This is a genomic window from Candidatus Wallbacteria bacterium (assembly GCA_028687545.1).
GTDB lineage: Bacteria > Muiribacteriota > JAQTZZ01 > JAQTZZ01 > JAQTZZ01 > JAQTZZ01.
In genome coordinates, this window is the sequence record JAQTZZ010000030.1 from 1 (window position 1) to 50,862 (window position 50,862).

Annotated in this window: 40 protein-coding genes; 32 read left to right on the plus strand and 8 right to left on the minus strand. The window is 47.8% G+C overall.

Annotated elements, in window-relative coordinates:
• The 5 genes from PHW04_12290 to PHW04_12310 all read left to right on the plus strand — a co-directional run.
• The coding region (locus PHW04_12290; GenBank protein MDD2716662.1) for an aspartate kinase at positions 1–1,101 on the plus strand (1,101 nt) is incomplete at its 5' end.
• Positions 1,092–2,108, plus strand: coding sequence for an aspartate-semialdehyde dehydrogenase (locus PHW04_12295; protein ID MDD2716663.1), 1,017 nt, complete (start codon positions 1,092–1,094; stop codon positions 2,106–2,108). The genes PHW04_12290 and PHW04_12295, both read left to right, overlap by 10 nt.
• Positions 2,109–2,139: 31 nt before the next feature.
• On the plus strand, positions 2,140–3,381 hold the full coding sequence (gene lysA, locus PHW04_12300; GenBank protein MDD2716664.1) for a diaminopimelate decarboxylase: 1,242 nt from the start codon (positions 2,140–2,142) through the stop codon (positions 3,379–3,381).
• 25 nt (positions 3,382–3,406) lie between these two features.
• Positions 3,407–4,636: a thioredoxin family protein gene (locus PHW04_12305; protein MDD2716665.1), complete on the plus strand. Its 1,230-nt coding sequence runs from the start codon at positions 3,407–3,409 to the stop codon at positions 4,634–4,636.
• Between the two features lie 133 nt (positions 4,637–4,769).
• On the plus strand, positions 4,770–6,077 hold the full coding sequence (locus PHW04_12310; protein ID MDD2716666.1) for a hypothetical protein: 1,308 nt from the start codon (positions 4,770–4,772) through the stop codon (positions 6,075–6,077).
• 39 nt (positions 6,078–6,116) lie between these two features.
• Here the strand turns inward: PHW04_12310 and PHW04_12315 are convergent, their stop codons facing one another.
• Positions 6,117–7,292: an ATP-grasp domain-containing protein gene (locus PHW04_12315; GenBank protein ID MDD2716667.1), complete on the minus strand. Its 1,176-nt coding sequence runs from the start codon at positions 7,290–7,292 to the stop codon at positions 6,117–6,119.
• Between the two features lie 91 nt (positions 7,293–7,383).
• On the opposite strand from PHW04_12315, the gene PHW04_12320 reads away from it, so the two are divergent.
• The 4 genes from PHW04_12320 to PHW04_12335 are packed head-to-tail and all read left to right on the plus strand — an operon-like array spanning position 7,384 to position 13,110.
• Positions 7,384–9,105, plus strand: a complete 1,722-nt coding sequence (locus tag PHW04_12320; GenBank protein ID MDD2716668.1) for a M48 family metallopeptidase — start codon at positions 7,384–7,386, stop codon at positions 9,103–9,105.
• Positions 9,098–10,012, plus strand: a complete 915-nt coding sequence (locus tag PHW04_12325) for a hypothetical protein (protein ID MDD2716669.1) — start codon at positions 9,098–9,100, stop codon at positions 10,010–10,012. Before PHW04_12320 ends, PHW04_12325 begins: the two co-directional genes overlap by 8 nt.
• A gap of 56 nt (positions 10,013–10,068) precedes the next feature.
• Positions 10,069–12,219: a Tex family protein gene (locus PHW04_12330; protein MDD2716670.1), complete on the plus strand. Its 2,151-nt coding sequence runs from the start codon at positions 10,069–10,071 to the stop codon at positions 12,217–12,219.
• Between the two features lie 54 nt (positions 12,220–12,273).
• Positions 12,274–13,110 carry a M55 family metallopeptidase gene (locus PHW04_12335; protein MDD2716671.1) on the plus strand — a complete coding sequence of 279 codons (837 nt, stop codon included), beginning with the start codon at positions 12,274–12,276 and terminating at the stop codon, positions 13,108–13,110.
• Between the two features lie 49 nt (positions 13,111–13,159).
• On the opposite strand, the gene PHW04_12340 is transcribed toward PHW04_12335, so the two are convergent.
• Together PHW04_12340 and PHW04_12345 are read right to left on the minus strand one after the other, a co-directional pair.
• The gene (locus tag PHW04_12340) at positions 13,160–14,608 is read right to left on the minus strand and encodes a hypothetical protein (protein ID MDD2716672.1); all 1,449 of its coding nucleotides are present in this window, start codon (positions 14,606–14,608) and stop codon (positions 13,160–13,162) included.
• Between the two features lie 97 nt (positions 14,609–14,705).
• Positions 14,706–16,373, minus strand: coding sequence for a peptide-binding protein (locus tag PHW04_12345; protein ID MDD2716673.1), 1,668 nt, complete (start codon positions 16,371–16,373; stop codon positions 14,706–14,708).
• A 116-nt stretch (positions 16,374–16,489) separates the two neighbouring features.
• Here PHW04_12345 and PHW04_12350 point away from each other — a divergent pair, with 116 nt between their 5' ends.
• Positions 16,490–16,852 (plus strand): response regulator, encoded by a 363-nt coding sequence (locus PHW04_12350; GenBank protein MDD2716674.1) that lies wholly within the window; start codon positions 16,490–16,492, stop codon positions 16,850–16,852.
• Between the two features lie 28 nt (positions 16,853–16,880).
• Here the strand turns inward: PHW04_12350 and PHW04_12355 are convergent, their stop codons facing one another.
• Complete coding sequence (locus PHW04_12355) at positions 16,881–18,644, minus strand: hypothetical protein (GenBank protein ID MDD2716675.1); 1,764 nt, start codon at positions 18,642–18,644, stop codon at positions 16,881–16,883.
• 202 nt (positions 18,645–18,846) lie between these two features.
• Here PHW04_12355 and PHW04_12360 point away from each other — a divergent pair, with 202 nt between their 5' ends.
• The 11 genes from PHW04_12360 (at position 18,847) to PHW04_12410 (ending at position 35,914) form a co-directional block, all read left to right on the plus strand.
• Positions 18,847–20,577, plus strand: coding sequence for an SH3 domain-containing protein (locus PHW04_12360; GenBank protein MDD2716676.1), 1,731 nt, complete (start codon positions 18,847–18,849; stop codon positions 20,575–20,577).
• Between the two features lie 109 nt (positions 20,578–20,686).
• Positions 20,687–21,298, plus strand: a complete 612-nt coding sequence (locus PHW04_12365) for a class I SAM-dependent methyltransferase (GenBank protein ID MDD2716677.1) — start codon at positions 20,687–20,689, stop codon at positions 21,296–21,298.
• A gap of 131 nt (positions 21,299–21,429) precedes the next feature.
• Positions 21,430–21,999: a DsrE family protein gene (locus PHW04_12370; protein ID MDD2716678.1), complete on the plus strand. Its 570-nt coding sequence runs from the start codon at positions 21,430–21,432 to the stop codon at positions 21,997–21,999.
• Positions 21,996–27,482, plus strand: coding sequence for a tetratricopeptide repeat protein (locus PHW04_12375; protein ID MDD2716679.1), 5,487 nt, complete (start codon positions 21,996–21,998; stop codon positions 27,480–27,482). Before PHW04_12370 ends, PHW04_12375 begins: the two co-directional genes overlap by 4 nt.
• Positions 27,475–28,986 carry an ATP-binding protein gene (locus tag PHW04_12380; GenBank protein ID MDD2716680.1) on the plus strand — a complete coding sequence of 504 codons (1,512 nt, stop codon included), beginning with the start codon at positions 27,475–27,477 and terminating at the stop codon, positions 28,984–28,986. Before PHW04_12375 ends, PHW04_12380 begins: the two co-directional genes overlap by 8 nt.
• Positions 28,973–29,362 (plus strand): response regulator transcription factor, encoded by a 390-nt coding sequence (locus PHW04_12385; GenBank protein ID MDD2716681.1) that lies wholly within the window; start codon positions 28,973–28,975, stop codon positions 29,360–29,362. Before PHW04_12380 ends, PHW04_12385 begins: the two co-directional genes overlap by 14 nt.
• 136 nt (positions 29,363–29,498) lie before the next feature.
• Complete coding sequence (locus tag PHW04_12390; GenBank protein ID MDD2716682.1) at positions 29,499–30,302, plus strand: purine-nucleoside phosphorylase; 804 nt, start codon at positions 29,499–29,501, stop codon at positions 30,300–30,302.
• Positions 30,303–30,339: 37 nt separating this feature from the next.
• Positions 30,340–31,428, plus strand: a complete 1,089-nt coding sequence (prfA, locus tag PHW04_12395; protein MDD2716683.1) for a peptide chain release factor 1 — start codon at positions 30,340–30,342, stop codon at positions 31,426–31,428.
• Positions 31,425–33,818, plus strand: a complete 2,394-nt coding sequence (locus PHW04_12400) for a tetratricopeptide repeat protein (protein ID MDD2716684.1) — start codon at positions 31,425–31,427, stop codon at positions 33,816–33,818. Before prfA ends, PHW04_12400 begins: the two co-directional genes overlap by 4 nt.
• On the plus strand, positions 33,815–34,579 hold the full coding sequence (locus PHW04_12405) for an RNA methyltransferase (GenBank protein ID MDD2716685.1): 765 nt from the start codon (positions 33,815–33,817) through the stop codon (positions 34,577–34,579). The genes PHW04_12400 and PHW04_12405 overlap by 4 nt, the downstream gene beginning before the upstream one ends.
• Positions 34,580–34,594: 15 nt before the next feature.
• Positions 34,595–35,914, plus strand: coding sequence for a type II secretion system protein (locus tag PHW04_12410; protein ID MDD2716686.1), 1,320 nt, complete (start codon positions 34,595–34,597; stop codon positions 35,912–35,914).
• Positions 35,915–36,034: 120 nt separating this feature from the next.
• On the opposite strand, the gene PHW04_12415 is transcribed toward PHW04_12410, so the two are convergent.
• Both PHW04_12415 and PHW04_12420 read right to left on the minus strand, forming a co-directional pair.
• Positions 36,035–38,044, minus strand: a complete 2,010-nt coding sequence (locus PHW04_12415; protein ID MDD2716687.1) for a hypothetical protein — start codon at positions 38,042–38,044, stop codon at positions 36,035–36,037.
• Position 38,045: 1 nt separating this feature from the next.
• Positions 38,046–39,551 carry a HEAT repeat domain-containing protein gene (locus tag PHW04_12420; GenBank protein ID MDD2716688.1) on the minus strand — a complete coding sequence of 502 codons (1,506 nt, stop codon included), beginning with the start codon at positions 39,549–39,551 and terminating at the stop codon, positions 38,046–38,048.
• 93 nt (positions 39,552–39,644) lie between these two features.
• Here PHW04_12420 and PHW04_12425 point away from each other — a divergent pair, with 93 nt between their 5' ends.
• The 7 genes from PHW04_12425 to PHW04_12455 all read left to right on the plus strand — a co-directional run bounded on the left by PHW04_12425 (position 39,645) and on the right by PHW04_12455 (position 45,956).
• A complete protein-coding gene (locus tag PHW04_12425) occupies positions 39,645–40,616 on the plus strand; it encodes a hypothetical protein (GenBank protein MDD2716689.1) in 972 nt (323 codons plus the stop codon).
• Positions 40,613–41,629, plus strand: a complete 1,017-nt coding sequence (locus PHW04_12430; GenBank protein MDD2716690.1) for a hypothetical protein — start codon at positions 40,613–40,615, stop codon at positions 41,627–41,629. Before PHW04_12425 ends, PHW04_12430 begins: the two co-directional genes overlap by 4 nt.
• A 126-nt stretch (positions 41,630–41,755) precedes the next feature.
• On the plus strand, positions 41,756–41,887 hold the full coding sequence (locus PHW04_12435) for a hypothetical protein (GenBank protein MDD2716691.1): 132 nt from the start codon (positions 41,756–41,758) through the stop codon (positions 41,885–41,887).
• A gap of 16 nt (positions 41,888–41,903) precedes the next feature.
• A complete protein-coding gene (locus tag PHW04_12440) occupies positions 41,904–42,593 on the plus strand; it encodes an ABC transporter ATP-binding protein (GenBank protein MDD2716692.1) in 690 nt (229 codons plus the stop codon).
• Positions 42,594–43,826 (plus strand): FtsX-like permease family protein, encoded by a 1,233-nt coding sequence (locus PHW04_12445; protein ID MDD2716693.1) that lies wholly within the window; start codon positions 42,594–42,596, stop codon positions 43,824–43,826.
• The gene (locus PHW04_12450) at positions 43,823–45,028 is read left to right on the plus strand and encodes an ABC transporter permease (protein MDD2716694.1); all 1,206 of its coding nucleotides are present in this window, start codon (positions 43,823–43,825) and stop codon (positions 45,026–45,028) included. The genes PHW04_12445 and PHW04_12450 overlap by 4 nt, the downstream gene beginning before the upstream one ends.
• A gap of 187 nt (positions 45,029–45,215) precedes the next feature.
• Positions 45,216–45,956, plus strand: a complete 741-nt coding sequence (locus PHW04_12455) for an outer membrane lipoprotein-sorting protein (GenBank protein ID MDD2716695.1) — start codon at positions 45,216–45,218, stop codon at positions 45,954–45,956.
• Here PHW04_12455 and PHW04_12460 read toward each other — a convergent pair whose 3' ends face one another.
• Positions 45,957–46,535, minus strand: a complete 579-nt coding sequence (locus tag PHW04_12460) for a YdeI/OmpD-associated family protein (GenBank protein ID MDD2716696.1) — start codon at positions 46,533–46,535, stop codon at positions 45,957–45,959.
• 142 nt (positions 46,536–46,677) lie between these two features.
• Here PHW04_12460 and PHW04_12465 point away from each other — a divergent pair, with 142 nt between their 5' ends.
• The 4 genes from PHW04_12465 to PHW04_12480 all read left to right on the plus strand — a co-directional run bounded on the left by PHW04_12465 (position 46,678) and on the right by PHW04_12480 (position 49,520).
• On the plus strand, positions 46,678–47,199 hold the full coding sequence (locus PHW04_12465; GenBank protein ID MDD2716697.1) for an RNA polymerase sigma factor: 522 nt from the start codon (positions 46,678–46,680) through the stop codon (positions 47,197–47,199).
• The gene (locus tag PHW04_12470; GenBank protein MDD2716698.1) at positions 47,186–47,560 is read left to right on the plus strand and encodes a hypothetical protein; all 375 of its coding nucleotides are present in this window, start codon (positions 47,186–47,188) and stop codon (positions 47,558–47,560) included. Before PHW04_12465 ends, PHW04_12470 begins: the two co-directional genes overlap by 14 nt.
• Positions 47,557–48,795: a hypothetical protein gene (locus tag PHW04_12475; GenBank protein MDD2716699.1), complete on the plus strand. Its 1,239-nt coding sequence runs from the start codon at positions 47,557–47,559 to the stop codon at positions 48,793–48,795. Before PHW04_12470 ends, PHW04_12475 begins: the two co-directional genes overlap by 4 nt.
• Positions 48,796–48,914: 119 nt before the next feature.
• Positions 48,915–49,520, plus strand: a complete 606-nt coding sequence (locus PHW04_12480; protein MDD2716700.1) for a hypothetical protein — start codon at positions 48,915–48,917, stop codon at positions 49,518–49,520.
• A gap of 149 nt (positions 49,521–49,669) precedes the next feature.
• Here the strand turns inward: PHW04_12480 and PHW04_12485 are convergent.
• Positions 49,670–50,862, minus strand: a 1,193-nt coding sequence (locus tag PHW04_12485; GenBank protein ID MDD2716701.1) for a DUF4105 domain-containing protein, incomplete at its 5' end; no start/stop codon positions are given.

Sequence of the window (50,862 nt, forward strand, 5' to 3'; positions counted from 1 at the left end):
CTGGCCAGGTCCCTGTTTTACATCACTGAGTCGCTGCGGCTTTCGAAACGCATGCAGGATAATATCGCCTCATTCGGCGAACGTTTTTCCGCCCGCATCGTGGCTGCGAATCTTAACCGGCTGGGAGTGAACGCCAAGCCTTATGACTCATATGATATCGGATTCGTGACTGACGACAATTTCACTGAAGCTGAAATTCTTCCAGAGACCTACCTCAATCTCCGCAAAGGCTTCATTTTTCATGACCATATCCCTGTAGTCACAGGTTTCATAGCCAAGAATCTTTCGGGCAATCTCACCACTCTCGGCCGCGGAGGATCTGATTACTCAGCTTCCATTCTCGGCGCAGCGCTAGATGCGGTGGAGATCCAGATCTGGACTGATGTGACAGGCGTCAAGACCGCTGATCCCAGGATAGTACCTGAAGCACGCACAATCGAGATGATGTCTTTTTCTGAGGCATCGGAACTTGCTTATTTCGGTGCCAAAGTGCTGCACCCGAAAACCATTCTTCCGGCAGTGGCCAAAAATATACCGGTACGTGTGCTCAATACATACGAACCTGAAAACCCAGGCACTCTGATCGTGCGTGAATGGAAGAACATCACACCTGGTAAAGTCAGGGCCATTTCCTGTAAAAAGAACATCAAGACCATTTCCATGACTTCTTCCAGGATGCTGAATGCTTTCGGTTTTCTGGAGAGGCTGTTTTCTGTTTTTGCCAGGAACAACGTTGTAGTAGACGTGATCTCCACTTCAGAAGTCAGCGTATCCGCAACAGTCGAACGAAACACCGACACAGACATCCTGCGCTTTGAGCTGGAAAAATACGCTGATGTCACGGTCGAAGACGAAAAAGCAATCATCTGCGTGATCGGTGATGGTTTGAAAAGCAGATCCACAGAGGTGGCGTCCGGAATTTTCCATTGCCTGGCAGAGTCAGGCATTTACAGGGTGGAGATGATCTCGCAGGGTGCTTCTGAAATTAACATCACCTTTGTGGTTGACCTCAAAGTTGCCGATAATATTGTGAAAAAACTGCACGAACAATTTTTCGGGGATGTCAGCACACTGAAGATGGAGGAATGTGCATGTCATTGACAATCGGGATTTTCGGAGTAACAGGAGCTGTCGGCCAGGAATTGCTCTCAGTGATTGAGAGGAAGAGTTTTCCTGTCCGGAATCTGCGGGTCTTCGCATCCACCCGTTCAGCAGGCAAAAAAATCGATACATATCTTGGTAAAGTTATTGTAGAGGACGCAGGCACTGCCGATTTCACCGGACTGGATCTGGCGTTTTTTGCCATCGGAGGCGGCTGGCCAAGGGAAAACGCCCCTAAAGCGACAGCTGCAGGATGCTATGTGATCGACAATTCATCGACCTTCAGGTATGACAAGAATGTTCCCCTGATCATCCCTCAGGTCAATCCGGAGGCAATCGGGAAATCGAAGCTGATCGCCAATCCCAACTGCACTACAGCCATTGCCATCATCCCCATCTACCACGTCTATAAAAAATTCGGCATCAGGAAAGCCATATTTTCCACCTACCAGGCCGCATCAGGCGCCGGGACAGAAGGCATCACCGAACTTCTTTCAACTACCCGGGAATACCTTGACGGGAATCCCGGCAGGCATGAAGTTTTTCCGCATCCCCTGGCCTTCAATCTGATTCCCCAGATCGATGTCTTTCAGAAAAATGGCTACACTAAAGAGGAAATGAAAGTAGTCTGGGAAACACGAAAAATACTCGGCAACGAAAACCTGGCCATCTCCTGTACCGCAGTGCGTATCCCGACAGTCAGGGCTCACTCTGAAGCAATCACTTTAGAAACTGATAAAAAGATCACTCCAACAGCTGTGAAAAAGCTCTTCTCAGATGTGGACGGCCTGGATCTGGTAGATGATCCGGCTTCCCAGCGCTACCCGATGCCGATTCAGTCCGCAGGGAAATACAATGTGGAAGTGGGACGCATCCGTCAGAGTCTGGTCTTCGGTATGCATGGCATTGATTTCTTCGTATCAGGAGATCAGCTGTTGAGGGGTGCAGCGCTGAACGCGGTAGAAATCGGCGAAATTCTAATCCGGAAAGGTGTATTCAAAAAATGATGAGCCTGATGAAAATGGAGTTTTATCGAAGATGACTCTGATGTATCCTCTTCAAACCAAGCGCGGTTCCATCACTCTGGGCAATCTGGAGCTGCTTACCCTGGCCTCAAAATTTGAAACCCCGCTTTTTGTTTATGACCTCTCAACAGTCGAAGCTAATTATGATTCGCTGATCAAGAATATCACATGGCCTCACTTGAGAATCCTCTTTGCCATGAAAGCCAACTGGAATCTGGATATCCTGAATTGCCTCAAGCAGAAGGGCGCAGGCATTGACGCGGTTAGCCTGGGCGACATTCTGCAGGCCAGAAAAGCCGGATTTTCATCCGAACAGATCCTGTTCACAGTCAACAACATTGCTGACCAGGAAATGGAAGCAGCGCTTTCCCAAGACGTCAGATTCAACGTAGGCTCTATCTCCAGGCTGCAAAAATTCGCAGAACGATATCCAGGCAGGCAGATCTGCGTTCGATTCAATCCCAATGTAGAAGCAGGCGAGCATGAGTATCTGAAGACTGCGGGAAATCTCTCCAAATTCGGGATACTGCTTGAGGACGCACCACAGGTTCTTAAGATCGCTCGACGCTACAAGTTGAAAATCATCGGATTGCACGAACATACAGGATCCGGAATCGCTGACACAGGATCAGTGCTGAAAAGCATGAAGAACCTGCTGTCTGTGGCAGGTGACTTTCCAGACCTGGAATTCATCGATTTCGGGGGTGGATTCAAGGTCCCGTATATTCCTGACGAAAAAAAAATTGATTACACTTCATTTGGCCGGAAAATAACCGGAATATTTTCTGGATTCTGTGAAAAATACGGCAGAAAACTGGACCTGTATTTTGAACCAGGCAAATTTCTTACAGCCAACTGCGCTGTATTCCTGGTGGAAGTGAACACGATCAGGTGCAACCGGGGCCGGATCATTGCAGGCGTCAATTCAGGCCTTCCTCATCTGATCAGGCCTTCGTTTTATGGAGCTTACCATCACATCGTCAACCTCAGCAACCCCTCCGGCCGTCTGATCGCTGCAGATATTGCAGGCAACATCTGCGAGAGCGGAGATTTCTTCGCCAAGCAGCGGGAAATCGCTGAAATCCGGGAAGGTGATATCCTGGCGATCCAGAATGCAGGAGCTTATTGCTATTCAATGTCCTCTCTTTATAATCTCCGCCCCCTGCCGGCCGAGGTAGTGATTGAAAAAGGGATGGCAAGGCTTTCCACCCGCAGATTGTCATATCAGGAACTTATCAAACGCCTGACACCCTGACACTAATTCAATGTTTGGAGAAAACATGAAATTTATTTTTTTCTTGCTGTTTGCATCACTCCTCACAGCCGCAGAACAACCTCTGCCCAACCTGACAGAGATCTCCTTCGGGCAGACTGTAGAACTTTCCGTCCATCTCAAAAAAGGTAAATTGAACATAGTCGATTTTTACAGCCATTACTGCGGTCCCTGCATGAGGCTTCTGCCCAGACTTCATTCCCTGGCTTCCGCGAGTCCTGAGGTCAACATTATTGAAGTCAACATCAACCGGCCTGCTGAAACCTCAGGCATCGACTGGAAATCACCTGTAGCGAGGCAGTTCAACCTGTCAGGCATACCCTGCTTCAGGATCTACCTTCCAGAAGGCAAAATGCTGGAAGGCGATCAGGCCGACAATTTTACGCGTGATCTACTGGATAATTATCCGCCATTTCTTGATGATCAGCCTGCCTGTATTCAAAACATGAAAATTCTGGGTGAAGCCATCAGATTGTTCCACACTCAGTTCCCAACCAGGGAAATTACGCTGGAGAGCTTGAAGCCGCTGCTCCCCGGACAAATCATTCCGGTCTGCCCTTCCATGGGAACCAATGAATGCTATCGTGTCAATGCTGTCTGGGCGCAATGCCAAAACCATGGGACTCTCTATCAAATATTCCAGAAATCCTGCGGCGACAACAGACGTTTGCTGGAATCAGCTCTTTCCAAACGTAAGTCTGAAAATGCAACCGGCGAAATTACGCTGTCCGACTTGAAGCAGTCTTTGCCAGGCCAAGCTCTCCCGGTCTGCGAAGCACTCTCAAGCTCAGAAACCTATCTGTTCTCGACCGTGGAAATCCGCTGCCCCATTCACGGGACAATCCGCTATGAACATTATTGCGGACTTTTTAAAATCATTAAAGATGCCTTTGCTGACTGCCGCACAGAGGAAGTCAAAGCTTTCTGCAGCGAATACCTAGGACTGGCAGAATCATTCGGAAAAAATGACTGGAATTATGGAAACGCAGTCTATGAGGCAAACCTTTACTTAGGGCTGACGGCACTTGCTGAAGGAGATGCAAACTCAGCCTGCGAATATCTCCTGAAAGCCGGCACCACTCCCGGTTCACCTCAACTGGAATCTTATGGTCCTGACCTGTCTTTAGCCAAGAAGCTGATTAAACTGGGAAAGACGGCTGAAGTAAAACAATTTCTGGATCAGATCAGACAATTCTGGAAGTCATGTCCGACTCTTGAGGAACTCTCGAAAGAATAAGCCCGCCTCTTTGTAACATTTTTGTTGCGCAAGTTTTCCTTGTTGAACCCCATTTTCGACCGTAAGATTATGATTGGAGCATAAAGGCTCCGTGATATCCGTAATAAGTATTTTCCACAAGGAGGACTAAGGGATGAAAGTAAGTGTCAAGGTGTTTCTCGCTCTCATGCTGCTCGTGTTCATCTTCAATCAGTCACCCGTATCTGCAGGCGAAACTCCGAGTCTGGAAGGGGATACGCTGAAAGCCCTGGATCTGCTCGGGGTCGACAAGAATGAACCGCGCGCCAAGGGAGAAAAACTGCAGATCATCCTGAATGAAGGGGATTTCAAAATCATTCAGATGGCTGCCCAGATCTATCAGTCGCTCCCGGCTGACATCAAGGAAAAGATCAAGCCAGTAGTAGAGCAGATCAAGAGAGTGCTCAGAGATGCAGCAAAAGCAGGCATTCTGAAGCAGGAAGATGTTGATAAGATCATCAACTTGTTCGAAGGCGGAACTCCGACTCCTGCACCAAATCCTGAGCCGAATCCCGCGCCAAATCCTGAGCCGAATCCCGCGCCAAGCCCGGAGCCTGCTCCTGCTCCCGCACCGGCTCCCAATCCGAATCCAGCTCCAGCCCCGTCTCCTTCGATAGACCCGCAAGTGCTGGCAGCATACAAGGAAGAAGTTTTCCAGGGAATCCAGAAAGCCGCTGATCTTTATAAATCTTTGCCCGGCTTTGTCCGTGATATGATCAAGCCGTATCTGGAGCAGGGCAAGGACGCGCTCAATCAGGCTGTTGCAGCCGGATTCATCGCCACAGCCGATGCCAACCGCATCCTTTCAATGTTCGGCCTGAAATCGTTCATCGGGATGGCCAAGGCAGCCACTGACTTTCTCCCCCAGGCCATCAAAGACCAGATCATGAAGGCCCTCAAGCAGGTAGCTGACATGTACAATTCGATTCCTGACATGTTCAAGAATATGGTCAAACCGCTGCTGGAAGAAGCCAAAAAGCTGCTTCTGAAGGGCGTGCAGATCGGATTGCTGCCCCAGGCCGAAATCAATCAGATTCTCAGCATGTTCGGAATGAAGGATGGCATAGCCGATCCTGGAAAATTCAGCTCCCTGCTGGACGATCTGACAAACTCCATGCTCAACCTCGAACTCACTCTCGGCGAACGGGACGGTGACCTTACTACTGTTCAGGCAGCCTTTGACAGGCAGGACAGAGCCAAATCAAGCCTGCTCGGCCGTTTCCAGATCATGCTGAACGAAGGTGACTTCGAAGCCCTGAAACTGGTCGCCGGCGTGATCAAGTCCATACCTGAAGATATCAGATCCATGCTGAAACCGCTGTTCATGGAAATGAAACAGCTGATCATCAAAGCCGGTCAGGACGGAATACTGACCCAGGCAGATTCACAGAAAATCATCGAACTGTTCACAGGGATTTTCTGATCTGCTTTCTGACCTTACATTAACCATCTGCAGGGGAGACTACAAATCTCCCCTGCTTTTTTGATAGAATTCATTGAAATCCAGCTCCAGATACTTCAACATTTCTTCCCTTTTTTCCGATCTGGCAAGAGCCAGGCAGAAAAAATGAGTTTTCAGCGGATTGAATTCTTCGAAGAACAGTAAGTCCTTAAATGTTTTTATAAAGCCTTTGAGATTCGGCTTTGCCGCCTCCAGACCTGGCGGAGTGACTCCCAGCACTGAATAGTAAAACCGCTCGTCTTTCCCGGCAAGTATTTTTTCCCAGTCAGGGGCAATCGAGTCAAAATACAGCTCGAATGAATTGAAACCATAGGCGTAATGTGGCAGGTCGGACAATCCTATGGCCGCAAAACGCAGAGGATTGAATTCGATGGGAAAAAGTTCCCCGTCACAGACTCGAAACTCGAAATGCACTGGGAAATTTCTGATTCCCATCAGCCGGGAAATTTTCAGCATCAGATCAGCCACTTTTGGGAGCATTTCCCGCATGATCTCCCGGCTTGTGCAATAGATCACGTCCCTGAAATCATCAGGACTGGAAAATGGATGCTGCATGATGGAATAAATTACAGGTTTTCCATCAGGATCGAATGCAGCATCACAGGCATATTCCATTCCAGAAACGCATTCTTCAAGTATCAGCTTTTTTGTATCAAGCACTGTTTCTGCGATATCTTTGTATCTGGCGAGTTCTACTTTCATTTCAGACACTGCTTTTTCCAGCTCCTGCCCTGTTCTTGCTTTGCGGATGCCGATGCTGAACAGCCCCCGATTAGGTTTTAATATGTATTCCTTTCCCATTTTCAGCTTCACCTGAACCGGATTTTCCGGGTCAATCTGAAAATACTGGAAATCATCAAACAACGGCTTCAGAAGCTCTCTGAAGCGGAATTTATCCTTAAAAACATTGATGTTATCGATTAAAACCTGATCAGTTGTATCCGCAACAATCTTTGAAAGTACATCTTCAGTATTTGTATAATATTTCGCACCAGAACGGATGATTTCAGCAGCTGTCTGCTCTGAAATCAGTTTCAAGCCCGTGAATCTCCTGCTGAGTTCCGTTCCAAGCTCTTCTTTCAAAGGAAAAACAGGAATTCCGCGCCTGACTGCGCAATCCATCAGCACAGGTGAGATGTAACGGTCTGAAAGCAGGATCAATCTGTGATTCATCATCTGACAAAATTCCTACCCAAAATACAGTGTAAATAAGAATTTTACAAGTGCCACAATTGCAGGATTTAGCAATTTGGGATAACATTTTCAGGTGAAATCTATACTCAAAGATCTCGATCCAGTCGAATTCGAACATCCAGTTGATCGGATGCTTTTGGTATCGCTCAGGAAGACGGGTCTCGACTTTATCACCAGAAAAGTGACTGAACTTGGTGCATTCAAGCTGATCTGCTCAAAATACAGGGGCAGCAATTTCAGGATCAGCCCGGGGCATGGTCTTTACAAACACCTGGAAGCAGCCTGCGGAATTCTTGGAATCGAGAAGATCCCTGAATTGTACCTGAAACAAGGTGGAGAAATCAGCCATCTCTCTGCTGGCACAATGGATGATTCCATCATTGTGCTGAATTCAGGCTGCCTGGAAAACTTGGCCGAAGACGAGCTTCTCTTCTCACTCGGCCATGAACTGGGTCATATCGTCAGCAGACATATTCTTCTGCAGCAAATCTACAATGAACTGATCAAAAACCTCAGACTGCTCGACCTTCCCACTCTGGGGCTGGCGTCCCTGACATCTGATACGGTAAAACTCCTACTCCGGAAATGGATCGCAGTCGCAGAATACACTGCAGACAGGGCCGGGTTGCTTGTCTGTCAGAACGAGGAATCGGCTGTCAGCTATCTGATGAAATTATCGGGAACTCCTCTCCATCTCTCTGAAGGTGATGATCCACAGAATTTCAGAAACCAGGCCAGTGAATTCAAAAAACAGTCCGGCGGAATGATCAGCATGTCCCTGCGGTTCATGGGCGACGATGCTTCAGGAAACAACTGGGCAGTGCTAAGATGTGGCGAATTATTGAACTGGATCAATACCGGTCAGTACAGCCTGGTATTGGAGCGGAAATCCAGCAGGGACAGAAATGAATATTTAAAGAAGAGAGAGGATCTGAAAAGCGACCTGAATGCTTTCCCAGTACAGATTACGGATTGTCTGATCTCCATGCCGTTATTGGAACTGCCTCAGACAATAGCCGGCCTTGTACAGGAACATCGCAACCTGACAGTCAGGAAAGAAGAAAATCTGAAATCCAACACCAGGATCATTGAAGAAATGAACGCAATTCTCTCCATCAGGAACAGGAACAGTCAGGAAGAGAAAAAGCTTGAAAAATCGAGAGCTGAAATTTCGAAAAATGCCGCCGGGCTTGGCGCTGCGGTAATCGAAGCGGTGAAAGCAGGAAAGATCTCGGATTCTGAAGAGTTCAGCGACTTGCTGAGCGCTGACGAAAGATTCAGTAAAGCAAAACAATCGGAACTTGCCCATGATCCAAAGGCAAGCGGTTTTCTTGAAAAGACTAAAGTCCTGGCTCAGGGGACTTTTCTCAAGGGCAATCTGAAACTTGCCGAAAGTCAGAAAGAGTCTGCCTGCAGAAAATTCGAAAACATGATTGCTGACATGGGCCTGATCAAAAAAATTGCCGAAGTGGTGGATTTCCAGGATCTGGAGAATATCGCAGGTATGATTGATATTTATCAAGCAGATCAGCGGAATCTGGCTGCCTCAAAAAAGGAAGCTGATGACAGAAACTCCGCAATTTCCTGCGGGATAATCAAGACCATCCACAGCGCAAAGGATGTTGAGAAGTATGAAAAGCTCCTGCATGGCGAAATCATCGCCGTCGAAGAACATCAGGAAAAGATCCGCAAGCGCATGGTCAAGGAAGTTGCCGTAATCATTGATTCTTACAGCGACGAACTGTTCGCAGACTGGCTGAGGGAAAAAATCGAGGGTTACAGAATTCATGCGTGAAAAATACAGTCTGATCCGCTCTGACATCTCCCAGCCACCGCGAAAAGTTCCGTTTAGTGTAGCCATCACACTGCTGCTCGACAGAGGAGACTGCCTGCTGGGCTCAGTCATCTTTTTCCTTGGACTTTGCTTGTTCTGGATTTTTGCACGTGCCGATGATTTCACTTTCTTCAAGTTCCACAAGGAAAAGATTAGAACTGCCGTTGGGTTTCTCGATTCCTGCAGAAAATCAGATACTTCTGAGATTGGAATCAACGGCGAACCAGACGACCCGAAATTCACTGTACGCTATACATTTAAAGATGAAAACGGTGTTCTGCATAAAGAAGTGCCGTATCGGACAAATCGCGAGCGGATGATTGGCGAAACAGTGGAAGTCAGCTGGTTCGAAGAGCATCCAGAAGCTTCGACCCTTTACAATCTGCAGCGCGCGAATTCTCTGCCTGCTTCCTGCCTGATTCTGATTTTTCCATTTTTCGGACTTTCCATCATGTTCAGCGCTCTGAGATGCGGCAACAGGGAATGGTATCTCCTGAAAAACGGCTGCCAGGCAGAAGGAACAGTCGTTTCCTCCAAACCCACTCCATACTGCTTTAATATCCTGGATCCAGTCTGCAGATTCGTTTTCGAATTCAAGACACCTGACGAACATACTTACCAAAGCTGTTTCAACACTCATCTTTCGCGCAGGCTGACCGACAGCACAACAGTACTTCTGCTGTACGATCCAGCTGATCCTGAAAACGCGCTGCCCTATGATGTGAATTTTTCCTATCTGCATTTTGATAAAACCGGCAAAATCAGACCGTTAAAATATTTTTCTGGAGTTGTCATCACGCAATTCCTTCTGTATTCAATAGCGTTTCTGACAGCAGCGGTATGCCTCTGGCGTCTGCGCGGAAAATAATTCAACTATTCCATCCGTAATTTGTGCTTTCACCATAGTTCCAGTAAATTGTAAGCATGGACAGAACAGATTTCATTATCAGAAACATCAGCCAGGATTTGTCTCTCGGCAGTCAGCCGGTTTCCGCGGTAGTAGGACTGCTGGATGAAAAGGCCACCATCCCCTTCATCGCCCGCTATAGAAAAGAGCGTACCTGCGGGCTGGATGAGATCGCCATCCGCTCCATCTCTGAGAGGCTTGCCCATTACCACGAGCTGGAAAAACGCAAGGAAACCATACTCAAAACCATCCAGGAACAGGGGAAACTGACAGATGAGCTGTCTGCTAAAATCCTTCTCTGCACTGACAAGAATCTGCTGGAAGATATTTACCTTCCTTTTAAGCCGAAAAAACGTACCAGAGCAGCCATTGCCAGGGAAAAAGGCTTGGAAGGGCTGGCTGAGATCATCTTTCTGCAGCTGAATCTGAACGGCAGCAAGACTGAGATCGTGGCAAAATTCATCAAGCCCGAACTGGGCGTGAATTCATACGAGGAAGCCATTGCCGGAGCCTTGGACATTATTGCCGAGAGAATCTCTGAGACAGGCAGTATCAGGCAATCGATCCGCGACCTGACACTCAATACAGGCCGGATCTGCTCAAACGTGAAAAAAGACTGGAAAGAAAAACCTTCCAAATTCCAGGATTATTACGATTTCAGCGAGCCTGTCCAGAAATCCCCGTCACACAGGCTGCTCGCCATCAGGCGCGGCGAAGCAGAGGAAGTGCTTTCCTGGAAAATCACTGTGGATGAGGTACAAGCCGTCGCGATTCTGGAAAAAAGTCTGGTCAGAAATCATTCTTTCCTGTTTTATCCTGAACTTAAATCCGCGATCGAAGACTGTCTCAAGCGCTTGCTCTTCCCTGCCGTGGAATCAGAAGTATTCAACCTGAAACTTGATCAGGCAGAGCAGGAAGCCATCCAGGTATTTTCTTCCAACCTGAGGAATCTTCTGCTTTCCGCTCCTGCAGGCCAGAAAGTAATCCTGGGAGTAGACCCGGGATTCAGGACAGGCTGCAAACTCGCTGTGATCGATGCTCAAGGAAATTTCCAGTTTCAGCAGGCCATTTTCCCGCTTGAGCCTCACAACAGGAAAGTTGAAGCAGAAAAATCTCTTTCAGACATCATTCAAAAGTATGGAGTACAGCTGATCGCTATCGGCAATGGCACAGCCTCCAGGGAAACCGACCAGTTTGTTCGGGAATTGATCAAGCGGACTGGCCTGACTGTGAAGTCAGTGGTAGTGAGCGAAGCCGGGGCTTCGGTCTATTCTGCCTCTCTACTCGCCATCCAGGAATTCCCTGATCTGGATGTCACAGTCAGAGGCGCGATCAGCATCGCGAGAAGGCTGCAGGATCCTCTCTCAGAACTCGTGAAGATCGATCCCAAAGCGATCGGTGTCGGGCAATATCAGCACGATGTCAATCAGAAAGAGCTGAAGAGTTCCCTGGAAACAACGGTTGAGTCGTGTGTGAATCATGTGGGAGTGCAGCTGAATACTGCATCAATGGAACTTTTAAAATTCGTGTCAGGGATCGGGCCGGCCCTGGCCGGAAACATCGTTAAATTCAGATCAGAAAATGGACCGTTTTTATCACGCAAGTCTTTGTTGAAAGTTCCCAAGCTCGGCCCGAAAGCCTTTGAACAGTGTGCAGGATTTTTACGGATTCACTCATCCGAAAATCCGCTCGACAATTCAGCGATTCACCCTGAAACCTATCATCTGGTGAAGACTATGGCGGCAGACCTTGGTTTTTCCGAAACCGACCTGATCGGGCGGGATATTTCCGGTAAAATCGATCTGAACCGGTACATCTCAGCTGAATTCGGCCTGCTGACGCTTACGGACATTTTGAGAGAACTGAAAAAGCCCGGTCTCGACCCGCGGGCTGAATTCAAGAGCATGGATTTTTCCGCAGACCTCAACTCCATCTCAGATTTGAAAGATGGCATGATCCTGGATGGAGTTGTGACAAATGTGACTAATTTTGGAGCTTTTGTGGACATAGGTGTCCATCAGGACGGCCTTGTGCACATTTCCAAGCTCGCCAGAAAATTCGTCAAAAACCCTTCAGAAATCGTTTCTGTCGGCGACAGAGTCAGAGTGAAAATACTGAGCGTAAACCGGGACTTGAAGCGCATCTCACTGGAGCGGCTTGAAAACTGAATTGAATTCCGGAATCCGGACTGATAAAATTGATGAAAAGTATCTGGAGGATTGATGAAGATCTATATATCCATTGATATGGAAGGCATACCAGGAACTTTCAACTGGGTCCAGGAAAAGGATTTCAGGAGCGAAGTGCGGAAATGCATGTCAATGCATCTGGAATCAGTGATCAGGGGTATCCATGAAAGCTTTGCCAACCCGTCAATCGATGAGATTGTAGTGGCTGATTCACATTCCGCAGGTGACAGCATTTCCTATGAATTTTCTGCCATTGACGACAGGCTGCATCTGATTTCAGGAGGCCCCAGGCCTCAGTATATGATGCCGGCATTTTCCAGTGAATTTTCCATGGTATTCCTGATCGGATACCACGGTGGAAAAGGGCTGATCAACTCCAACATGGATCATACATATTCTTCTTCCTGCATACACCGTTTTGAAATCAACGGCATGGAAGTCAACGAAGCTCTGATCAACGCCGCCTATGCCGGTTGCTACGGTGTTCCTGTCACCCTGATCACAGGCGACTCCTCGCTGAAGCGTCAGCTCACAGACTCCGGACTCGGCAAAGCGGATTTCATCGTCACCAAGAGCGCAGTTTCGCGTTTTGCAGCCAAAAACCGACCTATAAATGTCGTACGCAGGGAAACTCAGGCCGCTGTAATTAATGTTTTAAAACATGGATCTTCTGCATATCCTGTTTTCAAATTCCATCCACCTGTGCGTATGAAGATCACTTTCATCAATACCGCGATGGCTGATGTTGCAGCTTTGATGCCGGGCGTCAGGCGTCTTGACGGCTCTACAGTCGAATTCATTCATGACGATTTCAAAATCGGATTTGACGCGATCATGGCAATTATTTACATCGCTTATCACGGGAAATAAAAAGATACATGGGAATGGACCAATTCGCGATTCTGATGCAGATCCGCTCTTAATACCCGTTAGGATGAGTAGGAGACGAAGGATTCACCACCTGGTTGTTCGGGATCACAACTTCGTGGGTCGGTAATGGAGCCGGTCCGTATGCGATGGTCACGCTGATAAACTGGGCATTATTTCCGCTCATCGTAATCATGAGTTTGTTGGTGGTGCGGTTTATGTTACTCCAGGTATCTGTATCATTTTGATCACCAACATCCTTGGACCCATAATTATTCCCCGCAGCATCGGTCATTGTGCCTGTGGCACCGCCGCCATAGTCTGCCCAGTTCACAGTGACGTAGGAAATGTAACGGCTGCTGTCTGTATTGAGTGTAACAACTTCACCGGTATTGAACACAGAAGTATTGTTGGCAGGATTGAGCGGATGAACGACCACAGTAGTAATTACACCCGGATGGGGATAGGAATCTGGAAACGGGATATCGGATGGATATGGATTCCAATAATCCGAGTAGGTGACGCGCACCTGAAAGATCTGGGCGCTGTTGTTAAACACCTGGATCGCGAACCAGGATGTGGAGCGGTTGACTGTCCAGGAGTCCCAGCTGCCGGCGCCGTTATCAGGTACCCACAGGTCGGGATAGTAAATATTTCCTGCTGCGTCGGACAGTCTTCCCCAGGTATTTCCGCCATAATCGCTCCAGCGGATGGAGACATACTGGACAACGCGGTTTGCGGAGACATTGATATAGGCAACATCGTTTACCAGGAACCAGTTGGAGTTATTGTTGTTGGGGTCTGTGGGGTAATAATCCACTGTATTGTTATAATAGTACATATTATAGGTGACCTCATAATTCACGATCTGGATCGTAGTATCAGAGAGCTGCAGATACATGTTGTAGGCAAATGCGTAAACTTCGAACACTGCGGTCTGGACGCCGTTGTTGGTCAGAGTGTGAGTATCCTTGGCAACGTTGTCAACATAGAGCGTGCCTGAATGACTGCCTGTTGCCGCAGTGCGCCAGCGGACTACCACAGTATTGACATAACGGGAAGTATTGAAATTGATATACAGGACTGTCCCGCCTGTGCTGACATAGTTGATCGTATAAGACAGAAGCTGGGCTGAATCGCGGGCAAAGAGAATGTAAATGTTGGTCGGCTGCTGATTGGTTCCCAGATCGAAATTGACATTTTCCACATTTCCCACTTCATGGGAAGCGATCAGAACATCGGTGGTCCCGCCATTGTTGATATAGAGAGATCCTAGCGCAGTGCCGTTGGAATCATTCCAGAGCACGTCCACTGAACTGATTTTCTTGGAATGGTCGTAATTCAGATTGATCGGAACATTGGGGTTGTACCAGGTCTGATTGGGCATGTTCGGCTGGACCGGGGAAATGGGGTGAACAGGGTTGTCGTTGGGGTGAGCAGCAAATAGTGGAATCGGCTGAATCAGAAATATGAGCAGAACCAAAATTGAAATACCCTTCATACTTTCCCCCTCAATCTGGACTTCCCCTCTATATAATGATAGCTCAGATCAGGGGGAAATTCAAGGAGATCAGGTTCTCATCTCTGGAATCCGGGGATCAGTGGGTTATCTCTCCGTATTTCTGGAGTTTCTTCGGCACATACCAGCTTTCAAGGTCATGGAAAATCCAGTCAGGTGCGGATTTGATCCCGCGGATCCGTTTGCTGACAGCCAGGATTGTCATATCTGAGTAAAGAAATGTCCCGGGCTGGTCTTCCTGGATGATTTCATGGAAGCGCTGCAGAAGGTTCATCCTTGCTGCAGGGTCGAGTTCAGTGCGGATCCTGTCTAGGAGTTCGTCAACTTCCGGGTTGTGATAAGCGATCAGATTCAGCCCGGTGTTTCCTGTTTTGAGATCAAAAATCTGGGAGGAATGGAAATACTGGTAAGGGTCATCAGACAGCATCAGGCCTACCAGCAATCCGGAAAACTGCCCAATGTAGAGTGATCTCATAAACTCACCCAGTTCTATAAAATGGATATGAGCAAGCACACCGTTATCCTTGAGGCTTTTTTCAATGATCTGGGATGCCAGTTCCCGATTCTTGTTGCCGTGTACAGCGATCATGTCAAACTCGAATTTCTGCCCGTTTTTATCCAGGATTCCGTCCCCGTCAGTATCGCGCCATCCCTCGGATTCAAAAAGAATCTTTGCTGTAGAAGGAGAATAGGGCCATGAATCAAGCTTTTTCTCGAATTTCAGATATGGTGGAACAAAAGGTCTGGCCGGAACATATGCGTAGCCCTTGAAGACTTCATCCACGATTGACTGGCGGTCCATTGCCATGGTCAGAGCCTTGCGAACTTTTGAACTCTGAAAAAGAGGATTGCGCAGATTGTAGCTGACGATGGTGTAATAGGAGTTATACAGATAGATGGTGAACCTGTTCATGAATTCGCGGTCTGAAGCCTGCTTCAGGTATTGATCGGCTGTCAGGAACATCAGGTCCAGCTCACCCCTCTTCAGCATCTGGAAAGCCTGGGTGAAATCAGCCATGTATTTGAACATGTAATGGTCCACGAACGGACGTCCCCGGAAATAATCTTTGTTGGCTTCAAGCAGGAGATGATCATGGGGAAGCCATTCCACAAATCGGTAGGGTCCTGTCCCGACCGGCTGGAGGTTCGGGTCCAAGCCCTTGTTTTCAAAGGCATGTCTCGACACAATACAGTTCGCCCAGATGTTCAAAGCGTCAGCATATGGTTTGGAATATTTCACTGTCAGCGTATATTTGTCTGCAGTTTCTATCGTGTCGATCATGGAAAAATCGAAGCGCAGCCTGGATCTGGTGCCTGGATCGATGATAGTCTGATAGGTGAAAACAACATCTTCAGCTGTGAATTCCTCGCCGTCATGCCATTTCACCCCTTTTCTCAGATGGAAGGTCGCAGATTTCCCGTCTGCTGCTACTTCAAAAGTTTCAGCAAGATCCGGCTTAAGTTTCAAATGCTCATCCGGTGTGACAAGACCGTTGAAAATCCAGCGCACAATCTCTCTGGAATAGATATCGTCGCAGAGCAGCGGATTCAGGCTCAAGGCGTCAGAATCAAGGTGATAGACGATCGTATCGCCGTAATCAACTGATTCCACGTCTTCCACGATTGTTTCCGGAGTGCCTGATGGAACAGGCAGTTTAAAGGTTTTTGTGACACCGGATCCGTTTTCGCCACAACCGATTAGGAAAAAAACAAACAATGGCAACAGAAACAAAAGTTTACCGCGCATGCCGGAATTATAAACCCCTTTGATTTTGGATTCAATCCGAAGGAATTATATGGTTGACACAAGCCTCAATGTTCAATAGGATGATTTTCAGGATATCCAAATCAGGGGGATCTTTAATGCCAAAAAAAATATTGGTCTGCGACGATGACCTGGATTTTGCGAGACTGATCATGGCCAAACTGAAATCCGAAGGGTATGAAGTTGTGATAGCAGCAGACAGCATCCAAAGTGTTGCCTTGGCACACAAAGAAAAACCGGATCTGATCCTCCTTGACATTAAAATGCCGGCAGGAGGCGTTTATACGGTTCATGAAAAATTGAGACTGTCGTCTGCCACCATGTCGATCCCTGTAATATTAGTCTCTGCCCTGCCATTTGAAACTGTTAGGGAACACGCAGCTCAACTGGGGGTCTCAGATTTCCAGATTAAACCTTGTCAGCCTGAAGAAATAATAAAAAAGATTGAAAAACTTATCTGACCAAGCTTTTCAATCTTTTTCTCAACTTCTATAAATTGCTGAGTTCCTGCAGAGTTTGCGATAAAATCTGTTGAATTTCCGGTGGAGCATCATTTAGAGAATTCCGGATTTTATCTACTGCCAGATCCATGCAATGCATTACCTGACCGGGATTGTTTTTTAACATTTCCTGATCGCAGGCTGCCTTCAGATAGTTATACCCGATCATGGCGTCCTGTGGAACAGTTACTCTCGCGGCTTCAGCAATTTCCAGTGCCTGTGCCATCATGCTGCCGGCCTTGAGAAGCTTCTGAAATTTCCCGCTGAGTTCGGGGCTGATGGATTCTTCATCTGAAGCCCCCTTGGGTTGTAGAGATATGCTGAAGCTCTTGGAGACGATACCTTTTCCATTATGAATGAAGGTCAGTTCGAATTCCCCTAAATTATCGTTTTCAAAAGTGATGTCAACATCGCCGATTGCACTGCTGACGCTCCCGTATTTCCTGGCTTTGACAGGGCTCATGCTGACTGAATCAACCATGTCCAGCTCCATTTCAGTGCAGAATATCTCAACTTTTATGGCCTTTGAATCCTGAAATCCGAAATTGGCGATCTTTGCCTTAAGGGTTATTTTTTCCCCGTTACCGAATACTCCGTCATTGTTGCTGTCGCGGACAGTGGCACTTAAAAGCTCCAGCACTGCGTTTTCATCATAGAATTTCTGAACTTTTTCAATGCCTTCGAGTCTGCCCTGCGCAAAAGCCTTGTCATAGCAGGCCTGGGCTATTTCCTGATAACCCTTGTCGTAGCCTTCATGATAGAGCTTGTCATAGGCAGCTTTGTACCCTTTTTCATGTCCGGTTTTCAGTCCGTCTTTTTTTCCCTGCTCCCTTTTTTCAGGGTAATCCTTCTTGGCCTCTATGTTGTAATATTTTTCGTATTCCTCATCAAAGGCCACATGATATCCTGACGTGTATCCATCACTCTCACCATGCTTGTATCCTTCCCTGTAGCCTGTATCGTATCCGTTGTTGTATCCGATGTCATAGGCTCGTCTGTAGGCTGAATTGTAGGTATCCTGGAAAGAGCTGTCATATGCGGGCTTGTAACCTGCGCTGTAACCTGCGCTGTAGCCGTTTGCATAATCGTCCCGCTCAGCCTGGGTGCGGGTATTTCTAAGCATTTTCAGTTCAAGGTTTTCGCTCCTCCCATCAGTTGCGGCAGAGGATGTTTCCAGTTTGGTGCCGTTTTCTTCAAAAAACTTGTCCCTGATCTCTTTTTCCCGTTCGGCAAAACCGGCCTTGTAGCCGGCCTTGAGCCCTTTTTCTGTTTCTATTTTCTGGGCGTCTTCCAGGCCTTTTTTATAACCCAGGTCAAAAGCATTGGAATGGCTGCCTTCCTCGTAACCTTCCGCATATCCTGTCTTATAACCTTCAGCATAGCCTTCCTTGTAACATCGATTTTTGGCTGCTTCGATCCCGTCTTTAATGCCTTCCTTCCTGCCTTCCTCTGCACCCACCTGAATGCCCTGGGCATAACCCGCGCTTGTGCCCTGGGTATTTCCCTTGTTGTAACCGGCATTGTAACCTGCATTGCAGCCGTCCGTGTTCCCCTGCCTGTCGCCTGCAGCCTGCCCTGCAGTGTATCCGGCATCGCGTCCTTCGGCCTGGCCTTTATACAATCCTTCCTGATAGCCTTTCTGATATTCAGCCGACTCCCTGGAAATTGCCTGACCAATGCCTCCTGAAACAGCGCATTGAACAAGGCCTGCACCTGTAAGTAAAAAGAAAAGTAACGCCGCTAAGTTCTTCAAAGAAATCCTCCTCAATCAACTGAATTTCATAAAAATTACTTTTTCGAATTATATTCAGATCCCGCTGTTTTTCGGAAAATATTCCGCAAAACTATTGTTACAGGATAAAAGAAGACAGAGACATTTCCATCTCTTCATTGAATTTTCATTGAAAATATCGGATTTTTAAATATAATTAACGTATCAAGGGTTTGGGGGGAGTATGCAAAAGATTCTGATTCTTGCCTTAATCTGCGTTTTATTCCAGCCGGTTCAGGCGAGAGGCGTTCTGGACGCACTCAACCAGTATGCCGACGCTGTCGAGAACAGAACCGTATACCAGCGCTTCCTCACCACCCAGCCTGACCAGGATGCAGGGCTCAGCGAACTGCTCGCAAAGGAAGATGCAGCCAGAAGAGAGATCGAGAATCTGCTCAGCGATGATGACGATATCCGCTCAATCGCCTTAGGCTATATCTGCGATTCCATGGAAGTTTCCAGAGCGGTTTATTTCAAGGATATTTTCCGCGACAAGGCGTTCAGCAGACTCAATTCCCGGCTTGACAAGCGGATTGCCAGAGGAACTGAAAAGGCCGCGGATTGCAATCTGAGCAACGCTAAGATTTCAGCCTGGATTGTTTCAGATGTGGCGCTGCTTGATCAGCCGGATCTGACCGGCACAGCAGCTGCTGTGATCGGAAAAGATACTGCGGTCAGCATCATCTCGTCTTCAAACAACTGGTTTCTCGTTCAGGACCAGGACGGCCTGCAGGGCTATGTCCATTCCATGTTTCTGAGATTCGAACCTGTGGCATTGACAGCCAAATCTTTCCTGGAACCGAAAAGCCTTGATCTGAGCTCTCCTGTCCAGGGAAGGGTGATCACGCATGGCGCCAATTTCCGCCTGGGACCTGGAATGAATTTTGAGATAATCTGCACTTTGGATTATTTTACAGGAATCACTATCATCTCAGGCCAGGGCGACTGGCTGCAGGCAAAGATCGCAGACGGACGAACCGGCTATATCCACAAAGACCTGGTCAGGATTTCCTCCTCTGGGCTGAATGCGGGTGCCACCCACAAGGGATTTATCACCACTCCCAGCGGAGCCAATGTCAGAACCGGTCCAGGCACCTCCTATTCAAAGATCACGGCACTGCCGAACGGCACAGGAGTCACTGTGATCGGCGAGAGCGGGAAATGGTTCAATCTAATCATCCCTGACGGGCGCAAGGGTTATATCCATGTAAATCTGGTCACCCTTGATTACACTCCGACTGTCCCTGTCAATGACGACAACCCGGTCGCACCTGACGAGATCGACATCCCGCCTGATCTTTCGGCTTTCACTAGAATCGATGATCAGAAGCCGACTTATTATTTCACTGAGCGTGAAGAAGGGTTCCCGACTTCAGGCAGCCTGTATGGGAATAATTACAATGGTTCTGAACGCAAGGACATCCTGACTCCTGAAGGCAAAAAGATAGCCACCACCAGCGGCAGATTTTTCGCAGCCCTCTGCATGGAAGGCAGCGGAATCATCAAGGACGGACGCACCTGCTCCTTTGTCTCCAACAAGCGATTCCAGGTTGCTCCCCAGGGCTGCCTGGGCATCACCTGCACCGGTTACTGGGTAGTCCCGTTCCACACCCTGGCCGTCAACCGCAATGAAATGCCGTATAAAGGCGTGTATTTCATCCCAGAATCCCGCGGTCTGAAGCTTCCAAACGGGCAAACCCACGACGGTTACTGGTTCGCGCACGACACAGGCGGGGCAGACGACTTCAACGGCACGCCCAAGCACCGCTGCGACATGTATGCAGACAAGACCGAATACTGGAAATGGATGGAAGCGAATTTCAAGCCCTCGTTCAGCCCGTTTAAGGCCTACCGGGTGGACGACGAGACAAAGAACAAGGTTTACGACAAATACAAGAATCAGCTGGGAAAATAGAAACATCAAACGCATCCGTGAAGCTTATGACAGCCTTGGCAATGACTATCACCGCAAGCGGCATGATCCTGAGTGCGGGTTCTGGAATATTTTCATTGATATACCTGCCATGAAGCAGTTGACAGGGCCGGATTTGTCAGGCCTGAAAGTGCTGGAACTCGGCTGCGCTTCAGGGGTATTTTCTAAAGAAATGACCAGCATGGGAGCCAGAGTGACAGGCGTAGACCTGTCTGAAAAGCTGCTCTCAATCGCGAGATCAGAGAACCCTGACTCCAGGTTTATCCTGGCTGACGCCTCTTCCCTGCCCCTGAAAAGATCAGCCTTCGATCTGGTCGCAGCAAGCCTGCTGATGCATTATTTCAAGGACCTGCGGCCTTTCTTCTCTGAAGCGGCCCGGGTGCTGAAAAAAAACGGAGCATTCGTGTTTTCGTTTCATCACCCTGTACACGAAATAATGGAGCTGAAAAACGGGAAAAAATTCGTGCCAGGCAATTACTTCGATCACAGGGAATACTCCTGGAAAATGCTTGGCCGGACTATTCCCTCTTTTCATCACACTTTCGAAGAAATTACCACAGGACTGAACGATTGCGGATTTGTGCTGGAGAAACTGCTGGAGCCTCAGCCTGATCAGCTGGGTGAAAAAATCAATCCCAAGGCTTTTGAAATGACCAGCGAGTTCCCGGTTTTCGCGGCGATCAGGGCGCGACTGAGCGGATGATTTCGTGCCATTCTATTGAAATCCAATCTCCATACTGATATTATATCTGAAAACCATAATTCAGGCGGAGCTGATGTTTGTCTGATCAGCAGATCCGCCGGATTTGAACTGAAAATACAGGCTCTATATATATGAGTTTTCTGCGTCTCGAACAGCTTCCCGGCGATGACACCTTTCTGAAAAAATGCCTTGATTCCGGAATTTACCAGGGATTCGTAGTCACTGACCAGCGCTCAGCCAGAACTCTTGAACTGCGGCTTTCCGGCCTGGGGTTCACTACTGTGATCCGTGAGCGGGAGCGGGGCTTTTATGTCAAGATCAACTCCAGCCTGGACCGCGATCTTTGGCTGCCAGAGGAAAACCTTCAGAACGAAGCCTATCTTTTTAAAACCCCGTACATCGGGGATACTCCTGAAGCACTTGGCGACACCCTGCTCTGCAGCTTTTTCTTCGACCTGCTGGCGTCCTTTCTCAAACCCCAGTATCTCATTTTCATCTCAGGAGCAGTAAAACTGGTCACAGAAGGTTCCCCGATTCTTCAGATGCTTCAGGAACTTGAATCCGAAGGATTGAAGATACTCTGCTGCCGCACTTCACTGGAAGCATATGATCTGACCAAACGGATACGGACAGGTAAAATTGTGAACATGGCAGACATTATCCAGGTTTTCAATCAGGTCAAGCGGGTAATCAGTCTATGAGGACGGTTATAGGTAAAAGGCTGAAAGTAAAAAGACGAACTCTCTCGCTTCAGGCCTTCTTTTTCTTTTTCTTTTTGTTGCTCCCAGCTGCTTCATTTGCTGATACCTCAGAGGTTAAAATCACGATTCAGCTGCCGATAAGCGAAATCACGGGCACACTTGAAACCACGAACACTGGAGAAATCGCGGACACAGTCGAAATCCTGGACAGCTCTGAATTGAAAGTTGAAAAGCTCAAGGAAAAACTGGAGCGGATTCCTGCCGAAGAAGGGAAACGGATCAGATGCGGCATCGAGAATGTCAAAAATCAGCGGGAGCTTTACTACTGGCGGGGATTGCTTGCATATTACAACGGCGAACTGAGTAAGGCAGGCAGGCTTTTTGATCAGATCCTCTTTGACAGCAGCTCTGATAAAACCTTGAACGGCCGGGCTCTGCTCGGCAAAGCCAGAGTGGAACTGATGCAGAAGAAAATCGAGGACTTTACCAGGCATATCAATCAGTTCCTTAATGAATACAAGGAAAATCCGGAATACGAAACAGCCCTCAAAATCAAAGCTGATTTTTACATGCTGCAGATGGTGACATTCCCTGAAATCGTAAGTTTCTATCGTTCAGCTCTGAAAAAATTTCCTGAAAACCGGGAAGAGATAAAACATCTTACCGGATTCCGGAAAGGGTACAATCTCTTTGGGGCATATGAAGTCTTGACTTCGATCGATAAAATCCCGCTGAAATCACCATATTACACATGGGGTCTGCTGAATCAGGCCTTGATTTACGGATTTGAACTGAATAAATTCCCTGAAGCTCTCAAGATTCTTCAAAAAATCCCCAGATCCAGCCTGGACTACCCCAAAGCAGCCCTGCTCACTGCTTATCTCAAAACATTTCACGAGTCACAGTATTTCACGGCTTTGGATTTTATTTCAGAACTGAAGGAAACCCGGGAATTCAAATTCGACGCTATCTACCTGGAAAGCCTGATCTATTTTTATTTTCTCAAAGACCAGGCCCAGGCCGAGAAATCCATCCGCTCCCTGATTGCATTACTCGGGAAGCACGACGAACTGTATCTGCAGGCAAAATACCGCCTGGCCCTGCTGCTGGAATCCCGCGGGCAAAGCTCCAGTCCTGAAGTCCTGGGAATCTATCACGAACTGCGCGTGTCAGTCGACCCATTCTATTCGGAAATCGGGACTTTGTCGGAAAAAAGGCTTGCGCAGCAGGGACCGAACCGGCTTCTGCATGAAGCTTTAAAGGTTTACGAGACTCGTGACAATGACCGGGCTCTGAAAATTTACCGGGAACTGGTGGAAAAATATCCGGCTTCTCCTGAATCGGGCGACGCACGTCTCAGGATCGCAGATATACTGTCTTCGGGATTTTCGGACTACAAGGGTGCCCTCGAGATGCTCAATCAGTATTTGAAGGAATCCCCTTTCCATCCCGATTATTGCAAATACAAAATCGGAAAAATCTATGAGGTTTTCCTGCTGGATTATCAGAAGGCACTGGAGTGCTATTATCTTATCCTCGATAAATACCCGGACAGCATCTTCCTGGATGACGCTGTGCTGAGCCTGGCCAATATACTGGTGCAGGTGCATGAAAATTACAGGGAAGCTGAAAAAATTTACCGCAAAGGCCTGTCTCTGATGCCTGAATCAATCGTCAAGGCCAGAGTCAGATTCAACCTGGCACTGCTGCTTGAACAGAAGCTCAAGGACTTCAACGGCGCCAAATCCATCTATCAGGAACTGATCACAAAAAACGTAATGAGCGACTATTTTGACGAAGCTTACCAGCATTATCTCGAAATCGGCAGCCGTGAAGAAATCAGCTCCGGCCAGAATGCCATTCAGGGCAACCGGACAGACCAGCGGGAAGTCATGCTGAAGCTGGCTCAGAATCATGAAGAACTCGGCGAATATGATAAAGCCATTGAATACTACGAGAAGATATATTACATGAAGGACTTCACGACCGAGCATGACATTTTCCTGAAAATCTGCAGCATTTACCGCCTGCAGCATCAGAACAGCCAGCTGGTGCAGTTTCTGAGACAGAACATTGTCAGGCTTGAGCAGAAACAGAAGGATGAATTAAAGGACCGGATCAGTGAGCTCCGCTGGGAAATCTTCTCTGCCTATCGAGACGACCTGAAAGATTATCAGAATTGCCGGACGATTCTTTCGGAAATCAGGCAGAAAAGCGGTGATTCAGACAAACTGCGCTTCAGTTCCCTCTGCATAGATCTCGCCGGAAAGACTAAAATTCAGAGCTGGCCTAATCTTTCGAGCTACATTCCCGACACCATAGAAGCGGCTTTCTTCCAGTCCCTGGTTAAAAAGCAGGATAAAGCGGCTCTCAAGGAAATCTCCGAAAAATTGCGCTGTCCGGCAGTCTCGTCCTTTGTCAGTGATGAAATAACACGTGACGACAAACTCGGCCGGATGGAAGATGCCTCCCAGACAACCGGCTCATACCTTGAACTTGCCAACTTCTATCGGGAGCGGGAAAATTTCGGGAAAGAAGCAGAATATCTGAAAAAATATGCTGATCGTTCCAACCCTGAGGATCGTCCGCAATACCTTCTGAAAGCTTCCGAATCCTATCTGGCTGCTCATGACACCAAGGAAGCCGGCGATCTGATGGCTCTGGTACTGACCAGCTACCCTGACTTCCCGGCTTTCACGGACGCTTTCCGCAGATTTTCCGATCTGATGCTGAAAACCGACGACACCGGTAGAATCGACGTTCTGGTAGAAAAGGTTTCCGCAGACCATCAGTCCAGGAAACTGGAGCTGCTGGGCATAGAAAGCATTCTGCTTGGACAGCATCCTGAATATGCTGAAAAATCCAGACTGCTTCTCTTGCAAATCCTCTCAGCCAATCCGGCAGACCGCAAGCCGATTCTCTGGCAGCTCTCCAAAACAAGTCTGGAAAACCAGGATTACCGTAAAGCAGTCGAATATTTCGATCTTCTGGAAGCAGAGCAGCTGACCAGCGCGGAAAAATTCAAGGTCCACAGGGAAAAGGGCAAAATTCTCGACCTTTTCTTCTCGGATTTTTATGCGGCTAAAACTGAGTATGAAGAAGCCCTGCTGACGTCCGTCGAAGTGTCATCGACAGAAATCAAAGATATCAGCGACCGCATAGCAATACTTGCGGAAGGGGAAAAACTCAACGAGTACCTGCACTTCATCGATTTCAACCTCAACAGCCCGGAAATTCCTGCCTATTACCTTAAAACAGCGATAATCTACGAAGATTTTTATCAGGATTACGACAGCGCGGCAAAGTATTACAACCTTCTTGTCTCTGGATTCCCTGCAGCAGCTGAATCAAGGGAAGCAGGAAACAGGCTTACAAAGCTCGATGTAAAAAAACTGATTCATCAGTACCGTGAATTCCAGGCCACCAATCCGGGAAATGAATTCGAAACTGAAATCAATCACAGGATCGCCAGGCTGTATATAGACGATCTCAACGACATCGACTCCGGAGTTTCCTATCTTGACATCGTATTGAATACCACTCCTGGCTCCTCCCCTTTCCGCGACAAGATCCAGCTGGAGAAATTGAGGGCATATTACACTGCAGGCAGGGGAGCCGAATTCGAGAAGCTGTACAGCACCTTGTCGACCCAGTCCGCCTTTGCCATTCCCAAAGAACTGTCGCAGTGGAAATCCCGTTTTGATGTAAGGGCATCACTTGATACGCTCGAGGCGGAAGGAAAATTCCTGGAAATTATTAAGAAATGCCAGGACCCTCTTGAAGACTATCCTAGAGCTTTTCATTTCGCTGCAGCCCAGATTGCAAAGCATACAGCCGAACTGGAAACTCTGGATCTGGTGGAAAAAATGGCCGAACTGGTGGATGTGGCAACTTTGCGGGATTTCCTGACACAGGAACTGGATACACTGGAAACAAATGCCAGGGCCCGCTGCCATTATCTCCTCAGCCAGTCATACTGGCAGGAAGACCCGGACGAGGCAGTGCTGGAAGCCCAGTCAGCCCTGGATTGCGGATTGAACACCGAATTCCGCCAGAAGCTCCTTGCAAAGCTGGACGAGCTGATCGCAGCTGAAACTTTTTTCAGGTCATACGACATCCTGCTCAATCTCCTCAATCGTCTGAAAGATACCAGCAGTGCGGCGCGGATCAGTTATCTGTCCGCTGTCTGTCTCTATCGATCCGGAAACAAAGATTCGGCTCTGCAGCTTCTGAAAAAAGATCTGGCCACAGGCGGTCTCGAAAAAGACGGCGAAAAACTCTCAAAACGCTGGGAAGCGGAAATCGCCACAGCGGAACTTGAGGAAAAATACCGGCGACTGGGTGCCGGATCCGGACCGCTGCTGGATCTTGAAGCCGCAGGAATCTGGGAATCGGTCGATCCTTCCAAATCCCTTGAATACATCCAGAAATTCCTCTCGCAATACAAGGATCCGAGCAATGGGGAAATCGTGATTCCTGTGCTGCAGAAAGCCGCTGTTCTGACAGAAAAAGCTGGAAACTTTGAGCAGGCGATTCAATTCCTGCGTCAGATCGTAGTCCAGTTCCATCAAAACAGAAGTGCTGTGACAGCACAGAAAGAGATCGCCCGCATCGCTGCCCTCCGCCTTTCCAACCAGCAGCTGGCAGACGATGCCCGGCTCAAGTTCATCCGTTATTATCCTGATCTTTACAAACCCCGTGAATGGGAGGAATTCAGGGTCGTAAAATTAGCCAGCGAGGAAGTCACTGAAAAACCCAGAGCCAGGAAAATTATTCCCAAGGAAGAACTCGAATCCTATTACGATGAAATCAAGAAACTGCGCGAATCCGAGAAAGAACTCCTGAACACCAGAGCAGGGGCCGAGACCCGCCTCAAGATAGCGCAGATTTATCTCGACATCGGAGAGGATCAGAATGGAGTTAACGAAATGGAAGGGATCACCCGGGATTATTCGCGGACTGACTGGCCGCCGGACTTGGAGATCAGGATCGCTGAAGCAGCCAGAGACAGAACCAAGGATTACCAGAGAGCCGAAAAACATCTTAAAAATTATCTGATGGCATATTCAGACCAGAATTCCTCGCTGAACGGGTTGAAACTGCTTTCTGACCTGTATGAAAATTATATGCAGAATTACGAGCGGGCGCTTGAGTCTTTGTCTGAACTTTCCGACAGATTCGCTCTCACAGAAGAGGGAAAGAAAAGCCTGCTTGATCAGGCGGAAATCTATCACAACAAGCTCAAGGATTTTGACAAAGCCATCAAGACCTATCAAAAATTCATCGACTTGAATGAATCGAGCGATTCCGCCGGCCAGGCAGCCCTGGAAATCGCCAGGATTTATGAGGTGGAATACCGGGATTACCTCAAAGCGAGCGCAGAGTATAAATACGTTATCAACACCTTTCCGCAGGAAAGTTACCGCGACTCCGCCCGGGAGGCGCTCAACCGCATGAGAGATGAGGGCAAAATAAGTGAGTGACCTTTTCTACAGAAACTACTCCATTATCAACAAACTGCATGGGATTTTCGTCGAGAGCCTGAACATCCAGACTGTGCTTTCTTACTTAAGGGACAACATCGCTCCCGAACTCGGCATCAGGCGCTTCGGCATCGTGGGCGGCGAGGCTGCAGTAGAACGGAAGAAATTCATCTTCAGCTTCAATCTGGATAGTCAACTCCTCGAACGGATTACGGCTCAGAATCTTGAGAGGCTTAGAGAATGGCTCCAGGGTAAAGATGAATGCTACGTGGAATTCGAGAAAAAGTTTTTTTTCGTTTTTCAGGAGGAAGGCGAGCGGGAACTGATTTTTTTCGAGCCCCTGCACCTTAAAGACAAATATTTCGGAATGATGATCATTTCAAGCGAATTCAGTCACTCTTCCCCTGATGACCATTTAATGCTGATTCTGATTGCCAACCAGATCTCCGAATTTTTTTACCTGAGCAAGGTCATCAGGCGGCACCGCAAGCTTTACTCCTTTAACCGCAAAATACTTTCAGAAATGAGCAACGGCGTTGTCGTCAGCAACAGTGAAGGCATCATCCTTTATGCCAATCGAAGGGCAGAAGAATTTTTAGGTTCCTCAGGCATGGAGGGCTGCAACATTGAAAATTTCTTTTCCAGTGTCGAGCTGAAAATCCTGAGCGACAATCCAGGACGGACTTTTGAAATCAAGAACGGCGGTCGTCATCTCGGCTTGTCCCAGTCGAACTTCAATCTTGTATCAGACACAGGCGGGATCATTCTGATCAAAGATATCACGGAAATCATGGAACTCAAGGAAAAATTGTGGCAGTCACAGAGGCTGCGGGAGCTTGGGGAGATTTCCCAGCATATCGCCCATGAAATCAGGAATCCTCTGCAGGTGATCCAGGGTTTCACGCAGCTCTTCCTGGAAGATCCAGCCCTCTCTCCTGAAAAAAAGGAATTCGCGAGGCTCGTTGTAAACGAATCCCAGCATCTCAGCAGTCTGCTGGAAAATCTACTGGATTACACCCGGCCGCTGCAGATAGTCTGGAAGAACATCAAGCTGTCAGAATTTATCAATGAATTGACCCTTCCATACCTGCCCAAACTCAAATCACAGAATGTCGTACTGAAAATCGAAATCCCTGAGACGACTGTAGTAGCCACAGACCCCGGTAAATTAAAGGAATTGATCTTGAATATTTTCTGGAATTCCCTCGATGCTCTCGAAGAGTCGACAAAATCGGACCGGCTCTTGAATTTCAGCGCCATCTCAGATGAATCAGGCTGGGAATTACGGATTGAAAACAACGGCCCTCTGATACCGGATTCAGAAGTGGAAAAGCTGTTCCAGCCATTTTATACAACCAAACAAAGGGGATCCGGACTTGGATTGTCGATCGTAAAAAAATTCTGCGATGCTCTGGGCGGAATTGTCAAAGTGCAGAGTGATGAACAAAACACAGGTTTTATATTCCGTTTTCCGAAAAAGGAGGAAGCAGTTGCAACCGCCTAAGCAGAAAAAAATACTGATCGTAGACGATGCAGGTTATATCAGGATTCTGTTCAGAGAAGCACTGAAAAACGAGGGATATGAAATCTTGACTTGTGAAAATATCGCCAGTGCTTATGAAACAATTATCCAAACTAAACCTGCCCTGATGCTTCTTGACATCAGCCTCCCCGACGGCTCGGGTGTGGATCTGTTGAAGCAGCTCAGAAAAGAAAGGATCGTCCTGCCGGTAATCATGATCACTGCAGTCTCCTCCAAAGATCTCGTTCTGGAGGCTTTGAAGCTTGGCATCAAGTCGTATCTGACAAAACCCGTGGATATCAGGATCCTCAAACTTCGAGTCAAGGAAGCCCTGGACGAACCGATTCCTGAAAATTAAGAGCAAGAACAGTGTTTTGATGGTATGACGGTCATGAAAGATTGGAAAATGCTTGAAAATAAATGTAACATTTCCATCGATTCTCTGACCTCCGGAAAGATCGATTACCTTGCATCATGGGAAATGGGGACATAAAATGAAGAAATCCATTCAGGAAGCAACAGACTTTATTACTGAGAAACTCTCTCCGATCGGCAAAACAGCCGTGATCCTTGGTTCAGGACTTGGTTTTCTCGCAGAACAAGCAGCAGAATCCAAGTCCATCTCCTATCAGGACATCCCTCATTTCAAAAAATCGACTGTACCCGGACACGCAGGAAAACTGGTATCAGGCAAGTTGTCGGGTGTCAGAGTGCTGATGATGCAAGGCAGGTACCATTATTACGAAGGCCATTCCATGCCGGAGGTGACTTTCCCGATCCGCGTGCTTAGGAATCTCGGCGTGGAAAACCTGATCCTTACCAATGCAGCGGGCGGGATCAACCCGTTCTACGAAGTCGGTGATCTGATGCTGCTCAGAGATCACATAAATCACGGACCCAATCCTCTGATAGGCTTGCCGGAAGGGCTTGGCGAGCGTTTTGTCCCGCTGGACAACCTTTATTCCAAACGCCTCCGCATTCTGGCTCGCGATATCGCAGAAAAAGAAAACATTCCACTCAGGGAAGGTGTCTATCTTTATACCACGGGACCAAGCTACGAAACCAAGGCTGAAATTCTCTTCTTTCAGCATATCGGCACTGATGCAGTCGGAATGTCGACTGTTCCGGAAGCAATCGTGGCTCGCCATGCCGGGATCGCCAATATTCTGGCAATCTCTCTTATCACCAACAAGACGCTTGGCAATTATATCCCAACTCATGAGGAAGTAATGGAGACGGGCCGCAAGAGCAAAAATTACTTTGCCAAGCTGGTTACTACATTGATTTCAAGCCTTTAATGCCATGCTGCTCCGCTGAATTAGATTGAGGTATCAGATGCTGAAACGGATTGAAGAACTGGAAATAAAATATGAGGAACTGACCCAGCTTCTGACACAAGAGCAGGTCATCAAGAATCAGACAGAATTCCAGCGCATCGCCAAAGAAAGATCAGGTCTTGAGGAAATCATCACGGCTCTCAGGGAATTTCGGAAAGTCAGCAATGATCTGGAAAGCACCCGGTCACTCCTGGATTCCGAGGACCGCGAACTGCGGGAAGTAGCCCGGGAAGAGATGTCCGGCCTGGAACGGCGGAAGAATGAATTGGAATTAATCATGAAGCTGCTTGTACTGCCCAAAGATCCCAGGGACAACCGCGACATCATCATGGAAATCAGGGCAGGAGCAGGCGGTGAAGAAGCGGCACTGTTCGCTGGAACGCTTTTCAGGATGTACAATAAATACGCCGAAAAGGGCGGGATGCAGCTTGAAGTTCTGAGCGGAAACACTACCGGACTCGGTGGTTTCAAGGAAGTGATTTTCGGGTTGAAAGGCAAGTCTGTTTACAGCCGATTCAAGTTCGAAAGCGGAGTACACAGGGTTCAGCGTGTGCCTACTACCGAAGCATCAGGCCGGATCCACACTTCCACAGTCACAGTTGCGGTGATGCCCGAAGCCGAAGAAGTAGAGGTTGAAATCAATCTTCAGGATTTGAAAATAGATGTCTGCCGCTCCAGCGGAGCAGGCGGGCAGAATGTCAACAAACTGGAAACCGCTGTGCGGATCACTCATCTTCCTACCGGACTTGTCGTGTCCTGCCAGGACGAGCGTTCACAACTTCAGAATAAACTGCGGGCCATGAAAATTCTCAGGGCCAGGCTTTTGGAAAAAAAGCAGGCCGAAGAGCATGAGAAAATGTCCAGGGAAAAGAAACAGCAGCTGGGTTCCGGCGACCGAAGCGAAAAGATCAGAACCTACAATTTTCCCCAGAGCAGGCTGACTGATCATAGAATAGGGTTGTCATTATTTAACCTTCCCCAGATTCTCGAAGGAGATCTGGACGAACTTTTCGAATCGCTGATCAAAGCGGAACAGGAAGAAAAACTGAAGGAATTCAGTATAAATACGCAAGGGAGAGAAAAATGATTCTGATATATGAAAAAATAATCGAATTCGGCATTTACATTCTTGCCTTCATGGTTCCGCTGATTTTTTTAAAAAACACGAAAATTAATTTTCTGCTTCCTAAAGAAGCTTTCATGGGTCTCGTGGTTCCAATCCTGTTGTGGATCTGGGTCTGCAAGGAAATCTCGATCGGATTCGGGAAGCGGAAATTCAATCCGATTCTGATACCTTTCCTGATCTATCTGAGCGGGATGATCATTTCCTGGTACAATTCACCCAACATTGGATACTCAATTGATGCCAGTTTCAAAATTTTCGTCTACCTGGCAGCGATGCTTTTGACGTTTTACAACTTCCGGAGCCTGAGATCCATCAATAACACCGTTTACCTGCTGGTTCTCTCCGGAGGCCTGGTAGCGCTATACGGAGTGGCTCAATATTTTCACATTGATCCCTTCTTTCATGTGGGCGAAGTGCAGGGCAATGTCGGTAAAATGGAAGTGTTTTCGACCTTCGGCAATCCGAATTTCCTGTCGCCCTACCTGGCGGCAACTTTCCCCCTCGCGATCATGCTGGTTTTCTATAAATTCCGGAAACCCTGGGTCATGATCCCGAGTCTGATCATGTCGATCATCATCTTCACCTGCCTGCTCCTGGCTTTTGCCAGGAGTTCATGGGTGGCGATGATGATCTCAGGAATCTTCATGACCACGTCTCTGATCATCTTCGACAAAAAGATGTTCAGACGTCTGTTTTCCGGAAAATTCATAGCTTTTGCGATGGTCTTCATCCTGGTCGCTTCAGGACTGCTTTTTGTTCTCTCTGACACACTCGGGCAGAAGTCAGGTAAGGGTCTTGATTCAATTTTTGGTTATGTCAAGAACAGGTTTTATGAAAGTATCAACATTTATGCCCGCTTCATGATGTGGCAGATCGCTATCGGCGAATCCATGAATTATCCTGTCTTTGGACATGGATATTCCTCATTCAGAGTCCTTTATCCTGAAAATCAGGGTGAATTTTACAAAACCCAGGACAATTTCAACAAGTGGTATTTTTACGGAGTCGCTTTCCAGCACTCGCACAACGATTATGTTCAAAATTTTTACGAACTTGGTCTGTATGGTTTTGGCGGTTTTCTGGGCATGATCGCGGTTTTTCTGTATCAGATCATCCGCCTGATGCGCCATGACAAGGCAAATCTGTTTCTCTACATGGGCTTTCTCGGAGGTGTGCTGGGAGTGCTCGGTGATGCGCTCACAAATTTCCCTTTCCGCAGGGATGCCCCTCAGTTGACTTTCTATCTGCTGCTCGCTTTTACAGCGGTCATGTATAATAAAAAAGTCCTGATGCGGGAGGAAGAAGTTCCCACACCTCAATTCAATCCTTTACTGGTGCCTGTGCAGCTTCTGCTTTTCATTCCTTTCTTTTTATGGATCCAGCAGCATTCGATAAACTATCTGGTGGGAAACCAATATCTGAAGGCCGGTTATGTAGCACTTGTGCATTATCAGAAACCGGACGACGCAGTAAAATTTTTCGAAAAATCCGCAGAACTTCAACCCCACGATCAGGAACTCTGGTACTGGTATGGAATGGCATATCTCTATAAACACGACATCGACAACGCGGAAAAAATTCTGAATACTGCCTTGAAATACGGCACCAACAATCTTAATTATTATCAGCTTGGCATGATTTATCTCCAGAAAGGCCAGGAGGAAAAAGCTGTAGAATACTTGAAAAAATCAGTATTGATCATCCCCCGCTTCGCAGACGGCTATCTGCAGCTGGGAAATTATTACTTCAATAAGGGAAGTTTCGAGGTTGCCATTAATTATCTCGACCAGATCGAAAAGTGGCAATGCCGTGATTCGGAAAATTACGCTGCTCTCAGCAAAGCATTGTTCATTATCTCCAGATGCTATTACCAGCTTGGAAAATACAATGAAAGCCTTCCTTATCTGGAAAAATATCTTCCCTCAGCAAATGATCAGGAAAAGAACGGGATTTTTGCGGCTTTTATGGAATCCTGGGATCTGATGAAACTGTCACCCAAGGAAAAGGCTGATAGAGTCGAGAAACTGGCTCCTTCATTCCCGCGCGACCTTTTCTACGATGAACGGATTGCAGCCCTCCTCTTTCAGGCAGGCGAGTATAGAAAGGCAATACCTTACTGGGAACAACATCTGGACAGTCTCGAAAAACGCGGTAAAATCCTTTACAATCTTGCTGCCTGTTATTTCTACCTGAACGATCCACTCAAGGCCAAGGAAAACATCGAAAAATCGCTGATCTATGATCCGAATTTCGATAAATCGCAGGAACTGAAGAATGTGATCGATAAAAGATTATCATCCCCGCAACCGGGAACGGCTGAAGCCGTCGTCCCTCCCCCGGCTCCTCAATGAGCCTCCTTCTGTCAAAACTGGCAGCTTACCGGAAAGACCCGCGTCTGGTTGATTTTTTTCTGCTGGAAGGTAAGCGCTGCCTGGAACAGGCAATTCAATACGGCAGCAGTCCTGATTTACTCATTTCAGAAAGTGCAGCTTCTTCTGAAACTGATTTTCTGCAGAAATATTCTCATTTAAACCTCACTGTCCTGCCTGACAAACTGTTCTCAGGAAAAGTCTCTGCTGTAGAAAATTCCCAGGGACTGGCAGGAGTGCTCCCCCAGTTTTCATATCAGCTGGAGTCTCTGCTTGCCTGTGAAAAACTATTCATTCTGGATAATCTCAGGGACCCTGGAAATCTTGGAGCCATCTTCAGGATTGCCGAGTCATTTTCCATCGGAGGATTGATTCTCTCCTCAGGATCTGTCAACGCCTATAACCCGAAAGTGATCCGGGCAAGCCTGGGCAGCATCGCGGCTCTGCCCTTTGTTTATGCCGGAGAGACCCGGGAATGCATCAAACTTATGAAAATTACCCATTCCGTGATCGCGGCAGACCCGGAAGCTGAGGCTGCGATCTGGGACTGCGATCTGACAGGCAGGATCGCCTTGCTGATCGGGAATGAGGCCCGAGGTTTATCGAAGGAACTGCTCGAACTCTGCGATCGCTCAACCCGCGTTCCAATGACAGGAAAGATGGAATCACTTAACGCCGCACATACCTGTGCCATCATCGGATATGAACTGCTCAGGCAAAAAATGGCTTGCCTCAAGAATTAATGTTATAATTTCCTGATGAACAAGAAGGCTTTCAGTTTTATCGAACTGGTGATGGTGATGGTGATCATCTCCATCATAACAGCAGGTTTGATAGCTTCATTTGAGATCATGTTCGATCATGCCAGGCACTCCAGGGCCAAGGCTGAACTTTCCAGAATTGCAGACCTGATCAGAGACTATCACAATCACATGGATAAATGGCCTCTGGAATTGACTGATCTTCCGCTGGAATCGCTCAGTTCAACTCAACGATTCGATCCGTGGGGAGTCCCATATACAATCCTGAATTACAAAGTTGCCTCAGTGCTATATGCCAAGGATGGTACAATTCAACTATTGAATGAAAGGGAGCAATTCAGATTTTCCAGGCTCTATGCTTTTGGGCAGAACGGCAGAGGCTATGCCGGAGTCTGGCTGTCCAGTACTGGAGGGGAATCATTTTCGCTGCTGATTGATACAGCCTCGCTGCCGGAACCCATGACAAATCCGGGATTTTTCAATAACCTGCAGTACCCCCAGCTTAATGCAGGCAGAATTTTCATTGTCAACGAAGGAGACAACAGACTGTTCAGCTTCAGTCCTGAAAACAACGACCTCCGTTACAGCGGATTGATGTTACAGTCCTGCCTGATCAGCCGTGGGATCGCCTGGTTTATGGACAGTTCAAGCAGGCTTTTTTTCACAACTGATGGCGCTGTTACTTATCAGATGTATAAAGATTACGGCTCTTCTCCTTCTGCCCCTGTCCTCTACCAGGACGCCTGTTTTAACAATTACATGCTCTGGGAAACCGACACCCTGGAAATCCATTCCCTGACTACTGGTAACCGCCTGGAGCAATATTTCCCGGGTAATTTTCAGCATTTCCTCCAGGGCAGCACCGAAATTTACGGCTATGGCAGTTCAGGTCTCTACCACCTTGAAAAAAACGCAGCCAGAAACTCTTACATACCATTCGGCAGGGAAGGCATCAATGACTGGAAACAAATCCAGTCCGGCAGCATCAGTAAAGCCTGGCTGTTCGAAGACCTGATCATCGTCCAGGGCAGTTCCGGAGAACACCAGTATTTCGACAATGCTGACCAGCAGTGGAAAGATCTGGCTGAACTCTGGCCAGGCGGCCCCAGTACATATGGCAAAATTGTCTGTATTTATCTGGTGGGCCAGGAATACTGGGTTACAGCCACCACTGGCGGAACCTCGGTAAGGCTTTACCACAGCCTCGATTCCGGCGCTTCCTGGACATATTGTCCGGAAAGACATGGAGCAGCTAGTGGTCCGTTTTTACTGGGTGACAGTGATTTTAACACTCCGTTCATTTATTACAGAGAATAAAGGATCAGTTCTCAATTCTTCTCCGGATTTACCGATAAACATCTCATGAAACAGCTGGAAGATTTTGCTTTTCTGACAATCACGATTCTATTGATGGTAGTAATATTCCTGCTCTGACCATCAATTTCCTAGTAATCTGCTTGAATAAAAACTTTTCTGTTTCGAATCAACGACGGATTTGATAACTCCGTCGGATAATTTTTTTCCGGAGTTCAACAGATTGGAGATCACAAATTCATTCAATGGTTCCGGATAACAGTTGAAAATCTCCAGAGAGATTTCTGCTGTCCCGATGTAAAAATCAGAGAGCAGTTTCAGGTCCAGGCTTAGATCCCCTAGAGCCGTAATTTCCTTTTGAAAAAAGTAACGATAACCAGCATTCCCTAAAAAGAGAAGCCTGTCAAACATTTTCTCCTGCTCTCCGTTACCCTGATTAACCCCTCTCCTCAGGACCATGAAAAGATACAGCCTGCGTTGATCGTTACTGGCAGTTCCTGTTGCCACTTCCTGCCGTAAATTCTCAAGTGCCTTTATTCTGTCAGTCTGGAACATGGAAGCTGCTGCCCATTCGTCTTCACCCGCCGGAGATTGTACCTCTTCTGTGTAACTGCCTGTTATGAAAGCTGAGACTCTGCCGATTTCAGCAGTGCTGCAGATGTCTGCAGGAGGAGTTGCACCTTCCAGCTTATAAGACAGAATGGCTTTTTCTTTCAGGTATTTCTTGTCATTCGTATTCTCGAACAACAAATCGCAGTATCTTTTTTCCTGATCCCTGTCCAGCCCGGCATAGAATTTTTTTAATTCCAGGAGCCACTGAATTTTCTGTTCTTTGGTGACCTTTTCCAGATTTTTTTCATAAATCCGGATCCGCACTTCTTCGGTGAATCGGCCGATCAGAGAAGCAATTCCAGGTGTGATCCGGCTGCAGTCTGCAAGGTCAGTTTTCCATTCTGTCCGGTCAAACAGCATTTCCAGGGATAAAGACAATTCCTGATCACTCCGGCTTTTTCCGGTTGTCAAAGCAGATCCAAGGTCTGCCCATTTTTCAGAGGAAAAGAAATGCCTGAACTCTGTTAAAATGCCAATCCAGGAAACTTTCGGCTTTTTTAACAGCCAGCCAGCGAAACCGTCGACATCAGATGCCAGAGCTAAAAATTCAGGTGTCTCCTGCTGTTCCCCGAATCGTTTCTCAATTCCTGAAAGGATCCAGGTGGCAAGGTCATAGTTCCCTACTGCCTTCAGGAACGAAACGCATGCCTTCAGGCTGGAATAAAGTTGCGGTCCTTCCTTCCGGACCCTGTCGTATTCTTCGAGCAGTCCGGAAATCACGGCTTGAGCCTGTTCGTATTTCTGGCTGATCACTGCCTGCTTGAATTTAAGGCAGTCATAACCGATGCCGATCGTGCGCTTCGAAAGCCCTGACAGTGCTCGTTCAGCCAGCTGCAGTTTTCCCCCCTGCCAGCACAGGGTAAGAAAATAATCAGCTGACTCAGCGCTGATCTGTTGAACTGACATCTGTTCGAAAAAAGTCAGGCTTTCCTCAGGATTGCGGGTAAACAGAAGATACATGTACAATTCCGGAAAATTATTGCTCTCAGACTTCCAGGACTCGATCCTGGCATCCAGCAGATTCAGTTTTCTGTAAAGCTCGGTAATTTTGGCGATCATCACTCTGTCTCTTGTGATCCGGTAAAATTTCTCGTAATTCTCTAAAGCCTTGGCAGGATCCTCTTTTTTTTCATAAAACTGCCCTGCATAGCGGGCGTAAAATGGAGACGAGCCCAATGATTTGAGGCAAACTTCAACTTTGTCAAGTTCATCCAGGGAAAGATAGATTTGAAAGAGCTCCGTTAAAGCCAGCTCTTTTTCCACAGATTGCCCGTTTGTTTTGAGGTACTCATAATAAAAGATCGCCTGGGAGATCTCCCCCACCATAGTCATGATGCGGCCGATCTGCTGGGCTGCTACGCATTTTAAAACGGGGTTCTGCTCTTCTTCGAAAAACTGCTGATAACAGGAAAGGGCACTCTGATCTTCGCCTCTGGACGAATATTCATCAGCCTGCCGCAACAGTTCATCTCCTGCGAAAAGCGCGGTCGCGCAAAAGAATAACAGTAAAATCGAGCGCATTTCAGAATTTAGCCAGCAGTAAATTGATTTCTTTCAGCTCTTTTTTCACTACATCGAGTTGCAGTTTTACCAGTTCAGGCACTTTCTGCTCGATTTTTTTCAGGGTATCTATCACAACGGACTTTACGGGGGTAGGAGAGGTCATGAGCTCATCAAAAAGGCGCCGCACGACCAGGGCATCCGCTTTAACGGACAGTGCGTAGGAGGCGGAAGAAAACAGCACTGGGTCAGGTGAACGAAGCATGTGGAAGAGTTTGTCAGTGAAGCGTACTTCACCCATCTGGGCCAGCAGGTTGATGGCATTCACCCTGACCCTGTTATTTTCGTCTTCGATGCATGGCAGCACTGATTCAACTATCTGGTCGCGATTTTCCCTGGTCACGATCTTTTCCATGGCTTCGATGCTGTTTGCACGCACGCGTCCGTCTTTGTCGGACAGGAACGGGATGATCGCGGTAAGCACTGCCGGGCCGCCGCTCTTGGCACAGGCTTTGACCAGCGTAGCTTTTACGTATTCGTTCTTTTCACTCTCCAGCAGAGCCAGAAAATCCTGTGTGAAGTCGCTGCCCGGCAGCCTCGCCAGCACCAGCACTGCCTTGAAGCGCACATCGGAATTCCCGTCAGACATTGCCTTGCGCAGAAGCTGGCTGGCCACTGCGGATTTCATTTTTGACAGGGCTTCAATGGCCATCAAGCGCATCTGGACATTGGAAGATTCCAGCATTTCCTCGATGGCATGCAGGACTTCTTCTTTACCAAGCTTGGCCAGGGCGTTCACTACTTCGGCTTTCACCTCAGGTTTGGCAGAGGATAAAAGCGGCAGCAGTATGGGTACAATGGTTTTGCTTTCAGTAGCTCCCAAAGCTTTGATAGTGGAAAGGACGATCTCGATGTTGTCACCAGTAAGATGTTTCTTGAGCAGATGGATCGAATCATCTTTACCCAGCTTTCCGATTGCCAGGATCAATTCTGAGAGGATTGATTCATCCTTCTCAGTCGAATACATGTCGATCAAATGAGTGAAGAAACGGCTGTCTCCGATCTCTATCATGGCCCGGATCGTTAAACGCCTGATTTCCACATCATCGCTTTTCAGAAATGATGTGAGGCGGTTGGTTTCTTTCTGGCTTTCCAGAAAGTTCTTTCGAAATTCCGGTTCAGACAGCTTGACAATCAGGTTTTCCAGCCAGTACTTGATCTTCCCGGCAGCGGATTCTTCGCTGATCTGATGCCATTTCCCGTCTTCGTCGCGCTGCCAGTTTTCAAAATAATATTTGACGTATTTGATGTAAGCGAGTTTCCTGAGGTTCTTATCAAGCACATCCAGGTCCTGGACGGTTTTGGAAACTGAACGCTCCTGCCCGTCGATAAAAGCGACCTGACCAATGATCGTGACATAGCCGTTCTCGCACATCAAGCGCAGTTTTGTAAAATCGATCTTCCTGCGAATGAATTCCACACGCAGATTGTTGATAATCTTCAGATCCCTGATACTTCTAATAGCCATAATATGAATTTAGCATGAATTGAATGTGTTTTCAAATAGCATGAATCATGGTAGACAGTTGAACACTATTGATTTATTGGATAATATAATTCCATGATTCTCATGCAGATTGTCCGATTCCCAGCAATCAGTAAAGCGTCAGTTTACAGAAAATATTTCATCCCGTCTTTTTTCTTTATATTTTTTCTTTTCTCTGCAGGCTCTTCCTCTTCATCCTCATTCCCTGCCTCACCCTTTGGTTTGATGATCGTCGACAATTCCGCCACTAATGAAACAGTAATCGCATCCATGATCGGGACACATGAGATAAAATTTGTCCGCCCAGCCGCGATAAATCTTCAGAACTGGAATGGGGATCAGCCTGATGCCGGTCTTTTCCGGAACGCCGGATTCAAGTTGATCCTGACCATAAAAAGCGGAAAGACCGGGGCGTCAGATGCTTTCAAAAAAGAACTCTGTGAGCTCCTCGACAAATACAGACCCCTTGTTCTTTGCGTGGAAAATGAGGAAGACTCTCTGGAATCATTCCCCGGTACGCCTGACGAATATTCGATTGTACTCAAAGCTGCCTGCGAAATCGCACACAGCCGAGGCATCAAGTGCATAAACGGTGGGCTTTCAAGTTCATTCATTTCAGAACTGGTCTGGGACCATTATCAGGGTACTGAGGATCTCAGAGCTGCAAAGGATTTCGCTCTTCGCGCCTTCAATCCGGAGCAGCAAAAAATGCTTGCAACAGGCAGCAGCCGTGAAAAACTGGTCAGAATACTGGACAGAGGAAGGAAACTGCTGAAAATCTATCGCGATTCCGGAATCGATTTTATCAATTTTCACTGGTACATTTCCGATCCAAAATCTTTGGAAGAGACTGTCGGATTCCTGATCCGAGAAACCGGACTCCAGCCTGTCTGCAATGAAATGGGGCCGGGGCGGGATGGAACAGTGAATATTCCGCTTCTCGCCAAAGCCCTGAAACTTGGCCTTCCCATAGTGATCCTGCGCTTTGGAGACTGGCCGGAATTTCTGAGCAGTGGATATCTAAACTTCCTGCAAAACAACAAATGAAACAGCTGCTCGTTTTTTTCTTGTTTCTCCATCTGATTCCAGTCTTCAGTCTGGAACTGAAGCTGGATTCTGAAAGTGATTTCCGCCTGAGCGACTGCCGCCACGAAAAATTCGACAATCTGTCCAGACTCTATCTTTCTCAGACCGGAAATAATCACTATGAACAGATTGCCTTGAAAAGTTATTATCATGACGATGACGGAAATTTCAGCCTTGACAGGGCTTATCTGGAATGCTATCGGGGAGACAGCACTTATGTGGCAGGAAAACAGCGGATCTTCTGGGGTATCCCTCTTGTCTTCAACTTTGCAGACATCTTTACGCTGCCGGATCTGACAGACCCCAAAAAAGAACGGGATGGTGTCAAAGCTTTAAAATTCAGACAGAGTCTTGGCCAGACCTCGCGCCTGGAACTGGTTACAACCGACCGCGACCATTGCCACAATGACCAGGCAGGCCGCTATACTTTCACCAGAGGCAGATTCGAATACATGCTGAATCTGCTGTCTCATCACCTCGATCTTTCCCCAATCATGCCTGACCTGCATTTATCCTCCCGGGATCTGGTGCTGGAATTCAAGGGTGAGGTCAAAGTCGGGATCTGGGGTGAACTGGCCCTCAAGCATGTTGATCTCAATCAGCCGCTGAATCTTGCTTTTGCGCCTCACAGGCAGCTGATTTCAGTCCTGGGAATGGATTATACATTTGATGTGCACGGCAGAAGCCTTTATCTGATGGCCGAAGGTTACAGGAACAACGATACAGGCGACAAAGCCTGCTACCTGAATCCCAGATTTCAAATCACACAGACTGTTTCAGCCAGTGCACATGTTTATAAAGACTTGCTTAATCGCGGATCTTACCGGGGCGGGGGGATTGAATATGTGCTGAACGATTTTTATACCCTGGGTTTGGAATACAGGTGCAGCAGAAAGCTGACATCTCAGGTCCTGCTGACGACGGCCATGAATGATGGGGATGAAATCGTATTTTCAGTTAAAGCGAGTTTTTGAGATTTGTTACCTGAAATCGCTTAAACTCTGCTTGAAGTTGGTATGTTTGTAAGTCGGTATGTTAATATGTAGCGGAAGTCCGGCGAATTTTACTGATCAAATCTGCAAAACCTTGTGGGGTGGCCAGTGGTAACTTTTTGTCATCTGAGCTACTGCGAAGAAGAGAAAAAGTTTCCACAGGACAGGACCCGCCACAAATCACGGCTTACCTACAACTTCTGGCTGCACACCACAAAATTCGACGAACTTGATTTTTGAATGTTAAGGAGTTGCCTTGCCGCTGGTTAATGTAATCAATCTCAGCCGCCACTATGAACAGGGCGGAGCGACCGTCCTGGCTCTGGACGATGCCACCCTGGAGATAAATCCGGGTGAATTCACAGTCCTGGCCGGGCCTTCCGGTTCAGGCAAGACCACTTTTCTGAACCTCCTCGGCTGCATGGATACTCCAACCACGGGTAAAATCGTTATTGACGGCGAAGATGTCACTGCTTTCACTCCTCGACTGGCAGCCCTTTTCCGCAGAAAAAAGATCGGATTCGTATTCCAGCATTTTTATCTGATACCAGTATTGTCTGTCTATGAGAACGTGGAATTTTCCCTGGATCTGCTGGGTGGCCTCGCAGAAACTGAGAAAAAGGCGAAAGTCATGGAAACACTGGAACAGCTTGGAATCGCCGGCCTGGCTTCGCGAAGGCCGTCGCAGTTATCAGGCGGCCAGCAGCAGCGGGTGGCAATCGCCAGAGCGCTCGTGAAGGACCCGGTACTGATTCTGGCTGACGAACCTACAGCCAGCCTTGATTCAGTCAATGGCGAAGCGATTCTGAATGCCATGAAGGAACTGAATCAAAACCATGGTGTTACTATTGTTTTCTCCTCTCACGACAGGATGATAATCGAGATTGCGAAAAGAATCGTGCACCTGAAAGATGGACGAATCGACAGTATCGAGGTCAAAGCCTGAATGATCCTGAAACTATCCTGCCGTAACATCTTCCGCCAGAAAAAACGCACTGCACTCACGCTGATCACAGTGATCGTGGCGATCTGCTTCGCAGTGATCGGCGATGGATTGAATTCAGGTCTCAAATGGCAGCTCAAAAATGTCTATATCCATACCGAGACTTCCAGTCTGAAAATATATCGCAAAGACTTCAAACCAAAGGACGAAGACATAAACCCCCTTGAGCATCCATTCCTGAATTTTGATGAGATAGATAAACTGGTCAGCAGTACTGCCTGGATAAAAGCTTCATCAGCACGGATCTCTTTCACCGGTTCAGCCGTCTCTTCAGGTCTGGAACTGCCCTGCAGATTTCTCGGCATTGATGGGGAACGCGAAAATGCAGTCTTCAACAGGAAAAACGACCTGGTTTCAGGACAGTTTCTGGATCCTGCGGACAGCACTTCAGTCGTGATCGGCATGGAGCTGGCGGCTCTTCTGTCAGTTAAAACCGGCGATTTCGTCACCATAATCGCCCGTACCAGCCTGAAAGCGATCAATGCTTACGACTGCCGGATATGCGGCATCATCCGCACAGGCAATCCCATGATTGATTCCAGCCAGATTTTCCTCTCCCGCGGCTTTGCTTCAGATTTTGTGCAGTCAGGCCCGACTGAAATCGCAGTGCTGGCTGATACTCAGGACGATTTTAGACTTTTCCCTCTTACCGATAAACTCAATGCCTCATTCTCATCCCATGATGCCAGGGCTGACAGCTGGCTGGTCGAGCTTGCAGACCTGTTTAGCCTGATCAGGATGAGAGAGAAGATTTTTGCGATCATTGTGGGCTTCATCCTGATCATGGCTGCCGCAGGCATCGCCAATACCATGCTGATGGCCATGCTGGAGCGGAAACGCGAGATCGGCATCCTGATGGCAGGCGGAATGAGCAGGCGGGAAATCCTGTCCCTTTTTCTGTCTGAAGGCACTTTCATCGGCCTGCTGGGAAGCCTGATCGGCATGTGCCTTGGAGCAGCGATTGTTCATTACTATCAGATCCACGGCATCAGAGTTCCTGCTGACATCACAAAAGTGGGTGGAGACTTCCCGGTCAGGGATATGTTCTATCCATATCTGAACTGGAGCATGGCTTTATTCTATTTTCTGATCGGGTCAGGAGTTGCCATGCTCTCTTCGCTCTACCCTGCCTGGCGCGCTCTGCAGCTCGATCCGGTGGAGGCAATCAAAGGATGAAGGAGAATTTCCGTATCGCCTTCAGGAACATCTTCAGGAACCGCAAACGATCGTATCTGACGATTTCAGTGATGGTTTTCGGGATCATGTTCTCAGTGATGGGATTGAGCTACCTGGACGGCGTAGCCGAATCCACAGACAATCTCAAATACAGCGGTGATGTTTTGATCACCCACCCTGATTATCCAGTGAGGGAAAAATCATTTTCCTTATCTGCGAACATGGATACAGAAAAAGCCGTCTCCCTGGCATCAGGAATCCAGGGGATCAAGACAGTCAGCCCGCGCATCAGATTCGGAGGCATGCTCTACAAAGGCGATCTGGAAAAAAAAGGCCAGGGTTTCGGGATCACTGAATCCGACTATGCTGTCCTTGAATTCGACAAGAAAATCTATGCCGGGAAATTCCTGAGTTTCAAAGACAGCACCGAGATCATGGTGGGAAGGAAACTGGCTGATGAACTCAGCCTCAGCCTTGGCGATACAGTGACGATTCTGACCAGCAGCCGCGGCAACTCGATCTCAGCCCTCAACTATAAAGTAACCGGCTTCTATGACCTGGGAAACGGCAGGCTCAACAAGAGCTTTTTCATCACTCTCTCAGCAGCCCAGGATCTGCTGGACATGGCAGGTACTGTCACTGAATGCCTGTTTTTCCTTGACAGCCATGAAAGAGCGCTGGAAGTGAAAAAACTGATCTCAGCCAAAACTGATCTGCTGGTGCGCAACTGGCAGCTGATAGGACTGAACGGACAGATGGTCTCAGTGATGGCCTGGGCCCGCAGGATCATGCTGATGGTATTCTGCTTCCTCTCAGGGATCGCGATCGTCAACACCATGATGATGGTGGTGTTTGAGAGGAGGCGCGAAATCGGCATCTTCAAGGCCCTGGGCATGACCGACTGGCAGATCGGGAAACTGATCTGCCTGGAAGGCACGCTGCTCGGTTTCTGCGGGGCTCTGATCGGAGCGATTCTCGGGGGAGCAGTTGCATTGTTTTTTTCCATACACGGCATAAATTTCGGCAGCGCAGTGGAACGCATGCCTGATGCGATCAAGATCAAGAGCGTAGTCTATTTCCATTTCGGCCCAGGCATCCTGATCACAGGCCTGCTGGCAGGAACAGCCGCCGCCTTTCTGGCCACGCTGCTTCCGGTGATACCTGGTGTGCGCAAGGCACCGTCGGAGTTATTGAAGGAATGATTATGGACCCCATGTGTGCTAAGAACTTTATCCTGCTCCGGTCGTTGCGTCCAGCAGCCGGTCACGGCTGCCGGACTCCACTTATCTGCAGGCTTAGAATGGATTCTGCACCGTGCCGGGATGCTGCGGCGCCTTTGAACTCCTCCGCAGGACAAAGTTCCCAGCACATTAATAAACAGGAGGCTTTTTGAAAGAATTATTCCTGCTGCTGCTGTTTTGTTTTTACACCTGTATTCATGCCCTGACTGTCGAGGAAATCATCAAAAAAGTCGACCATAACATGGCGCCAGACTCTGTGATCTATCACGGCGAGATGACGATACACGACGGGAACAGCGTGTTTCAGAAATCCATGAAAATCTATGGCAGGGGCAATGACACCGCTTTCATCGAGTTCCTCTCACCTCCCCGCGACGCAGGCACCCGCTATCTGCGCCTGTCCGACAATCTCTGGATGTTCCTGCCCAGGGCCTCTCGCACAGTGAAAATCTCAGGCCATATGCTGCGCCAGAACATGATGGGCAGCGATTTTTCCTATGAGGACCAGACAGAGCGCCGCAAATTCTGGGAGCAGTATGACAGCGCCATTGCCACTGAAGAAGTTTTCGACACCCGCGAAGTCTATGTGCTGGAAATGATCGCCAAGCCGGGTCGCGAAATCACCTACACGCGCCGCAAAATCTGGGTTGATAAAGAAAACTTTGTCGTCTACAAATCCGAAATGTACGCCAAGTCAGGCAAGCTCCTGAAACTGATGTCAGTACTTGAATACAAACCCTGCGGAGACCGCTGGTTTGCCACAAAGATGCGCATGGAAGACAAGATCAAGGGAAACTCATACACTGAAATCCAGATCACAGACATAGAACTGGATGTGGCGATTCCAGACCAGGTGTTCACTATGCAGAATCTGGAGCGCAGAAGATAATTATTTCTCTTTCTGTACCCCGCCAAAAGCGAACTGCTGGTTTTTCCTGGTTTTATTGATGAAGTTATCAAGACGCTTCTGAAACTGTTCGGGTCCGTGCTTTCTTCCAGCTTCGATGTAAGCGATGCGGACTCTCTTGTAATTGTCGGCAAAGGCCTGGAAATTCTTCCAGACAGATTTATCCTTTTTCAAAGCTTCCAGAACATCGGGCGCGATTTCCAGTTCCTGTTTTTCCATTAATGTTTCAGGATTTTTCAATGCAGCGAGACCTGCAGGAGTCATGCGTCCTTCCGCTATCAGCCGCCGCATGCGCTCGATGTTCGGCTGCGACCAGGGGCTGTTCTTCTTCCTGGGTGAAAAGCGCTGGGCATAACACTCCTCGTCTATCCCTTTGACAATGCTGTCGATCCAGCCGAAGCAGAGCGCTTCTTCCACAGCGTCTGCGTAAGGTATCCGCGGTCTTTTTGAATGCTTCTTGGGATAAATCAGCCAGATTTCCTTTTCTGCCGCATGATGCTCCAGCAGCCACTCCCGCCATTCAGATGAGCTTTTCACATAAAGTGTTTTTCCGATTTCCATCTTTATATTTTAAACCAATTTGGGAAATATTAAAATCGACTTTACTGCCCTTTTTCCGGGACCATTTTCTTCTGTTTAACTGTCGCTTTAAAAATAAATGGAATAAATTCCAGGATTTGGTATTTATATTAGCGGAGGACGAATGGAAGAAGTCCGGAATCAAAACATGGCTGAACCGAATCACGAAACTGTTTTCAAGCAGATCTACTTGAGGCATTACAGGGAAATTTTCCTCTACTGCTATCATCTCACCGCAGATCGCGAGGAAAGCCTGGACATCGCCCAGGACGTGTTCTGCAAGGCTTATGACGAGCAGAGGATCGGCAGCCCGGATTTCAAGGTCAGACCCTGGCTTTACAGGGTGGCACGCAACGAATGCCTGCTTTTCTTCCGCAAGGTGCGGCGCTGGCTCAGGGAAAAAACAGCTTACAGCCTGCTCTCAGAGTCAGCAGAACCCAGCAGGGACGAGGAATTTCTGAAGATCAATGCTCTTCTTTCCCGAATGCCGGCCAGGTACAAGAGCATCCTGTACCTGAAATATTTCGAGGAGATGAGTTACGAAGAAATTGCCGAGTCCGAGGAAATTCCGCTGGGAACGGTCATGTCACGGCTTTCGAGAGCCAAGTCGATCTTCAAGGAGGTGATGGAACATGGAACTCTATAAATATTACCAGGATTTGAGAAAGACAGCACCCACAATGGCTGTTTCTGAGAAAATGGCTTCGGAAATCGCAGACAAGGTTAATTCTAGAAGGAACCTGCTGCAGTCCAATCTCATCATTTCAGTTCTTGTACTTCTGTCTGCCTTTATTTACTGCATTTCACTGGGAAGCCCCGCGCTTCCGGTCAACGATGCTTCAGGATCCATGTTGATCTATGCTGTGGATCTCGCCCTGAGAATAGCAGTTTCGCTTGGACTCTTCCTTACACTGGTCACACTGGTTTTTACGTCCATATACAGTCTCGCAGAGAACAGGTTCCACAGCTTCAGATTGAAATTTGAAACCAAGATGGAGGGCATATGAATACTTATCAAAAACAGATTGTACACAGAATGGCAGCAATTTTCCTGGTCACAGCAGAGCTGATTTTCTTCATCCTGCTGCTGGACTTCATGAAAAACGGCACTTTGGGAGCTTTTTTCGGTGATTATACCCCGCAGTCCCAGACATCTGAATCCGCTCCCATCAAAAAATCCTATTCAGTATGCCAGCGCGAAGCCTCAGAGGCTGTCGAGCGGAATCAGCTTATTTTCAACTGCATGAACCGGACAGCAGATGACTCTTATCTGATCTGGTCGGTATTTGATAATCATATAGACAAGAAATATGCCGAAGAGGCTCTGCCTCTGCTCCATCGGATTGCAGAACTGTTACCCCATGAAGACAGGGATTTTGAAATTCTGCTTTCTGATCACAAGCCTGTGCTGATCTCTGGCAATGCTGACTCTTCAATCCAGATGTTCAATTTCATCAATACACTGGTCAATGCAGACAAATTCCTTTTTGTTAATGGTGAAATGGAAAAAGGTTATGAACTGCTGAGAAAACTGCTTCTGATCGGTCTGGCTTCACAGCGGGGAACAAATTCCGAGGGATTCTACGGTTTTACGATTTCAGACGGTGACTATATACTGGGCCAGACGTTTTATGTGCTGAATGACTTACTTAAAAATCCTGATCTGTCAGCCTCAAGCAGAATGCTGACCCAGATTCTCGGTTTGCTGGACAAGTATCATCTGAGCCTTTCCCAGGAAATGAAACTGCTGGAGGATCTTACACTGGGATCTCTTGAAAACCTCTCCGGAAATTTTTCCGTCCGCATGCATGTCTGGGATGCTGTCTATAACCCAGGCACAAAAACCACAACCAGGGTCAAGGAATGTTTTGGCAGTCTGATCCGCGCTCTTGACAATGACCCTACAGCTGACCCTGCGCCATTGTGCCAGAAACTGGCGGATACGCGCAATCTCCTGGTCAAAATGGCTTTCAATGATCCTACGTTTGCGCGTGAGCAGAATTTTGAGATCAGGGCAATCCGCGAAATCATCAGGATGGCTCTATCCGGAAATCCTGTTGCAGATCCTGGACTTCCCGGCCAGAACCTCCTGGTCCGTTGTGTGGAATGGGACAGCAATGAAATCATGATTTATTCAAGAGGTCTTGAGGGGAAGGATTATGCAGGGAATGTTAAAAACATCGGCCTCAGATTCAGGCGGGACTTCTTATCTGAAAAGATTCTTTCCCTGGCAGTGAAATGAAATTCAGCCGAGTTTTAAATATTCCTTGACAAAGATTCTTTCCCGGATAAAATGGATCAAAGCGGCGGAGAGGGGTCAAAGCCGCTACAGACAAAACTAAGAGTTTATGGAGGACTAGGATGAGACTGCTACTGACTGCACTGCTTCTGATCGCGATCATTTCACCTGTTTTTGCCACTGACACGAATCCGACCGGTTTCACACCAGTTGTCAAAGTCACTGTCTGGATCAGGAACTGCTGGAATCCGATTCCCTGGAACGATGCAAACTGCTATATCCATGAAGAAAATATCGCAACTTCATGTAGTACCAAAGCCCAGGCCCTGGAAACAGCGAAAACCTATGAAGAAACTGCAGTGAAGAACGCAAAAACCGCTGCTTCTGCCCGCTTCAATGTCCCATTAGATCTCCTGGATTACCAGGTGGATTTCGAGGCCAGACCTGTAAATAAAGCTGCTCAGATTGCTTATACCCCAGTCGTCAAAGTCATTGTCTGGATCAGGAACTGCTGGAATCCGACTCCCTGGACAGATGTAAACAACTGCTACCTGCATGAAGAAAAAGCGGAAACTGCCTGCGACACCAAGGATCAGGCCTTAAAAGTTGCGAAAAGCTATGAAAAAACAGCAGTGCAGAACGCCCTGGCTGCAGCTGCAGTGCATTACAGCATCAAAAACGAGATGCTTGAATACAAAGTCGAATTCGAAGCCAGAGCTGTAAATTAAGCTGACAACAGATTTGGATCATTAATAAACCGGCTTCCTTATGGAGGCCGGTAACTACATATTGAACAAGATAAAGTAAAGATTGAAACATCTTTTGATCTTTAGCTAATTATGTTTCAGAATCCTGCTGATACAAGTTTCAAAATGTTTCATCTGTCGGCCTGCCTGTCGATCAGGGTTTTCTTGGCGTCCGTCAGGAACTGCCTGTATGGGCAATGGCTGTTCTTGAGTGCTTCGCAGATGGCGACGATCAGTTCGCAGTCGATGGTGTTCACAAATTCGGGATTTACCGGCTTTTTCACGTACCAGCGCAAATTCCAGGCCAGAGTGTCTGGAGTCTCGGTAAACCTGTCCAGGAAATTCTCTTCAGAAGACGCAATGATCCGGCTGATTTCAGAAAGCTGCTTATCATATTGCGCCTGATCGATGATTTCAGTCTGGTTTTTCATTTCCATGAAGATGGATTTGGCAAGCCGCAGGTAATCCAGGTATTCGGCAAGGTCGATGTCTCCACCCTGGCTGAGTTTGTTATAGAGGGTCCCGTAATTCAGGTCCTGCAGGCTGATGTCATAGACATGTCCGCTTCCATAAGGAATATTGATGACCTGCGAGCCCAGGGTGAAGAGCTGCTTTTCGCAGATCAGGCCTTGTTTTGACAGGTAATCAGGCACTATCGGCGGAAAGGTGACGCTCAGATTCGGGCAGTCCTTTGCTACATACATTTTCAGTTTCTGAGAGTCAGGCAGTACCTCGTTGATCAGCCTGATCGCATTGAACACGCAGCTGTTGTAATATGTGTGATAATATTCGCCGCTCCTGTCCACTGCCGACTCAGTAAGCATCAGTCCGAGCAGTTCCTGCTTCTGCTCAGCCGTCAGATTCACCCTGTACTGATACATCTTGTGATTCGGGATCACGATCGAGAGCTGGACGCGGTCCTTGATCGTGCTGACCTGGTAGATAAGCCTGTAGCAGTTCTTCTTCATGCCCTCAAGCGGAGAATACTTCTGCCCCTGTTCCAGCCAGGCCTCAAAGGAATAGACGAGCCCGATGTCTGCCTTGCCGTCCGCAGACTCCACGCAGGGCGAGTCCATCACAAAGGCCAGCATGCCATGTCCTGCCAGTGCTTCGGGCGGGAATGTCTCGAGCCAGAAGTAGACGTCCCTGACTTTGGAAATGTCGACTTTTGTGTTCTTGAAAACAGGCTTCTTTGTAACAAGATTTCCTTCAAAGCCCCAGCGCACATTGTCCAGTTCGAACACGCTTCCCTGCTGCGAGACGATCTTCAGTTCCCGCTGATCAGCGCTGAGGTTCGCGCTGCAGACTGAAGCCTGAAAGAGCA

What these genes read in the sequence shown, in the direction of transcription:
- PHW04_12295 (MDD2716663.1), top strand. Translation starts at nt 1,092, where the DNA reads ATGTCATTGACAATCGGGATTTTCGGAGTAACAGGAGCTGTCGGCCAG.
- lysA (MDD2716664.1), top strand. Translation starts at nt 2,140, where the DNA reads ATGACTCTGATGTATCCTCTTCAAACCAAGCGCGGTTCCATCACTCTG.
- PHW04_12305 (MDD2716665.1), top strand. Translation starts at nt 3,407, where the DNA reads ATGAAATTTATTTTTTTCTTGCTGTTTGCATCACTCCTCACAGCCGCA.
- PHW04_12310 (MDD2716666.1), top strand. Translation starts at nt 4,770, where the DNA reads ATGAAAGTAAGTGTCAAGGTGTTTCTCGCTCTCATGCTGCTCGTGTTC.
- PHW04_12315 (MDD2716667.1), bottom strand. Translation starts at nt 7,292, where the DNA reads ATGATGAATCACAGATTGATCCTGCTTTCAGACCGTTACATCTCACCT.
- PHW04_12325 (MDD2716669.1), top strand. Translation starts at nt 9,098, where the DNA reads ATGCGTGAAAAATACAGTCTGATCCGCTCTGACATCTCCCAGCCACCG.
- PHW04_12330 (MDD2716670.1), top strand. Translation starts at nt 10,069, where the DNA reads ATGGACAGAACAGATTTCATTATCAGAAACATCAGCCAGGATTTGTCT.
- PHW04_12335 (MDD2716671.1), top strand. Translation starts at nt 12,274, where the DNA reads ATGAAGATCTATATATCCATTGATATGGAAGGCATACCAGGAACTTTC.
- PHW04_12340 (MDD2716672.1), bottom strand. Translation starts at nt 14,608, where the DNA reads ATGAAGGGTATTTCAATTTTGGTTCTGCTCATATTTCTGATTCAGCCG.
- PHW04_12345 (MDD2716673.1), bottom strand. Translation starts at nt 16,373, where the DNA reads ATGCGCGGTAAACTTTTGTTTCTGTTGCCATTGTTTGTTTTTTTCCTA.
- PHW04_12350 (MDD2716674.1), top strand. Translation starts at nt 16,490, where the DNA reads ATGCCAAAAAAAATATTGGTCTGCGACGATGACCTGGATTTTGCGAGA.
- PHW04_12360 (MDD2716676.1), top strand. Translation starts at nt 18,847, where the DNA reads ATGCAAAAGATTCTGATTCTTGCCTTAATCTGCGTTTTATTCCAGCCG.
- PHW04_12365 (MDD2716677.1), top strand. Translation starts at nt 20,687, where the DNA reads ATGAAGCAGTTGACAGGGCCGGATTTGTCAGGCCTGAAAGTGCTGGAA.
- PHW04_12370 (MDD2716678.1), top strand. Translation starts at nt 21,430, where the DNA reads ATGAGTTTTCTGCGTCTCGAACAGCTTCCCGGCGATGACACCTTTCTG.
- PHW04_12375 (MDD2716679.1), top strand. Translation starts at nt 21,996, where the DNA reads ATGAGGACGGTTATAGGTAAAAGGCTGAAAGTAAAAAGACGAACTCTC.
- PHW04_12390 (MDD2716682.1), top strand. Translation starts at nt 29,499, where the DNA reads ATGAAGAAATCCATTCAGGAAGCAACAGACTTTATTACTGAGAAACTC.
- prfA (MDD2716683.1), top strand. Translation starts at nt 30,340, where the DNA reads ATGCTGAAACGGATTGAAGAACTGGAAATAAAATATGAGGAACTGACC.
- PHW04_12400 (MDD2716684.1), top strand. Translation starts at nt 31,425, where the DNA reads ATGATTCTGATATATGAAAAAATAATCGAATTCGGCATTTACATTCTT.
- PHW04_12405 (MDD2716685.1), top strand. Translation starts at nt 33,815, where the DNA reads ATGAGCCTCCTTCTGTCAAAACTGGCAGCTTACCGGAAAGACCCGCGT.
- PHW04_12410 (MDD2716686.1), top strand. Translation starts at nt 34,595, where the DNA reads ATGAACAAGAAGGCTTTCAGTTTTATCGAACTGGTGATGGTGATGGTG.
- PHW04_12415 (MDD2716687.1), bottom strand. Translation starts at nt 38,044, where the DNA reads ATGCGCTCGATTTTACTGTTATTCTTTTGCGCGACCGCGCTTTTCGCA.
- PHW04_12420 (MDD2716688.1), bottom strand. Translation starts at nt 39,551, where the DNA reads ATGGCTATTAGAAGTATCAGGGATCTGAAGATTATCAACAATCTGCGT.
- PHW04_12425 (MDD2716689.1), top strand. Translation starts at nt 39,645, where the DNA reads ATGATTCTCATGCAGATTGTCCGATTCCCAGCAATCAGTAAAGCGTCA.
- PHW04_12430 (MDD2716690.1), top strand. Translation starts at nt 40,613, where the DNA reads ATGAAACAGCTGCTCGTTTTTTTCTTGTTTCTCCATCTGATTCCAGTC.
- PHW04_12445 (MDD2716693.1), top strand. Translation starts at nt 42,594, where the DNA reads ATGATCCTGAAACTATCCTGCCGTAACATCTTCCGCCAGAAAAAACGC.
- PHW04_12450 (MDD2716694.1), top strand. Translation starts at nt 43,823, where the DNA reads ATGAAGGAGAATTTCCGTATCGCCTTCAGGAACATCTTCAGGAACCGC.
- PHW04_12460 (MDD2716696.1), bottom strand. Translation starts at nt 46,535, where the DNA reads ATGGAAATCGGAAAAACACTTTATGTGAAAAGCTCATCTGAATGGCGG.
- PHW04_12465 (MDD2716697.1), top strand. Translation starts at nt 46,678, where the DNA reads ATGGAAGAAGTCCGGAATCAAAACATGGCTGAACCGAATCACGAAACT.
- PHW04_12470 (MDD2716698.1), top strand. Translation starts at nt 47,186, where the DNA reads ATGGAACTCTATAAATATTACCAGGATTTGAGAAAGACAGCACCCACA.
- PHW04_12475 (MDD2716699.1), top strand. Translation starts at nt 47,557, where the DNA reads ATGAATACTTATCAAAAACAGATTGTACACAGAATGGCAGCAATTTTC.
- PHW04_12480 (MDD2716700.1), top strand. Translation starts at nt 48,915, where the DNA reads ATGAGACTGCTACTGACTGCACTGCTTCTGATCGCGATCATTTCACCT.